The sequence below is a fragment of the Sphingomonas populi genome (assembly GCF_004208535.1).
GTDB classification, from domain to species: Bacteria; Pseudomonadota; Alphaproteobacteria; order Sphingomonadales; family Sphingomonadaceae; genus Sphingomonas; species Sphingomonas populi.
This window is the reverse complement of record NZ_SGIS01000028.1, coordinates 1-55520: the sequence shown is the minus strand read 5'-3', so window position 1 is coordinate 55520 and position 55520 is coordinate 1. Positions and strand designations below refer to the sequence as shown.

Genomic DNA, 55520 nt, shown 5'->3' with positions numbered 1-55520 from the left:
GACCGAACCGGGCCTTGACGGCCCGACCAACCGGGAGAGTTCCGAAAATGCGCTTCTATCTTCAGGCGGCCGCGCTGGCCGCGCTTCCGCTCGCCGCCTTGCCTGCCGGCGCGCAGGCGCAGGCGCCGGCATCGCCGACCATCCTCGCCGAAGGCACGTTGCTCGACGTGCAGGCCGAGGGCAGCACCACACGCATCCCTGACGTAGCGACGATTCGCGCGGGCGTGGTGACGCAGGGCGCGACGGCGGCGGCGGCCTTGACCGACAATGCGCAGCGCATGACTCGCGTGCTCGACGCGCTCAAGCGTGCCGGGGTGAACGCGCGCGACGTGCAGACCGCGACCGTCAACCTCAGCCCGCAATATCTGTATGCCGAGGGCAAGGCGCCGACGATCACCGGCTATCAGGCGACCAATTCGGTGGCGATCCGGTTCCGCGATATCGCGAAATCGGGGACGATCCTCGATTCGCTGGCGGGAGTCGGCGCGAATCAGATCGACGGTCCAAACCTCGCGATCGACAATCCCGAAGCTGCGCTCGACGAGGCGCGCGCCGCCGCCGTCAAGATCGCCCGTGCCCGCGCGGAGCTTTACGCGCGCGCAGCGGGCATGTCGGTCGCGCGGGTCGTCTCGATCGCCGAGAGCGGCATGAACGATGGTGCGACGCCCGCGCCGATGCTGTTCCAGCGCTCCGCCGTGGCCGCAGATTCGACGCGTGTCGCGGCGGGTGAGTCGCGCGTATCCGCGACGCTGACGGTGCGCTTCCTGCTCAAGTGAAACGACACGGGCCGCGCGGTTCGCACCGCGCGGCCCGGAAGGCGTTCAGATCTTAGCGTTAGCGCAGCGAGCCGCGACGAACCAGATTGACGATCGCGAGCAGGATGATCGCGCCGATCAACGAATAGATGAAGGTCGTGACAGTAATGACCTGGTTGATACCACCGCCGAACAGCGCCGAAGCGATTACGGACCCGATGATACCGACGACAACGTTGAGGATGATCCCCTGCTGACCGTCCGTCCGCATGACGAGGCTTGCAAGCCAACCCACGACACCGCCGACGATAAGCCAAATGATGAAGCCCATGTTTCCCTCCATTATGCCCCCGCGACGGGGATGACAGGGAGCAAGACGTTTCGGGAGCGAATTTGTTCCGGTTTACCGTGGGTGCGCGGCCGTTTGGCGATCAGTATTTCTGCTGGCGTTCGTAAAGCGAGCGGTAATGCTGGATGCGCGTTACGCGCAGCCCGGGCATGCCCGAGCGGTCGATCGCGCGCTGCCAACTGGCGAACTCCTCGACGGTGAGGTTGTAGCGCTGGCAGACCTCGTCGACGCTCAGCAACCCGCCGTTGACGGCAGCCACGACCTCGGCCTTGCGGCGCACCACCCAGCGCGTCGTCTCGGGCGGTGGCAGCGACTCGAGCGTCAGCGGCTCCCCAAGCGGGCCGATCACCTTGGCCGGTCGAATTTTCTGGTTCTCGATCATCACTAACCTCGATCGGGGCGGGGGGCCCCCTCTCTCGTCAAAACGGGATTACCGCATTGGGATTGAAGGGCGGTTAAAGTAGCAAGGTAAACGTCGCCTTCATCCGCTTCCCAGCGGATGAACATCGCAGCCACGGCTCCGTTGAACGCACCGTCGGCCGGCGCGAACCGACTCGTCGGGATGACGATGGGGGTGAGGCGGGCGTGGAGGATCGCGGTCGGGCTGGCCGCCTGACGCGCCGAAACGCCGACCATCAGGACCGCCAGGTCCGCCGGCAGGCTGGTCGCTTGGCTGTCAGGCTCGAAACGGGAAAAGCTCAGGTCCACGATATTGTCCGATACGCTTACGGCAAGCGAATCAGTCTAAACGACGCTCTCTAAAGGTCTGGTAAAGCCGGCAAAGAAAAACTGCGGAGTGCGTCCGATCCGGTGCAAGCGGCCCGGCGCTTTGCATCCGCCGCCGTGACCGCCTATCTGCACGCGATGATCTCCGAAGCCGATTTCCAGCTCGCGGGCCTTGCCGGCCGCCGCATCGTCGTCGCCATGTCGGGCGGCGTCGATTCGTCGGTGGTGGCCGCGCTCGCCGCGCGCAGTGGCGCGGAGACGATCGGCATCACGCTCCAGCTCTACGATCATGGCGAGGCGGTCGGCCGCGCCGGCAGTTGCTGCGCGGGCCGCGACATCCGCGACGCGCGCGCGGTGTGCGACCGGCTCGGCATCGCGCATTATGTGTTCGATCACGAAAGCAGCTTCCGCGCCGACGTGATCGACGGGTTCGCCGACGAATATCTCGCCGGTCGCACGCCGATCCCGTGTGTCCGCTGCAACATGGGGCCGAAGTTCACCGATCTGTTCAAGATCGCGCGCGATCTCGGCGCGGATTGCCTTGCCACCGGCCATTATGTCCGCCGGGTCGAGGGCGCGCACGGCGCGGAACTCCACCGCGCCGCCGATCCCGCGCGCGACCAGAGCTATTTCCTGTTCGCGACAACGCAGGCGCAACTCGACTATCTGCGCTTCCCGCTGGGCGGCCTGCCCAAGCCGCGCGTGCGCGAACTCGCCGCCGAACTGGGGCTGGGCGTCGCCGCCAAGCCCGACAGCCAGGACATCTGCTTCGTGCCCGACGGCGATTATGCGTCCTTGGTCAAGAAGCTCCGCCCCGAAGCCGACACCAGCGGCGAGATCGTCGAGGAGAGCGGGCGCGTGCTCGGGCGCCACAAGGGGCTGATCCACTTCACGGTCGGCCAGCGTCGCGGCCTCGAAATCGGCGGTACGCCCGAGCCGCTCTATGTGATCCGGCTCGATGCAGCCACGCGGCAGGTCGTGGTCGGCCCGCGCCGCGCGCTCGCGGTGGGATCGGCGCGGCTGAGTGGGATCAACTGGCTCGGCGGCGATTTCGACGGGCCGGTCACCGCCAAGGTGCGCTCGCTCGCCAAGCCCGTGCCCGCCCGGCTGACGGGCGACCGCGTGACCTTCGACGCGCCCGAATATGGCGTCGCGCCGGGGCAGGCGGCAGTGCTCTACGCCGGCGAACGCGTGCTCGGCGGCGGCTGGATCGAAGAGACCGAGCGCGCGCTGGTCGCGGCGTAAGCGGCGGCGCTTACCCCACCGAATAGTCCATCGCAGCCAAATCGGCGATCAACCCCGGTCCGCTCGGCTGCCAGCCGAGCCGCGCGCGCGTCCACGCGCTCGATGCCGTCAAGTCCATGCCGACGAACAGGCCGAGCCAGCCGAAATGCGCCTGCGCTTCCTCCGGCGTCAGCGACGCCACCGGCACGCCAAGCCCAGCGCCGACCGCGTCGGCGATGTCGCGCGCGGCCACGCCTTGCTCGTCGACCGCATGATAGCGCGCGCCGGCCTCCGCCGCTTCCAGCGCCAGCACGTAGAGCTTCGCCACGTCGAGCACATGCGCCGCCGGCCAGCGATTGAGTCCGTCGCCGACATAGGCGGCGAGGCGCTTGGCCCGCGAAATCTCGATATACGGCGTGACCAGCCCCTGCTTCACCGTGTCATGTATCTGCGCCAACCGCACCACCGAGACGTTGACCCCCGCCTCCAGCAGTTCGGCGCCGGTCTTCTCGGACAGCGCGCGTGGATGGGGATTGTCGGGGAGATACGCGTCCTCGGTGGCGGGCTGGCCGGGCACGACATTGCCTATGCCGGTGCCCGAGGTGATGATGAGCGGCCGGTCGGACCCCTTGAGCGCCGCTCCAAGCGCGGTGATGACCCGCGCGTCCTTCGCGCAATTGGCGACAAAGGTCATGAAATCATGGTCGAACGCGGTGTGGATCACCGCATCGGCCTGCGCTGCGCCGTCGGCGAGACCCTCGGGCGCTTCGAGGGTGCCGCGAAACGCCTCCGCACCTGCCGCTTCGAGCGCACGCGCGCCGTCGTCCGATCGCGTCAGCCCGAGCACCTGATGCCCGGCGGCAAGCAATTCTGGTACGATTCGCGAGCCGATGAAGCCGGTCGCTCCGGTGAGGAATACGCGCATGACAGGGTCTCCGATTGCGTTCGAGAGGCCATGTCGGCGCGAAGTTATCGCGGTAAAAGGTGGGACATTATCATGGTATAAACATCACCACCCTCCGTCGCCTCGGCGCAGGCCGGGGCCGCTGTGTGATCCGGCGAACCGGCTGCCCCAAACCGAACGGCCCGGCCTGCGCCGGGGCGACGATTTACAGGAAGAACGTTCCCTCGATCACCGTCACGCACGCCCCGCCCAGCAGCACCCGGTCGCCATCGAGCGCGCACGTCAGCCGCCCGCCGCGCGCGCTCGCCTGATAGGCGGTGAAGCTGTCGCGGCCGAGGCGCTCCGCCCAATACGGCACGATCACAGCATGGGCCGATCCCGTCACCGGGTCTTCGGCGACGCCGGCGCCCGGCGCGAACATGCGGCTCACCACGTCGGTCGCGTCGCCCGGTGCGGTGACGATCGCCTGATGGTCGCCGGTCGCGGCCAGCCGCGCCATGTCGGGGGTGCAGGCGCGCACCGCGGCTTCGTCGGCGAGCACGATCACGCCGTAGCCGCCCTCGCGCCACAAGGTCTCGACCGCATCGACACCGAGCGCCGCGACCACTTCGGGCAGCGGCTTGGGGGAGGGCGCCCATGCCGGCAGCGCGAGCGCATAGCCGTCCCCCTGCCGATCGACCGCGAGCAGCCCGGCGCGGCGCGTGCGGAAGGTGACTCGCACCCGGTCCGGGTCCGCCGCCAGCACGAAATGCCCGCTGGCGAGTGTCGCATGGCCGCACAGCCGGACCTCGGCGGCGGGGGTGAACCAGCGCAGCTCGAAATCGCTCTCGCCGCTCGCATCGGGGACCAGGAAGGCGGTTTCGGACAAATTGTTCTCGCGCGCGATCGCCAGCAAAACGGCATCGTCGAGCCATTCGGCCAGCGGCATCACCGCCGCCGGATTGCCCGTGAACGGCTGGTGCGCGAACGCGTCGATCTGGCTGAAGGGGAGTCTCATCCGCGCGCCTTTGCCTCTGCGATCACATCGGGTTCGATCAGCGGGTTTGCCGCATCGAGCAGCCAGCCGGGATCGAGATGGATCAGGATTTCGGTGTTGGGGAACGCCGCCTTGATGCGATCCTCGACCGAATCCATCACCTCATGCGCGTCGGCGACCGTCATCTCGGGCGCGACATACATATGGAATTGCACGAAATCGCGCGTGCCGGAACGGCGCGTGCGGATGTCGTGCAGCCCGCGCAGATCGGGATGGTCGGCGATCAGCGCGATCAGCCGGTCACGCTCGGCGACCGGCCATTCCTTGTCCATCAGCAGGTCGATCGCCGTCCCCGCCGAATGCAGCGCACCCCAGGCGAGCCACAAGGCGATCAGCACGCCGAACACCGGATCGGCGCCGCGCACATGCAGAAGCTGGTCGAGCACCAGCGCGACGATCACCGATCCGTTGAGCAGCAGGTCGGACTGGTAATGGACGCTGTCGGCGCCGACAGCGACCGATCCGGTCGCGGCGATGATGCGGCGCTGATAGGCGACCAGCGCCAGCGTCACCACGATCGCAGCGATCGACACGCCGATGCCGGTCCCGGCATTCTGCGCCGGCGCACGCGCGCTGAACGCACCGATCGCCTCCCAGGCGATGCCGACCGCTGACACCGAGATCAGCGCGACCTGAAACAATGCCGCCAGCGCCTCGGCCTTGCCGTGGCCGTAGCGATGGTCGTGATCGGCCGGGATCGTGGCGAGATGAACGCCGTACAACGTGACGCACGACGCGACGAGATCGAGCGCGGTATCGGCGAGCGACCCGAGCATCGCCACCGAGCCCGTCGACCATGCCGCATAGCCCTTGAGCGCGAGCAGGAAGCACGCCGTCGCCACGCTGGCGAGCGCGGCGCGGGTCGCCAGCGGGACGGGACCGCTCATGGGTAGAGCAGGCCCTCGTTCCAGCCGTCGCCGGCGCGCGTGAACAGGTGGCGTTCGTGGAGGCGGTGGGCGCGGTCCTGCCAGAATTCGATGCGCAAGGGCGTGACGCGGTAGCCCGACCAATGCGGCGGGCGCGGCACGTCACCACCCTCGAACCGCGCCTGCACCTCGGCGAAGCGCGCCTCGAACGTCTCGCGGGCATCGAGCGGGCGCGACTGGTCCGAGGCCCAGGCGCCAAGCTGCGAATCGCGCCCGCGCGAGGCGAAATAGGCGTCGGCCTCCGCGTCGCTGACCGGCGCGAGCGGTCCTTCGATACGGATCTGGCGGCGCAGCGACTTCCAGTGGAAGAGCAACGCGGCCTGCGGGTTGGCGGCGATGTCGCTCGCTTTGCGGCTCTCCTGGTTGGTGTAGAACACGAAACCGTTGGGACCATGCCCCTTGAGCAGCACCATCCGCACCGCTGGCCGTCCCGCCGCATCGGCGGTGGCGAGCGCCATCGCGTTCGAATCGTTGATCTCGGATGCGCGTGCCTCGGCGTACCAGGCATCGAACAGGGCGAAGGGATCTGTGGTCATGATCGCGCTGTAACGCGTGGCGGGGCCGGACGTAACCACCCACCCTCAGTTTGGGGCTACGCCCCTGCGATCGCCAGCCCCGCCGCATAGCCGCTCGCCCACGCCCATTGGAAATTATACCCGCCGAGCCAGCCGGTGACATCGACCGCCTCGCCGATCGCATAGAGGCCCGGCATTTTGCGCGCTTCCATCGTCTTCGACGACAGTTCGGCGGTGGAAATGCCGCCCGCCGTCACCTCGGCCTTGGCGAATCCTTCGGTGCCGTTGGGCGAGAAGCGCCAGTCGGCCAATTGCCGCTCGGCCTCGCTGACGCGCTTGTCGGTGAAGCCGCCGAGTTCGCCCTCCAGCCCGAGCCGGTCGGCGAGCGTCACCGCGAGCCGCGCAGGCAGATGGTTGTCGAGCGCACCGCCCAAAGTCGCGCGTGGCCGCGCATGTTTCGCCGCGACCAGCCAGCCGCTCGCCAGCGCGGGCAGGAAATCGATGCCGACGCTCTCGCCGTGCCGCCAATAGGAGGATATCTGCAGGATCGCCGGGCCGGACAGCCCCTTGTGCGTGAACAGCGCCGCCTCGCGGAAGCCGGTCTTGCCGGTTTTCGCCATCACCTCGGTCGCGACGCCCGAGAGCGAGCGGAACAACGTCTCGTCGCCGCCCAGCGTCAGCGGCACCAGCGCCGGGCGCGGCTCGACCACCTTCAGCCCGAACCGCCGCGCGAGATCATAAGCGAAGCCGGTCGCGCCCATTTGCGGGATCGACGGCCCGCCGGTGGCGATCACCAGCGCGGGCGCCGCCGCCGCGCGACCGCCGATATCGACGCGGAACAGCCCGTCCGCATGGTCCACCGCCCCCACCGGCGCACCGAGCGCCAGCGTCACGCCGCCCTTGTCGCACTCCGCCTGCAACATCGCGACGATCTGCTTGGCCGATCCGTCGCAGAACAATTGCCCGAGCGTCTTCTCGTGCCAGGCGATGCCATAGGCCTCGACCAGCGCGATAAAATCCTGCGCGGTGTAGCGCCCCAGCGCCGATTTGGCGAAATGCGGATTGGCGGAAATATAGCGGTCGGGCACGGTGTGGAGGTTGGTGAAATTGCACCGCCCGCCGCCCGAGATCAGGATCTTCTTCCCCACCGCATCGGCATGGTCGACCAGCAGGACGCGCGCGCCGCGCTGCCCGGCGATGGCGGCGCACATCAGCCCGGCGGCGCCTGCGCCGAGGATGATCGTATCGTAAGTCGGGATCGTCATCGCACCGCCTTTAGGGGCAAAACCGCCGCGCGGGAAATCCGCGTCAACGCGATGGCGTGGCTGGCGTTTCAGGGGCGGGGAACAGCACGATCCGCGCGGTCGCGGCGGCGCGGGCGCGGTCGGGCGCGTGGGACAGCGCGGCCAGCAAGGCGATGCGCGCGTTGCATTGCGCTGGCTTGCCCGCCCTGCCGTCCGCCGCGCGCATGAAGCCGGCGACGTCGAGCCCGGTTCCGTGCGTCACCATCGCATTGAACGTCACCGGCGGATACGGCCGCGCCGCAGCCAGTTCCGCCGCCGACAGCACCGGCGCCGCCGCGATCGCGAAGGTCTGCGCGGTCTGGCGGTCGCGCAGCGCGCGCGGCAGCGCCTTCTCGTCGACGGCGGTGCGCGCTTTCGCGCACGCCTCGCCCGAGACATCGCGCAGCGCGAGCAGCCGCAGCCGGCGGATTTCGATCTCCTCCAGCAGCGGTGTATCCGGCGCGACGGGCACATTGTTCGCATAGGCTGCGCCAACCAGATCGATGATGCGAGTCGCCGTCGCTGCGGCGCCGATTTGGCCGTCCACGGCCTGCGTGATCTGCTGCCACAGCCGTGGGTTGCCGCGCGCGATCACGTCAAAGCCGGGAACGGCCTCGCGCAGCGCGCGCAGTTTCGCCGCCTGGGCGCTGTGCGACTCGAGTGCGGTTTCGGTCTTCGTGCGGAGCGACGGGTCGGGCGCCCAATTTTCATCGACCTCGCCGACCGACACGATCGCCGCGAACACGAAGGCCGCGACCAGCACCATCTTGAGCACGCGCAGCGCGAGATGCTCGCGGTTACCATGCACGCCCGCGATCTGCGCCGCCGCCACGATGAGGGAGCCCGCGATCACCGTCAGCGCGGCGGCATAGAACGCCCCGCCACGAATGCCGAGGAGCAGCGCCGCCCCATAGGCCAATCCGCCGATCGCCACCACCAGCGGCACCGCGAAGCCGGCGCGCCAGCGCGGCACACGCTCCAGCAGCGCCGCAGCCTGGGTCAGCGGCCCGACCATGATCGTCGCGCCGAACGCGAACACCAGCACCAGCGCGGTGCGGTGGATCGGATCGAGCGCGGTCCCCGCCCAACCGCCGCCGAACACTACGCCGAGGAGGCCCGGCGACGCGCTCGCTTTCAGCCGCGCCCGCACCGCCTCGATCGTCGCCGTGCCACCCGCCACCGCCATCCAAGCCCATGCGAGCGCGGTCAGCAGCGCGAGCCCGAGCAGCGCGGCTTGCGATTCGGGCAGCAGCATCGCGGTGACCAGCACCACCGCCGGCCCCACGACCCAGCCTTCGGCCAGCCAGTCCGGGTGCGGCGCCTGCAACCAGCGATGGCGCAGCCACCGCGCCGCAAACGGTACGCACGGGCTGAGCACGATGGCGAGCGTGATCGCCCAGTCCGCCCACGGGCGTATCGCGGGCACGGGATCGCCGAACGCGTCGTTGAACGCGAAATAGAGCAGCATCGCCATCGGCATCGCTGCGAGCATGCCGAGCGTCCAGTGGGGACGGCCGAGGAAGCGCTGCCACCGCGCCACCGAATCGGCCTTGAACGAATACGCGAGGCCCGGCGCGATCGGCCCGCGCGCGCCGAACAAAGTCGCCACGCCGCTTTCCAGCCCCGGCCGGAATGCGGCGAGCCGCCATGACCAATAGGCTCCGGCGGGGCGTGTCAGGCTGCGCCAGGCCGGCCGAAGCGGGTTGCCGTTTCGGGCGAGCGTCTCGGCCAGCCGCCATTCGTCGAATCGCGCAAGCACCGCCGCGACCGATGGCGACGCGATGTTCAGCCGCTCGTCGGTCCAGCCGAACGCGGTGGCCGCCTCAACCAGAATCGCGTCGCTGCGCGGGATCGTGTCGGCGAGCATCTCGGCGACCGCGCGTTCGACATCGGCGCGCAGCGTGATCCCGTCCATCGCCGGTGTGGCAAGCAGCGCGGCGAACGTCTTACGCAGCATCGTCTCGTCGCCGTCCCACGGCCCGCGCAGCGATCGTTCGAGCGTCGCGAGCAGCGCCCGCACCTGCGCAACCTCGGCCTCGCGCTCGGCGAACACGCCGGCGAGGTCGGGTGCGCTTTCGCCGGGTGGGTCGCCCGCGACCGGGCTGGTGCGAAAGCGCGGGTGCGACGGCGGCGCGTCGGGCGTGTCGTCTTCGCCGTCGCCCTCGCCCGGCGCGATCATCTCGAAAAATTCGGCCTCGCTGAAGCGCAGCGTCACGCCCGCGTCGCCGTCCTCCCCGTCTTCCTCGTACGCGTCTTCCTCGTCGTCCTCCACAGCCCAGGCGGCGGCGTTGTCCGCGTAGTTCAGCGCCATCTCATATGCGGAACGAAGCGTCTTGAAGCCCTCGGGATCGTCCTCGGGGTTGGTGGTGCGCAACGTCTTGGCATAGGCGCGGCGGATCGCGGCGCGGTCGTCCGTCGCCGCGATGCCGAGAACGGTCCAGATGTTCAAAGGAAGCGCTCGCCCTCGAGTCCGTCGAGCGCGGCGTGGAACTCGGCACGCGCCTGCTCGACCGTGCGCGGGTCTTGCCCGTCGAGCGCGTGCTGGAACCGCCTGATGAGATGGTCGACATGCGCGCGATCGTCGCCGAGGAAATTCTCATAGCATTTCTCACCCCGCGCCAGCGCCGCGCGGTTGAGTTCCTCGTCGCGCGGATGCGTCTTCAGGCTGGCGAGCAGCGTGCGCCGCTCGGCGATCTTGTCGTCGGCGACATGATCGTCGTTGATGACGAGGCTGGTGCGCTCGCCGGTCTGTTCGACGACGATATCGACTTCGAGCAGACCGCTCACGTCATAGGAGAAGCGCACTTCCATGCCCTGCCCGGCGGGGCCGCGCGGCACCTTCACCTTGGTCTTGCCGATCTCGACATTGTCGCGCACCAGCCGCGCCTCGCCCTGGTAGATGCCGAACACCACTTCGGACTGATTGTCGGTGAGCGTCTGGAAACCGTGGACGCGGCTCGCCGGGATCACCGTGTTGCGTTCGAGGATCGGCGCGAAGATGCCGTGTTCGTAGCCGCCGCCGGGCAGCGCGCGGCTGACGTTGACGCCGAGCGAATAGGGGCACACGTCGGTGACGACGACTTCCTTCAGCGCCGCGTCGCGTGCCTTCAGCCCGGCCTGAACCGCAGCGCCCAGCGCGACCGCCTCATCGGGGTTGACTGTCGCATTGGGGAAGCGCCCGAACATCCGCGCCACTGCGCGCCGCACCAGCGGCATCCGCGTCGCCCCGCCGATCAGGATGATGTCGGACAGCGCCTCGGGCCGCAAATCGCTGTCGCGCAGCGCGCGCAGCACCGGATCGCGTAAGCGCTCGATCAGCCCCGCCACCTGCGCCTCGAAGGCCGCCGCGTCGATCTCCATCTCATAGGCGTGGTCCTGCCACACCACGCGCATCGTCGCGGCACCGCCGCCGCTCAGGTCGCGCCGCGCCCGCTCGGCCTGTTCGCGCAAGCGCTGGTAGAGCCGGTCGTTGCGCGCCGCCTCGCCCCATTCCTCGGCGAAGCGCTCGCGCATCAGCGCGATCAGCACCTCGTTGAAATCCTCGCCGCCGAGCTGGTTGTCGCCGGTCGAGGCGCGCACTTCGATGATGCCTTCGAAAATCTCGACGATCGACACGTCGAACGTACCGCCGCCGAGATCGAACACGAAGAACCGCGCCTCGGCATCGAGATTGTGGATGCCGTAGGCGAGCGCGGCGGCGGTCGGCTCGTTGATGAGCCGCTCGACGCGCAACCCCGCCAGTTCGCCGGCGCGGTGCGTGGCCTTGCGTTGCTGGTCGTTGAAATAGGCCGGCACGGTGATGACCGCTTCGGTCACGGTCTCGCCGAGGAAGATCTCCGCATCTTCCTTCAGACTGCGCAGCACCAGCGCGGACAATTCCTCCGCGCTATAGTCGCGCCCGCCGAGCTTGGTGGTGCGCTTGGTGCCCATGTAGCGCTTGAACGCGGTGGCGGTCGCGTCGGGGTGGCTCGCCTGCCGCTCGCGCGCCGCCACGCCGACCAGCACCGCGCCGCCATCGTCGATGCTCACCGCCGATGGCGTCAGCGTCTCGCCGAGCCGGTTGGGAATCAGCGTCGCCGCGCCGTCTTTCCACACCGCGCAGGCGCTGTTGGTGGTGCCAAGGTCGATGCCGATGATCATCGTGTGTCCTGTCCCGTGACGTTGTGTCGCCTCCATGCCGGGTAAAACCCCTTGCGATCAATCGGTAATCCCGATCAGCAGGACGAAGAACAGCATCGCTGCGACATAGGCCGAGATCACCAGCGCGATGGTGCGCCAGACCGCGCCAAAGCGGCTCAGCCGGTACGCACTCTTGAGCTGCCGATACATATGGAAGGGCGGCCCGAACACCAGCACCGCCCCGATCACCGCGCCCGGCAGGCCGAGCGCCGCGCCGATGCTGAGCGCGCAAATGCCGAGCAGCATCGTCGAAAGCGACAGCATCGCGAAGACGGTATGGTCGTAAGGCCCGACATCACGGCGAAACGCGAACAGCAGCCAGATGAAGGGCACCGAAATCGGGATCAGCGCCCAACTGAATTTGTGGGCGCTCGACTGCAGCTTGTAGAGGAACAGGTCGGGGCTGCGCGCGGCGGCGGCGACTCGCTCGTCGAGGGCCGGCCATCCGGTTTGGACGTCGGCGGCAATCGCCGGGCCGTCCAGCGTGCCCGTGGCTATCACGCTCGCCGCCCGCATGCCCGCAAGGTTCTCCTGCGCCGTGGCGATCTGCCTGTCGATCTCGCGCGTTTCGGCGTGGCGCGCGCTGGCAGCGGCGCGGTCGGCCTTGAGCTTGGCGACATGCGCCTTCAGGCTGTCGGTTTCCGCCGCGACTTGCCGCGCCGTCAGCGCCACGCCGTCTCGCGATATCCCGCCGTGATGGCCGAACATTCCGCCGGTCGCCTCGAACACCGCGAAGGTGAGGAACACCGAAAACAGGAACAGCGCGAGCGGCGAGACGAAGCGAGTCCGTTCGCCAGCGATATAGCGCCGCGTCAGCTCGCCCGGCCTGGTGAAGAGCAGTGGCAGCGTGTGCCAGATCCGCCCTTCGAAATGGAAGGCGCCGTGCAGTAGGTCGTGCCAGAGCGAGAACATCGTGCGGTGCAGGTGCGCCGTCTGTCCGCATGCGTGACAGTAATCGCCGAGCAGCACCGTCCCGCAATTCGGGCATGGCCCACGCGCATGATGGGCATCGCCGGCACGCTCGCCCGCCGACGCGATCGTGCCGGGCACTGCTGTTTCGAGTCCCCCGTTCATCGCGGATCAGGCTACCATCGTGAGGCGTCGCTGCGCTAGGGCTTTGGCAGGATGCCTGCATCGTGTTAGCGAAAGCGCATTATGACCGAGCATCAATCGATTCCGAAGGGGCTGGTCGCCGATCTCGGCGCCCGCGCCCGTGCCGCCGCCGTCACGCTCGCCGCCGCGCCGACGACTGCGAAGCAGGGTGCCTTGCGCCACATCGCCGATCTGTTGCGCGCAGCGAGCGCGGAGATCGAAGCCGCCAACGCGACCGACATGGCACGCGCGACCGAGGCCGGGCTGTCGAACGCGATGCTCGACCGGCTGCGGCTCGACGCCAAGCGGATCGCCGGCATGGCCGACGGCGTTGCGGCGGTCGCAGCGCTCGCCGATCCGGTCGGTGGCGTGATCGACACCGCCGAGCGGCCCAACGGCCTCGTCCTGTCGCGGGTGCGTGTGCCGATCGGCGTGATCGGCATCATTTACGAAAGCCGCCCGAACGTCACCGCCGACGCGGCGGCACTCTGCATCGCCTCGGGCAACGCCGTCATCCTGCGCGGCGGATCGGAAGCGATCGAGAGCAACCGCGCGATCCATGCCATCTTCGCGCGCGGCCTCGCCGAAAGCGGTCTGCCCGCCGATGCCGCGCAGCTCGTCCCCGTCACCGATCGCGCCGTGGTCGGCGCGATGCTGACGGCGGAGGGGCTGATCGACATGATCGTGCCGCGCGGCGGCAAGAGCCTCGTCGCGCGCGTCCAAGCCGAAGCGCGCGTGCCGGTGCTCGCGCATCTCGACGGCATCAACCACATCTTCGTCCACGCTTCGGCGGATCAGGCGATGGCGGAAAGCATCGTCGTCAACGCCAAGATGCGCCGCACCGGCGTCTGCGGCGCGATGGAGACCTTGCTGATCGACCGCGCCTATCCCCACGCCGAGGCGCTGGTCGCGGCGCTCGCCGCGACCGGCTGCGAAGTCCGCGTCGATGCCGATCTGCACGCGCTGATCCCCGGTCTGGTGCCGGCGAGCGAAGCCGATTGGGACACCGAATATCTCGAAGCGATCGCCTCGGCGGCGTTCGTCGACGGGCTCGACGGCGCGCTCGCGCACATCGCCGCGCACAGCTCGCACCATACCGACGCGATCGTCGCGGCGGACGCGGACGTGGCGGAGCGCTTCCTCGCCGGCGTCGACAGCGCGATCGTGCTGTGGAACGCCTCGACCCAGTTCGCCGACGGCGGCGAATTCGGCCTCGGCGCCGAAATCGGCATCGCCACCGGCCGCCTCCACGCACGCGGCCCGGTCGCGCTGGAAGGGCTGACGACGTACAAATGGATCGGACGCGGCACGGGGCAGGTGCGGCCTTGATGACACTGCTTCGGATGTATACATTCGAAGCATGAGCAATAGCGCCGTTGTCACGACCCGCATCGATGTCGAGACGCTCGACTTGATCGATCGCGTTACGGCTTCGCGTGGGCAGAGCCGTTCGAAGTTCGTCGCGCTCGCCGTTCGCGAAGCCGCGCGGCGCGAGGCCGCGTTCCTGGCATTCGTTCAGGAGGGCATCGACGAACTCGATCGTGGCGAGGGGATCGCCAATGAGGTCGTGATGGCGGAACTCGACGCGATGATCGCGAAGCATGAGGCGCGATGTCGCGACTGATCTGGTCGCCCGCGTCGCGGCGCGACGTTCATGACATCGAGACGTATCTGTCCGACCGCAACCCGGAAGCCGCACGCGATACGCTCCGCGCGATCCAGCGGGTCGGGCGCCGTATGCTCGACTATCCGCGCATCGGCCGCGCCGTGCAGGAGCCGTTCCGTGTGTTCGGTGTTCGCGGCACGCCCTATGTCGTCATCTATCGGCTTCGCGGTACGGACGTCGAAATCATCCGCATCCGCCACGGTCGGGAAGATTGGCTGGGGCAGATCGAGGGCGAGTTGTGAAGCGCATCGGCATCCTCGGCGGGTCGTTCAATCCGGCGCATCACGGGCATCGCGCGATCAGCCTCGCCGCGCTCGAGGCGCTCGATCTCGACGAAGTGTGGTGGCTGGTATCGCCGGGCAACCCGCTCAAGGAGGCCAGCGGCGACATGGCGCCGCTGTCGGTACGGCTCGCCTCGGCACGCGTGGCGGCGCGGCATGCGCCGATCCGGGTCAGCGCGCTCGAGGTGCGGCTCGGCACGCGCTACACCGTCGATACCATCGTCAAGCTCGTCCGGCTGTATCCCAAGAAAGACTTCATCTGGCTGATGGGATCGGACAATCTCGCCCAGTTCGACCAGTGGCGCGGCTGGCGGCGGATCGCGCGTGAGGTTCCGATTGCAGTTATCGCCAGACCGGGCTATGACAGGCATGCTCACGCGGCCCCCGCGATGGGTTGGCTGCGTCGCTCCATCCGGCCCGCACGCCAGGCAAAACGCTGGACGAAGTGGAGATTGCCGGCACTCGTGCTGTTGCGCTTCCGTCTCGACCCGACCTCGGCGACCCGGCTGCGTGCAGCCGATCCCGGCTGGCAGCTTCGTTTTGCCGAATCTTCCGGGCCTGAAACACCGGGGCTAACCCCGACCTCCCACACTTCTTAGGAACCATCTTGGCTTCAGCTTCCCCATCCTATCGCGCGTCCGAACCCGATGAGGTCGAGGCGCTGCACAAGCTCGTCCTCGCCTCGCTCGATGACGATCAGGCGGTCGACACCATCTCGATCCCGCTCGCCGGCAAGTCGACCATCGCCGATCATATGGTGATCGCGAGCGGCCGCTCGACTCGGCAGGTCGCGTCGATGGCGCAGAAGCTGGTCGAGAAGATCAAGGCCGAACTCGGCCGGATCGCGCGGATCGAGGGACTGCCCACCGCCGATTGGGTGCTGATCGACGCGGGCGACGTGATCGTCCACCTGTTCCGCCCCGAAGTGCGCAGCTTCTACAACCTCGAGCGCATGTGGGCGTTCGGTGACGCGCCTACCCCGCCGCCACTGCCCGGCGGCGCCGCCGCCGAGGCCTGATCCCTCACCTGTTCCCCCGCGGAAGCGGGGGGCAGAGCCACACGCGCCGCGCCCGCGACTCTGGACTCCCGCTTGCGCGAGAGAACGGGTTTAAAATTGAGGCCCTGAAATGCTCCTCCACATCGTCGCGCGCGGGCGGATCGGGCGCGGGCCTGAGAGCGAGCTGGTCGATCGCTATCTGAAGCGGATCGGCTGGCCGACGCGGATCACCGAACTTCCCGATACCGGCGGCAAGATGCCCGCGCTCGATCCGGCCACGCGAATCGTCATGCTCGACGAGACCGGCGAGATGCTCGGCTCGCGCGATTTCGCGGGGCGGCTGGAGACATGGCGGGACGGCGGCGTGCGTGAGACCCGCTTCCTGATCGGCGCCGCCGACGGCTTCGACGACGCGCAACGCAAGCAGGCCGATCTGCTGCTCTCGTTCGGCCGCGCGACCTGGCCGCATCTGCTCGCCCGCGCGATGCTCGCCGAGCAATTGTGGCGCGCGACCAGCATCCTCGCCAACCACCCCTATCACCGCGAGGGATGATGCGCGTGGCGTGGACCCTGGCGAGCGCGGGCGCGGCGACGCTGATCGCCGCAGTTGCCGTCGCACAGGTCACCCCAGACGGTGCCGCCCCCGCCGATCAAATCCGCCGGCTCGAAGCCGCCAAGGCGCAGTCTGCCGCCGCCGCCGCGCGCTCGGCGGCGCTGGAGGCGGCGGCGGCGCGCGAAAAGGATCAGGCCACGCAGGCGCGCGCGCAGGAGGCGGCGGTGGCGGCGCGCGTCCAGCAGGCCGAGGCGGATATCGCCGCCGGGCAGGCGCGCGGCGCGATCACGGCGCGGCTGCTTGCCGATCAGCGCGCGCGGCTCGCCGGCCAGCAGGGGCCGATCGCGCGGCTGATCGCGGCGCTCCAGTCGCTCGCCAGGCGACCGGCGATGATCAGCCTGGTCCAGCCCGGCTCGGTCGATGATCTCGTCCATGTCCGCGCGGTGCTGGCGAGCGCCATGCCGGTGGTCCGCGCCCGCACCGCCGCGCTGCGCACCGATCTCGACCGCACTCGCGCCTTGCAGGCCAGCGCCACGCTCGCCGCGACCGCGCTCGCCGAGAGCCGCACCCGGCTCGAAACCCAGCGGCTCGCGCTCACCCGTTTGGAGGCCGAACACCGCCTCAAATCGCAGGCGCTCGGCCGCGACGCCTTGTTCGAATCGGACCGCGCGATCGCGCTCGGCGAGCGTGCGCGCGACATCGTCGATCTGATGAACAGACAAGGCGACGAGACCGCGACTCGCGCCAGCCTCGCCACCTTGCCCGGCCCGCTGCCGCGCCCGCCGCGCGCCGGCGAAGTCGCCTCGACGCTCGGCCCGCCGGTCTGGCCCGCCGCGTCGCCGCCCTACGCGCTGCCGGTCGCGGGCAGGGTGGTGACGGGCTTGGGCGAACTCTCCGACGCCGGGGTGCGCTCGCGCGGGCTCACCATCGCGACCGCACCCGACGCGCCGGTGGTCGCGCCGGCTGCCGGCAAGGTCGCCTATGCCGGGCGCTTCCGCAGCTACGGCACGATCGTCATCCTCGATCATGGCGGCGGCTGGACGACCCTCGTCTCCGGCCTCGGCGCTACCTCGGTCGCGGTCGGCGCACAGGTCGCGCAAGGCGCGGCAATCGGCACAGCCGCCAACAGCGATGATCCCCGTGTCACGGTCGAACTGCGCCGCCGCGACCGTGCCGTCGATATGGTCCCGTTGATCGGATAGCCTGCCCGGCATGACGCCCTTTTCATCAAACTGTCGTTGATCGTCACGCCGCCCCGGCCCATGTCTCCCGGCATGGCCGACAGCGAACCTCACAAGCGTCCCAAACGCCATGCCAAGGCGCTCCCTTTGCCCGATACGGTCGCGCTGGTGCTTCAGGGCGGCGGTGCGCTCGGCAGCTATCAGGCCGGCGTGATCGAGGGGCTGGCGGCGAGCGGCATCGAAATCGACTGGGTCGCGGGCATCTCGATCGGCGCGATCAACGCAGCCCTCGTCGCGGGCAACCCGCCCGAACGGCGCGTCGAAGCGCTCCACGCCTTCTGGAACCGGCTGACCAGCGCGCTGCCGAGCTTTCCGATCTTCCCCAACGACCATATTCGCGAAGCCTTGCACGAATGGTCGGCCAATTTCGTGCTGGCGGCGGGCGTGCCCGGCTTCTTCACGCCGCGCATCGTCTCGCCGATGTTCGCGGTGCCCGGCACGCCCGAGGCGCTCAGCTTCTATGACAGCCGTCAGCTCGCCACGACGCTCGATTCGCTGATCGACTGGGATTTGCTCAACACCGGCCCGGTGCGGCTGTCGGTCGGCGCGGTCGATCTCGAAAGCGGCAATTTCCGCTATTTCGACACCACCACCGACCGGATCGACGCGCGCCACATCATGGCCTCGGGCGCGCTGCCGCCGGGGCTTCCCCCGGTCGAGATCGACGGGCGATTGTGGTGGGACGGTGGCCTTGTCTCGAACACGCCGCTCAGCCATGTGCTCGACAACCAGACCACCGATCTGCTCGCCTTCCAGGTCGATCTGTTCTCCTCGGTCGCCGACCGCCCGCGCACGATCATGGACGTGATGGCGCGCGAGAAGGAAATCCGCTTCTCCAGCCGCACCCGTCAGGTCTCCGATATCCTGCTGCGCATCCGCAAGGACCGCGAACTCGCGCGCAAGGTGCTCGCCAAGCTGCCCGCCGAGTTCGCGAAAGACCCGGATGTGATCGCCCTCGCCGACCGCTCACGCGAGGATGCGGTCAATCTCGTCCAGCTCATCTACCGCGCCAATGCGTGGGAAGGTGGGTCGCGCGATTACGAATTCTCGGCACGCACGATGGAGGAGCATTGGCGCGCCGGCCTCGAAGCCGTTCACGAGACGATGGCCAACGCCCGCCTCGTCGCCGAGAATATCGAGACCGGCAAGAGCGCGGCGTTCGACCTCACGGTCGATCCATCCAACCCCTGATCCCTACCCAAACGGAGAAAACCGCATGTTCCTCAAGGGCAAAAGCGCGATCGTCACCGGTTCCACCTCGGGCATCGGCCTCGCCTATGCCAAGGCGTTCGCGAGCGAGGGCGCCAGCGTCGTCATCAACGGCTTCGGCGACGCCGCCGACATCGAGAAGGAACGCGCCGCGCTTGAGGCGACGAGCGGCGCCAAGGCGCTCTACGATGCCGCCGACATGACCAAGCCCGACGAGATCGCCGCGATGGTGCAGCGCTGCCACGCCGAGCTGGGCGGGCCGGACATCATCGTCAACAACGCCGGCATCCAGTTCGTCGCCCCGATCGAGGATTTCCCGGTCGAGAAATGGGACGCGATCATCGCGATCAACCTGTCCTCCGCCTTCCACATGATGCGCGCGGCGGTGCCGCTGATGAAGGCGGCGAAATGGGGGCGGATCATCTCGACCGCGTCGGCACACTCACTCGTCGCCAGCCCGGCGAAGTCGGCCTATGTCACCGCCAAGCACGGCCTCGCCGGCCTCACCAAGACGATCGCGCTGGAGACGGCGACGTTCGGCATCACCGTCAACGCGATCTCGCCCGGCTATGTCTGGACCCCGCTGGTCGAAAAGCAGATCCCCGACACGATGGCGGCGCGCAACATGACGCGCGAGCAGGTGATGAACGACGTCCTCCTCGACGCGCAGCCGACCAAGGAGTTCGTGACGGTCGAACAGGTCGCCGCACTCGCGCTGTATCTGTGCCGGGATGAAGCCAAGTCGATCACCGGCGCGAATCTGTCGGTCGACGGCGGCTGGACGGCGGCCTGAGGTTTTATCCGGCTATAAACTCCGTTCGTCCTGAGTAGCGGCTGAGCGAAGTCGAAGCCTGTCCTGAGCGACTGCCGCAGGCAGGCAGTCGAAGGGACGCGTATCGAAGGGCAGGCCCCGCGCGGAACCTGTGCTTCGATACGAGCTCTCGATACGGGCCTTTGGCCCTACTCGATCTCTACTCAGCACGAACGGATAAGGTCTGGGCTCCGAACCCAAAAACCGTTCGTGCTGAGCTTGTCGAAGCACGTGCCCCAAGCGCCGCGCTCCGGGCACGCACTTCGACAAGCTCAGTGCGAACGGTGGTGGTTGTAGTCAGTGTGCGGCCATCACCGCATGAGCACCACCTCAAAACACGCACCCCGATCCCCCGCCACCACCGAAATCGTCCCCCCGCTCGCCGCCAGCAGTGAGCGGGCGATGGCCAGCCCCAGGCCGGTGCCGCCCGCCTCGCGCCGCCCGGTGAAGAACGGCTCGAAAATCCGTTCGCGATCCGCCGGCGCGATACCGGGGCCGTCGTCCGCAACCGTGATCCGCACCGCGTCGCTCACCGCGATGCCGATCGTCACCGCAGCCGCGCCAGCCTGACGGCTGTTCTCCAGCAGCGTCTCCAGCAACGTCTCGATCACCTCGGGCGTGATCCGCGCCACCGCGCTGTCCACGCCCGCGATCGTCACCACGAACCCGCCCGAGCGGAACGAATCCGCCACCCGCCGCGCCGCCGCGACGACATCGGCGGTCGCCCCGGCATTGATCGTCACCATATCCGCGCGCGCGAGATCGAGCAGCCGCTGGACCAGCCGTTGCAACCGCTCGGCATCGGCGGCGGCGTTGGCGAGGAAGCGCGCGCGCTCGTCGGGCGCCATCGTGCCGCCATGCTCGTCGAGCAGTTCGATCGCACCGCGAATCCCTGCGATCGGCGTCTTGAACTCGTGGCTCACCGCCGCCGCGAAATCGCGCAGATAGCGCGAACGCCGCTCGATCCGCGCCGCCATGCTGCGGAATGCGTCGTAAAGCTGCGCGATCTCGATCGCGGCGGTGACCGGCGTCTCGGGCATCTCGACATGCCCGAGCGCCACACCTTCGCTCGCGCGCGCAAGCTGGTCGATCGGCCGCGCGATGCCGCGCGACAGCAGCCCGGCCAGCACGATCAGCGTCGAGAGGATCAGTGCGATGCCGATCAGGATCGCCGCCGCATCCTGATAGATGCCGACGAACAGCCCGCGCGGGGTGCGCGACAGCAGCACCACGCCGATCACGCGCCCGCCGAACAGCACCGGCCGCGCGTGATGCACGCGGATCGCATAAGCCTGGCTCAGCACCGCCAGCCAGCGTGCCTGCCCGCGCGCGCGCAGCACCGTGACCGCGCGGCCGGCGAGCGCGGCGCGAACCTCGGGCAGCGCCGCATAGCGCCGGCCCACGTCGCTTCGCCCGAGCACGACCACGCCCCGCGCGTCGAGCAGTCGGGTCGCGGTCAGCGTCACCGCCGCCGCATCGCTCGCGACCGGCAGGACCGCGCGCGCGGCCCGCGCCGCTTGGCGGTCGACCGCGAACCGTTCTCGCGCGATCCGCTGCGGCGGCAGCACCGCCATCGTCCGCAAATCGATCCGCGGCGGCTCGGGCGCCAGCCGGCGCGGAGCGGGATCTGCGGCCCCCGCCGCCCACGCCGCCTTGTACGCCGCGCCGAGCACCGCACCCTGCGCGATCAACTCGGCCTCGGTCTGCTGGACGATGGTGTTCTCGTACACGCGCAGGAACAGCGCGGCGACGCCGGGCAGCGCCGCCACGAACAGCAATGTACCGAACAGGATCGTGCGGATGCGCAGCGCCGGCCAGTGGCGCTTGGCGACGTGCTTGATCGCTGCGATCAACAGCCGCCGATCCGGTAGCCGATGCCGGCACGCGTCTCGATCAGGTCCGCGCCCGCCGGGAATTTGGCGCGCACGTTGCGGACATGGCTGTCGATCGTGCGGTCGGTGATCGCGAAGCCGGGGCCGTGCAGCCGGTCGATGATTCGGTCGCGGCTGAACACGCGCCCCGGCATCGCTGCGAGCAACGCGAGCAGCTCGAACTCGGTCGCGGTCAGCCCGACCGGCGTACCGTCCCAGCGCGCCTCCCACCCCTCGGGGTCGAGCGACAGCCGCCCATGCGCGATCCGCGCCGGGGTCGGCACCGGCGGCACGCCGCGCTTGAGGATCGCGCCGACCCGCGCCACCACCTCGCGCGGGCTGAACGGCTTGACGACATAATCGTCACCGCCGATCTCGATGCCGACGATCCGGTCGATCTCGTCGTCGCGCGAGGACAGGAACAGGATCGGCAGCGCGGCATGGTCTGGCGGCCCAGCGCGCAGTCGGCGGCACAGCTCCAGGCCGTCGAGCCGCGGCATGGTGATGTCGAGCACCACCAGATCGGGCAGCCGCCGCGCGATCGCCACCAGCGCCGCCTCGCCATCGGCGGCTTCCTCGGCGGTCATCCCCGCCTTGCCGAGCGCGAAGCTCAGCAAGTCGCGGATATGCGGATCATCGTCGACGACGAGGATGTGGCGGGTCATATGCTGCATGATCGGGGTCCGGGCGGTGGCGGTCAACCACGCTGATGCCGCGCCCGCGTCGAGCGATGGTCCGGCGCGTATGGAGAAACCGTGCAGATCCGAATCGACGCCCCCGATGGCGGGATCTTTGCGAAAGCCATCGAAGGCGCATTTCATGGTGTTTTCCCGCGAAAGCGGGAATCCAGAGCCAAGCAAAACCCCGATGTACGGCTCTTGGGACTCTGGACTCCTGCGTGCGCGGGAGAACAAGCAAGGGCTTTTGGCACGCGTCTCGCCGCCGGGGCGACGCTTCAGCCCGAACCCACCGCCCGCTCGGTGCGGTTCCGCCCGAGCGCCTTCGCGCGGTACAACGCGTCGTCGGCGCGGCTGAACAGCGCATCCACCGAAAGGTCGCGGCGCAGCGGCATCACCCCTGCGCTCATGGTGATCGAGAAACTGTCGTGCGGTGCCGGAATCATCGTTTGCGCGAGCATGTCGCGCAGCCGGTCGCAGATCGCCACCGCCGCCGCCGTGCCGCGCCCGGCGAACAGGATCGCGAACTCCTCGCCGCCGATCCGCCCGACCGCATCGTCGGCGCGCAGATTGGCGCGCAGCAGGTCGGCCAGCACGAGCAGCGCGGTATCGCCGGTGGCATGGCCGTACACGTCGTTGACCATCTTGAAATAATCGAGATCGACCAGCGCGAGCGTGCCGGGCTGGTCCTCGCCAAGCAGCCGCTCCTCGACCCGGCTGCGAAACGCGGTGCGGTTGAGCAGCCCGGTCAGCGGGTCGGTCGCGGCGGCGTGTTCCAGCGCGGCTTCGCGCTGCTTGCGGCCCTCGAGATCGCGCAGGATGCACACGATCGCGCCTGGGCGGCCGCTCGCGTCGATCACGATGCGGCTGTTGCCTTCGAACCAGCTCACCGTCCCGTCGGCCTTGATCGCGCGAAACTCGAAGGCATAACTGCGCTCGGGGGTGGTGAGGCCGGCCTGGTAGATCGCGCGCACGCGCGCGCGGTCCTCCCGGTAGATCAGCTCGGATATGTTGGTGCCGATCAGCGCCTCGGGTTCGTACAAGGCGATCTCGCGCACCGCTGGCGAGATGAAGCGGATCGTGCCGTCGGGATCGAAGGTCAATATGATGTCGGTGGCGTTGTCGGCGAGCAGCCGGTAGCGCGCCTCGTTCTCGGCGAGCGCCCGCATCAGCGTCTCGCGCTGCACCAGTGCTGCGGCAATCGGCAGCGCGGTGATGAACAACGTGGCGAGGTAAAAATGGAAGAACTGCAGATGCAGCGCCGCGTCGCCTTCCACCAGCATGACCGGCCCATGCCCGAAACGCGTCAAGCCGCCGCCGATCACCGCGACGATCACCACGCTGACGGCGGCGCCGACGCGCTGGAACGCGAAGCTGGCGATCACGACCGGAAGGAAGGGCAGGAACAGCAGCGGCAGCGCACTCTGCCAGAACGTGGCGAACGCGGTCAGCGCGACGAGCACCGCGAGCCCCGCCGCCGCCCACGCGCGACCCGGCCGGGCAAGCTCCGCCCAGCCGCCCTCGTCGCGCCGCGCCACCAGCGCGAGCGGGGTGCCGAGCAGCAGCCCGAGGCCGTGGCCGACCACCCAATCCGCCAGGATCGGCGGGAAAGCGAGGTGCAGCGTTCCCGCCGCCAGCGCGGCGCCGGGCAGGCCGCTCAGCAGCGCCGCGACGAAGCAGGCGGCGACGAACACCGGCACCGTGCCGATCGAGCGGAACAGCGTGCCGCACACCCGCCAGTGCCGCAGCAAGGCCGCCGCGACCACCGCCTCGCCGACATCGATCAGCGCGACCGGGATCACGATCGGGCGGAAGCCGACCATCGCGAAGACAGACCCCATCATGCCGAGCGACGCCGCTGCCAACAGCGGCAACCAGCGCCGCGTCGGGGTCTTGCACAACACCGCGAGCAGCGGTCCGTTGGCGAGCCAGATCAGCACGATGCCATGACTGCGCCGCGTCAGCAGCATCGCCGCCGCAGTCAGCACCGCATAGAAGACGAACGTCCAGATGACGGTCGTCCCCCCAGCGCGCAACCGATCCCGAAAGCCCATAAGTGCTTTATAACACACGCGCCTTGACGTGTGATCGGGAATCGCGAGCGCCCTTGCCTTAGCCAGTGCGGGCGGGCGTGTTGACGCCCATGCTTTGCAGATAGCGCTTCACGTTGCGCGCCGCCTGGCGCAGCCGTTGCTCGTTCTCGACCAGCGCGATGCGGACGAAACCCTCGCCATTTTCGCCGTAGCCGACGCCGGGCGCGACCGCGACCTTGGCGTGGGTCAGCAATTGCTTGGAGAATTCGAGGCTGCCGAGATGCTTGAGCGCGGGCGGCAGCGGCGCCCAGGCGAACATGCTTGCGGGCGGGGCGGGGATGTCCCAGCCGGCGCGCCCGAAGCTCTCGACCAGCACGTCGCGGCGCTTATGGTACAGCGCGCGATTGGCCGCGACGATATCCTGCGGGCCGTTGAGCGCCGCGCACGCCGCCGCCTGGATCGGCGTGAACGCGCCGTAATCGAGGTAGGACTTCACCCGCGTCATCGCCGCGATCAGCTTGGCGTTGCCGACCGCGAAGCCGATCCGCCAGCCCGCCATCGAATAGGTCTTGCTGAGCGAGGTGAACTCGATCGCAATGTCCTTCGCGCCCTTGACCTGAAGGATCGAGACGGTCGGCTTGCCGTCGTAGTAGAGTTCCGAATAGGCGAGGTCGGAGATGATCCAGACGTGGTTCTCCTTCGCCCACGCCACCAGCCGCTCGTAAAAAGCGAGGTCGACCGTCTCGGCGGTCGGGTTCGACGGATAGTTGACGACGAGGATCGACGGACGCGGCACCGTGAAGGCGATCGCGCGGTCGAGGCTCTCGAAATAATGCTCGTCGGGCGTGGTCGGCACCGCGCGGATCGTCGCGCCGGCGATGATGAAGCCGAAGGTGTGGATCGGATAGCTCGGGTTGGGTGCGAGCACGACGTCGCCCGGTGCGGTGATCGCGGTGGCGAGGCTGGCGAGCCCCTCCTTCGATCCCATCGTCACGACCACCTCGGTCTCGGGATCGACCTCGACGCCGAAGCGGCGCCCGTAATAATTCGCCTGCGCGCGGCGCAGGCCCGGAATGCCCTTCGACTGCGAATAGCCATGCGCACCCGGCTTGCTCGCCACTTCGCACAGTTTCTCGATGACGTGCGGCGGCGGCGGCAGATCAGGATTGCCCATGCCGAGATCGATGATGTCCTCGCCGCCGGCGCGCGCTTCGGCCCGCATCGCGTTCACTTCGGCGATGATATAGGGCGGCAGGCGCTTCATGCGGTAGAATTCGTCGGACACAGGATTTCCCAAGGTCGCAAAGGCGCGACGGCACGCTTATAGAACTCGAACAGCCGCCGGCGAAAGCAAAACCCGCCAAGGGCGAAGGAGAACGCGCGTGAGCGAGACCGACACCCAGCCAAAGCCCGGCGCTTCTCCTATGGGTGCGGGCTTCGGCTTGCCCAGCCTCGAGGACATGCAGCACTGGACGCTGATCCTCGGCCGCTTGCAGCAGCTCGCGCTCGAACATGGCCTCGCCGCGATGAAGCCGGCGGAGAGCAGCGCGATGCCGGTGATTCCCGGCGTCACCGATGCCGCGACCGTGACGCGGGCGCAGGATTTCTGGCGCGACAGCATCGCTTTGTGGCAGCATCTGCTCGATCCCGCCGCGTCAGGGCCGGCGCAAAGCCCCGAACGGACCGCCGACCGCCGCTTCCGCGATTCGCGCTGGCACGAGAACCCGGTGTTCGACTGGATACGCCAGAGCTATTTCCTGATCTCGGATCATATGCTGCGGGCGGTCGATTCGATCGAGGGCGTCGAGGGCAAGCAGAAGGATCAGCTCCGCTTCGCCACGCGCGCCTTCATCGACGCGATGAGTCCGAGCAACTTCCCCACCACCAACCCGCAGGTGCTGGAAAAGACGATCGAGACGCGCGGCGAGAATCTCGTCAAGGGCTTGCAGAACATGCTCGCCGACATCTCGAAGGGGCAGATGACTCAGGTCGCGCCGGGCGCGTTCGAGCTTGGCCGCAACCTCGCCGTTACCCCCGGCAAGGTGATCCACCGCACGCCGCTTTACGAACTGATCCAATACGCGCCGACCACCCCCAACGTGCTCAAGACGCCGGTCGTGATCTTCCCGCCGTGGATCAACCGCTTCTACATCCTCGATCTCACGCCCGAGAAGAGCTTCGTGCGCTGGGCGGTCGATCAGGGCATCACCGTGTTCATGGTGTCGTGGAAATCGGCCGACGCGAGCTTCAAGGATGTCGTGTGGGACGATTACGTCGCCGCGCAGATCGACGCGGTCGAGGCGATCCGCGCCACGCTCAAGGTCGAGCGAGTCCATGCGATCGGTTACTGCGTGGCAGGCACCACGCTGGCGGCGACACTCGCGCTGCTGGCGGCGCGCGGCAAGGCCGACATGGTGGCGAGCGCGACCTTCTTCACAGCCCAAGTCGATTTCGCCAATGCCGGCGAACTGCTCCACTTCGTCGACGATACCCAGCTCGCGATGTTCAAGGAACTGACCCCCGACGGCTATCTCGACGGGCGCTACATGGCGGCGACCTTCAACCTGCTGCGCGGGCGCGACCTGATCTGGAACTACGTCACCAACAATTATCTGCTCGGCAATGATTATGCGCCGTTCGATCTGCTCCACTGGAACGGCGACACCACCAACCTGCCGGCGAAATGGCACATGAGCTATCTGACCGATCTGTACCGCGACAATCTGCTCGCCAAGCCCGGCGCGCTGAGCGTGGACGGCACGCCGATCGACCTCGGCCTGGTCGAGACGCCCACCTATGTGCAGGCGGGGCGCGAGGATCATATCGCGCCTGCGGAAAGCGTGTGGAAGATGACCGAGCATCTCAAGGGGCCGATGCGGTTCGTGCTGGCCGGCTCGGGGCATATCGCCGGCGTGGTCAATCACCCGGATGCGAACAAATACCAATATTGGAGCGACGCGGAACCAAACGGCACGCTCGACGATTTCCTCGCCGCTGCTCACGAAACCAAGGGTAGCTGGTGGCCGGATTGGGCCGCGTGGCTGCGTGCGCTAGATACCACGACCGTGCGCGCCACGGGGCCGCGCAAACCGGGTGCGGGAACGGCAAAGGCGCTGGACGACGCGCCCGGTCGTTACGTGCGCGAAAGGTAAAACGCCGCGCAGTGCCGGTGTTGTCATCACCAGCATTGCAGCATGACAAGTATGTTGCACTGCAACAAACTTCTTGCGATCTTTGCTCGACTTGCCTATATTGCATTGCAGCAATACGGCAGGAGACAATGATATGGCCGGTGATATTCCCAAGCCCGCACCGCGCGGCAAGGGGCCGAACACGCCGGCCATGCCGAAGCCCCCGGTCGCGGCCGCCGCGCCGATAGCGGCCAAGCCGGTCGTTGCTGCGAAGCCGCTCAAGCCGGTCGCGTCGAAACCCGCGCCCAAGGCCAAGCTGCCAGCGCCGATGCTGCCCAAACCGGTCGCCGCCAAGGCCGCCGAACCGGCACCGACCATTGCCGTGCCGGTAGTCCCGGCGGCGGTAGAGCCGAAAATCACGCCGGCGCCGGAACCGGTCGCCGCCGCACCCGAACCCGTCGCTGCGCCGGAGCCTCTTGTTTCTACCCAGCAGCCCCCAGCCCCGGAACTGTCTTCCGCGGCGATCTCGCACAAGGAAAACACCATGGAAGCCACGATTCAGGACGCCACCACCAAGACCCAGGCTCTGTTCGGCGATGCCAATGAGCGCGCCAAGGCCGCTTTCGAGAAGAGCACCAAGATGTTCGAAGAGATCAACGCATTCGGCAAGGGCAACATCGAAGCCGTCGTCGAATCGAGCAAGATCGCGGCCAAGGGCCTCGAATCGTTCGGTCAGGAAGCTGCCGACTACACGCGCAAGCAGTTCGAAGGCGCGACCGCGATGATGAAGAGCTTCGCATCGGTGAAGTCGCCGACCGAGCTGTTCAAGCTGCAGAGCGACTATTTCCGCCAGTCGTTCGACTCGCTCGTCGCCGAATCGTCGAAGCACACCGAAGCGATGCTCAAGCTGGCCGGCGAAGTCGCCCAGCCGCTGTCGAACCGCGTCGCGCTCGCCGCCGAAAAGGCCAAGATCGCAGCGTAATCGCCAGCGTTCCGAAGATACGAAAGGGGCTGCCCGCGAGGGTGGCCCCTTTTTCGTGCGTCGGCGTGAAGGGATGGTGAATCCCGCACCCGCTCGCCGCACCCGTTCGTCCCGTGCGAAGTCGAGGGGCAGCCCACAGCGCTGGTGCATCGACTTCGCTCGGCACGAACGGTCTTTACGTTAAAACGGACCGTTCAAAGCAAGCCGTTCTCCCGCGAAAGCGGGAGTCCAGAGCAGCGAACGTAACGCGTGTGGCCCTGGACTCCCGCTTTCGCGGGAGAACGGTGGGCGAGGGCGCGTTCTTTCTACCGGGCGCCGTAGGCCGCGTTAGAACGCAACCCGCTCAACCGTCGCCAGCGCGCTCGATATCCGCGCCGACCGCGCTCAGCTTTTCCTCGAGCCGCTCATACCCGCGATCGAGGTGATACACGCGCGCGACCTGAGTCTCGCCCTCCGCCGCAAGTCCGGCGAGGATCAGGCTCATCGACGCGCGCAGGTCGGTCGCCATCACCGGCGCGCCGACCAGCTTGGGCACGCCGCGCACGACGGCGGTGCGGCCCGAGACATGGATGTCGGCGCCCATTCGCGCCAGCTCGGGCACATGCATGTAGCGATTCTCGAAGATCGTCTCGGTCAGCACGCTCGCGCCGTCGGCGAGCGTCAGCATCGCCATGAACTGCGCCTGCATGTCGGTGGCGAAGCCGGGGAAGGGCGCGGTCGACAGCGTCAGCGGCTGGAGCCGCTCGGGCGCGGCGACGTGCAGGATGTTGCCGCGCTCCTCCACCGTCACGCCGGCGGCGACCAGCGCGGTGATCGTCGCGCGCATGTCCTCGGCCACGACGCCGACCAGATCGAGCGTGCCGCCGGTGATCGCCGCCGCGCACGCATAGCTGCCCGCCTCGATCCGGTCGGGCATCACCGCATAGGTCGCGCCGTGCAGCCGCTCGACGCCGGTGATCTCAAGCGTCTCGGTGCCGATGCCGGTGATCTTCGCGCCCATCGCCACCAGGCAATTGCACAGATCGACGATCTCCGGTTCGCGCGCGGCATTGCCGATCCGCGAGACGCCGCGCGCGGTCGTCGCCGCCATCACCGCATTCTCGGTCGCGCCGACCGAGACGATCGGGAAGACGTAATCGCCGCCCGCCAGCCGTCCGCCCGGCGCGGACGCCTTCACATAGCCCGCCGCGAGCTCGATCTCCGCGCCGAGCGCCTCCAGCGCCTTGAGGTGCAGGTCGATCGGCCGGTTGCCGATCGCGCAGCCGCCGGGCAGCGATACCGTCGCCTCGCCCGCGCGGCCGACCAGCGGCCCCAGCACGAGGATCGACGCACGCATTTTCCGCACGATATCGTAAGGGGCTTCCGTTGAGGTCAGCTTGCCCGCGCGGATCGTCATCACCCGGCCGAAATCCTCGGGCCGCGCGCCTTCGATCTGGGTCGAAGCGCCGAGCTGGTTGAGCAGATGCCCGAAGCTGTCGACATCGGCGAGCCGCGGCAGGTTGCGCAGCGTCAGCGGTTCCTCGGTCAGCAGCGCGCACGGCATGAGCGTGAGCGCGGCGTTCTTGGCACCGGAAATGGGGAGACGGCCAGACAGGCGCTTGCCGCCGCGAATGATGATGCGATCCATCCACCGCTCATATCGCCTCGCGTGTTCCACGCAAGCCGGCCGCACGACCAGAAGCGGAATGTGTCGGGTTCGAGACACCCTTGATCGACTTTAATGCACTGATTTTCCTGCACTGCTTTGGGTGGCGGACCAGTGGGGGAATGTTACGGGTGCCTGGCAGTTGTTTCGCCGACCGTCTCAACGAGATGGTCGTGCTGACGGATATGGAATATCGTGCGCTAGAGCATCTGGAGCAACGCGAACGCCACCTGCGCCGTGGTGTCACGCTGCAACGCGAGAACGACCGGGTCGGCGAAATGTTCGTGCTGCGGTCCGGGCGGATGATGAGTTCGGTGTTGCTCGATGACGGCAGCCGGCAGATCCTGCGAATCCATTCGGCGGGCGATCTGCTCGCCGTCTCCAACCTTATCTACGACAACGCGCCCGAGACGATCACCGCTCTGTCCGACTGCACCGTCGCACCGTTCGAACGTGCCGCGCTCAGCGCGCTCTTGGTCGCGCATCCGCGCCTCGCCGCGCTGATCCTGGTCTACAACCAGATCGAGCGGGCCGCGCTGACCGACCGGCTGGCGGCGCTCGGCCGCACCTCCGCCAAGGCGCGCGTGGCGGCGATCCTGATCGAGATGCGCAACCGCGCGCGGATGCTCGACAAGAGCGTCGGCGACAGTTTCGTACTTGGGCTTACCCAGGAGGAGATCGGCGACGCCACCGGCCTCACCGCCGTCCACGTCAACCGCATGCTGCGCCAGTTGGAAGACGAAGGGCTGATCGCGCGCGAGGCCGGCCGGGTCCGCTTCCGCGACGAACGCGCGCTGGCGCGCTCGTCGAACTTCGTCGATCGCTATGAAAAGCTCGATCTCGGCTGGCTGCCCGAGTCGCGGGGATAGGGGCGCAAAGCCGTTCGTCCCGAGCGAAGTCGAGGGACCGCCACAGAACGCAGGTGCCTCGACTTCGCTCGGCACGAACGGTCAAGGCAAGAGACTACGCCTTCTCCAGCATGCATTGCAGCGGATGCTGGTTCTGCCGCGCGAACTCGGTCACCTGCGCGACCTTGGTCTCGGCCACCTCGAAGCTGAAGATGCCGCACACCCCGACGCCCTTCTGGTGGACGTGGAGCATCACCCGAGTCGCTGCCTCCATGTCCATGCGGAAGAAGCGCTGGAGCACGAGCACGACGAACTCCATCGGCGTGTAATCGTCGTTGAGTAGCAGGACGCGGTAAGGCGTCGGCTGTTTGGTGCGGGCACGCGTGCGAGTCGCGACACCGAGGCCGGTGCCATCGTCATCGCCGTTCGTATGCTCGGCCATCGTCGTGGGTGTGGGTGTGTCGATCATGGCGAAGCGAAAATATGGCATCGCGCGGGGGAAGGGCAAGGGGGTCGTGATGGCCAACCCCTTTTTTACTACCCCCAACCGTTCGGCGAACGGTCAGCGCAACGCCGCGCACGCCTCCTGAATCCGCGTGCACGCCTTGATCAGCAGTTCGTCGCTGGTGGCGTAGCTGATCCGCATCGCCGGCGAGAGTCCGAACGCCGCGCCCTGCACCGCCGCGACCTTGGCATCGTCGAGCAGATAGCCGACGAAATCCTCATCGGTCTCGATCCGCTTGCCGCCGGGCGTGCTCTTGCCGATCAGGCCCGAGATCTCGGGATACACATAGAACGCGCCCTCGGGTAGCGGGCAGGTGATGCCCTCCGCCTGATTGAGCATCCCCACGACCAGATCGCGGCGGCGCTGGAACAGCGCGGAATTGTCCTTGAGGAAACCCTGGTCGCCGCTCAGGGCGGCGACAGACGCGGCCTGCGCGATCGAGCACGGGTTGCTGGTCGATTGCGATTGCAGCTTCGACATCGCCTTGATCAGCCACGGCGCGCCGCCGGCGAAGCCGATCCGCCAGCCGGTCATCGCATAGGCCTTCGAACAGCCGTTGGCGGTCAGCGTGCGCTCGTACAGCGACGGGCAGACCTGCGCGATCGTGGTGAACTTGAAATCGTCGAACAGGATATGCTCGTACATGTCGTCGGCGAAGATCCACACATGCGGATGCGCCTCCAGCACCGCGCCCAGCGCCTTCAGCTCGGCCTCGCTATAGGCGGCGCCGGTCGGGTTCGACGGCGAGTTGAGGATCACCCACTTGGTCTTCGGCGTGATCGCCGCGTCGAGCTGTGCCGGGGTGATCTTGTAATTCTGGTCGGCGCCCGCCGCCACGAACACCGGCGTGCCGCCCGCGAACAGCACGACATCGGGGTAGCTCACCCAATAGGGCGCCGGAATCACCACCTCGTCGCCCGCGTCGAGCGTCGCCACCATCGCGTTGAACAGGGTGTGCTTGCCGCCCGAATTCACGCTGATCTGGTCGCGCGTGTAGGTCAGGCCGTTGTCGCGCAAATATTTCTGCGCGATCGCGTCCTTCAGCTCGGGCGTGCCATCGACGTTGGTATATTTGGTCTGCCCGTCGCGGATCGCCTTGATGCCGGCTTCCTTGATGAAATCCGGCGTGTCGAAATCGGGTTCACCGGCGCCCAGACCGATCACATCGACGCCGGCGCGCTTCAGTTCCTGCACGCGCGTGGTGATCGCGAGCGTGGGCGAGGGCTTGATGCGAGCGAGCGCGGCGGATGGGTGCATGAGAAAGACGCCTCTATAGGGAAAGCGGCGCGGCTATAGACCCGCCTTTGCGCCTTTCGCAACCGTTACGACCGCCGGAATCAGCCCGCGCAGCGCGTTGCCGATGAAGAAGCCGCCCGCGAGATCGGCGGCGGTCAGTTCGCCCTCGATCGCCTTGCCCTCGGCGATCAGCGTCTTGCGCAGCACGCCGGGCAGCAGCCCGCGTGCCAGCGGTGGCGTCACCAGCACGCCGCCGCGCGGGGCGAACAGCGTGGTGAAACTCCCCTCGGTCAGCGCGCCGGAAGGATCGGCGAACACCACTTCGAATGCGCCCGATGCGGCGCGGGCCTGGTCGTAGAAGCCGCGATCGGTGGTCTTGTGGCGCAGCCGGAAATCGTGGCGGTCGACCGGCAGCGGCACGATCGCGACCGGCACCGGCCCGCTCGGCATGGGCGGCAGCGGCGACACCTCGATCGCGATCGCGCCGCTCTTCGCAAGCAGCAGCCGCAGCCGGCGCGGTTCGCGCAAGCGGAAGGTCGCCGCCTGAAGCTCGTTGCGCGCATTATGGTGATCGAACGCGAAGCCGAACGCGGCGGCGCTCGCCCGCAACCGCGCGAGATGGCGTTCGAGCTGCGCCACCCCGGTCAGGGACTCGAACTTCATCGTCTCGATCAGGTCGAAACCGGGGCCGGGCGTGGCGACGAACGAGCTCTTGGTGCGAGTCTCCGCCCATTCGTCGCCCACGCGTGAATCGGCGACGATGCCGCCGCCCACCCCGAACGTGGCGGTCTCCGCGCCATCCGCCAGCGTCAGCGTGCGGATCGCGACGTTGAACGCGGCGTCGCCATCCGCGTCGATCCGCCCGATCGCGCCGGTATAGACATCGCGGCGCGCCTGTTCGACGTCGCCGATCACCGCCATCGCACGCAGCTTGGGCGCGCCGGTGATCGATCCGCACGGGAACAGCGCCGCCAGCACGTCGACCGCGTCGCGCCCTTCGGCAAGCTCGGCGGTGACGGTCGATACGAGCTGGTGGAGCGTCGGATAGCGTTCGACCGTGAACAGATCGGGCACCGCGACACTGCCGGCCACGGCGACGCGGGCGAGATCATTGCGCATCAGATCGACGATCATCAAATTTTCGGCGCGCTGCTTGGGATCGGCGGCGAGGCCTGCGGCGAGCGAATCGTCCTCGCCGCGCGTCGCGCCACGCCGCGCGGTGCCTTTCATCGGCCGGCAGCGCAGATCGCGCCCCGACAGCGCAAAGAACGATTCGGGCGACAGCGACAGCAGCCAGCGCGCACCGTCGTTCACCAGCGCGCCGAACCCGCCCTTCGCGCGCCCGCGCAGTTGCGCGTACACCGCGCGGCGGTCGCCCTGCACCGGCACGGTCGCGGGGTAGGTGAGGTTGGCCTGATAAATATCGCCCGCCACGATCCACTCGCGCACCCGGTCGAACCGCGCTGCATAGTCGGCGAAACCGATCGCCGGCACCGGCGCGCCGATCCACGCCCCCGCCGGATCGGGCAGCAACGCGGCCACGTCGGCGACATCGTCCCAGCGTTCGAACAGCCCGAACCACAGCAACGGCGTATCCGTCTCGGACGGCACGCCCAGCACCGGCTCGAACGCCGCCGCCGCCTCATAGGCGAGATAGCCGGCGGCATGCAGCCCGTCGCGCTGGCCCGCCCGCACCGCCTCCAGCGCCGGCCAGACCTCGGCGACACGATGCGCCACCACGATCCGCACCGGGTCACGATACAGCCGCGCGCCCCCGCCGGCATCGCTAGCGTCGTCGAGGAGGACGAAAGGGGCGTCAAGCGGCAGCATATCCCGCCCACAGATGCAGCGGTTATGCCCTCATGGGCAAGCCCCGGCTCTTGTTCGCTTTTCCCAAGGCTTCTATCTGCCGCGCTATGGCCAATCCCCCTCTCCGCGCGACGATCGTCCCGGTCACGCCGCTCCAGCAGAATTGCACCCTGTTCTGGTGTACCGAAACGATGCGCGGCGCGTTCGTCGATCCCGGTGGCGACCTGCCCAAATTGCGCGCGGCGGCGGCGCAGCACGGGGTTACGGTCGAGAAGATCCTCGTCACCCACGGCCATATCGACCATTGCGGGTCCGCCGCGCCGTTCGCACAGGAACTCGGCGTGCCGATCGAAGGGCCGCACGAGGCGGACCGCTTCTGGATCGCCCGCCTCGCCGATGATGGCCGCAATTACGGCGTGCCCGGCACCCCGTTCGAGCCTGATCGCTGGCTGGCTGAGGGCGACACGGTGACCGTCGGCAACCTCACGCTCGACGTATATCACTGCCCCGGCCACACGCCCGGCCATGTCGTGTTCCACCACGCGCCCTCGAAACTGGCGATCGTCGGCGACGTGCTGTTCGCCGGCTCGATCGGCCGCACCGATTTCCCGATGGGCAATCACCAGGATCTGCTTGACGCGATCGTTACCAAGCTGTGGCCGCTCGGCGACGAGACTGCGTTCATCCCCGGCCATAACGAGATGAGCACTTTCGCCCAGGAACGCGCCAGCAACCCCTATGTGAGCGATGCGGCGCTGGCGGCCTAGCGCGGGCGCTTCACCGCACCCGAATCACCGTCTCCGTCGCCGCGTGTCCGAAGCCGCCGGTGAACGGCAACGCCACCGCATACACCGACAGCCCGAGCAGCACCGCGAAGGTCACGAACGTGCCGCCCTCGCGACCGCCCGGCATCCCGTCCATGCCGAGCGCATGCGCGATTCGCGCGATCAGGAACACCGAACTCACTGCCCACAGCCACACCGGGCTGCCGATCGACACTTCGATCAGCGCGATCAACAGCAGTACGAACGGCGCATATTCGACGAAATTGGCGTGCGCGCGCATCCGGCGGATCAGCGGCACATTGCCGCCGTCACCGATCCCGACACCGCTCTGGCGCCGGATCAGCCCGGTGCGAACCGCCAGCCAGAAGTTGATGATACCCGCCCCACCGACGGCGGTGAGCGTGATCGGCAGCAGGACAGGCGCCACAATTCGAACCTTTCATGAGAGGCCGGCGCTGTGCCACCGTGTTCGGTGGCTTGCAACGCACGCGCGCCTCACGCGTCGCTATTGTGATCCCGCTCGAGTCGCTTGCGTGCGCTTTCCGCCTTGATCGGACGCGCTACCGGGCAGACCTCCTGAAGGTAGCCGTTCAACGTGTTCGCGAGATTATCCTCAATGAGTCTGTAGTGGACATATTGGCCGCGCTTCTCGCTTGCGACGAGACCCGCATTTTCCAGGATCGTAAGGTGTTGGGAAACTGCGGGTTTCGAAATCTCGAAACGCGCGGCGATCTCTCCGGCGGTCATTTCCGCGTTGGACAGATAGGCGAGGATTTTTCGCCGGACGGCGGAGGCCAGGGCTTCGAAGATTCGCTGCATGGATCGTATTTAAGCTATTGCCTAATCACTTACTAGATATGTATTCAGTAATTAAGCTATCACTTAATAAAGGCGATGTCATGGCTGATCGTGATCGTTGTGCCGTCAACTGGCTGGTCGCAACGCCCGGCGCCGATCCGGTCGCCGGGGTCGTAAGATGGGACCCGCTGCATTCCCTCTGGAACGGCGGGATGCTCGCGGTCACGCTGATCGCGGGGCCGCTCTTCGCAACCCCTGCGGCGATCGTCCTGTTCGTCGGTCTGACCGGAGCGGGCTTGCTGCTCGGCCACTCGGTCGGGTTCCACCGCCTGCTGATCCATCGCAGCTTCACCACGCCGCTTTGGCTGGAGCGGGTGCTGGTGTGGACGGGAACGGCGGTGGGCATGAGCGGCCCGTTCTGGATGATGAAGACGCACGATTTGCGCGATTGGGCGCAGCGCCAGCCGCAGTGCCACGATTATCTCGCGCACCGCCGGTCGTGGGCGCGTGATGCGGTGTGGCAACTGCACTGCCGCCTGATCCTCGCCAATCCGCCGCGCTACGATCTGGGCCGAGTCGGGCGTGATCCGTTGTATCGGTTTCTCGAACGCACCTGGATGCTCCAACAACTGCCCATCGCGTTGGTGCTATGGCTGATCGGCGGTTGGGGGTTCGTCGTCTGGGGCGTTTGCGCCCGCGTTGCGGTTTCGGTGCATGGCCATTGGCTGGTCGGACATCTCGCACACCGGCAGGGGCCGCAAACATGGCTGGTCGCGGATGCGGGCGTGCAAGCCCATGATGTGCCGTGGGCCGCGATCCCGACGATGGGCGAAGCGTGGCATAACAATCACCATGCCTTTCCCGGTTCGGCTCGGATCGGCCTCTATGCCGGACAGAGCGATTTCGGCTTCGCCCTGATTCGCTTGCTCGCACGGCTGGGCTTGGCGCACGACATTTGTACGCCGCAAGACTTGCCCACGCGACGCCGAGATTTGACGCCGAGCTTGCAACGCCGCGAAGAATCGCTATAGGCGCGGTGCTTCGCGATGCGTTCGGCCGCTGGTGCCACCGCGGCTGACGTGCAACCGTCGGTCGTGTGGTTATTGGGTCGGGCGAATTGCCCGAATCGAACACGCAACAAGCACAAGGTTTCGCCGAAATGGCCGTCCCCAAGAGAAAAACTACGCCGTCCAAGCGCGGCATGCGCCGGGCTCACGATGCACTGAGCATCGATTCGTTTCAGGAATGCCCGAACTGCGGCGAACTGAAGCGCCCGCATAACCTCTGCAATTCGTGCGGCCATTACAACGGCCGCGAGATCGTCTCGGTCGAAGGCTGATCTCTGCGGAACGGGGGGCGAAAGTGACGAACGGCTCCCGGATCGCCGTTGACGCGATGGGTGGCGACGAAGGGCTGGCAGTGATGCTGGCCGGGGTCGCACGCGCGCGTCGTCAGTTCGAAGGCCGGGGATTGGACCTGCGCTTCATCCTCGTCGGGGATGAGGCGGCGATCACCGAGGGGCTGAAGAGCCATCCCAACCTGACCGCGCATTCGGAGATCGTCCACGCCCCCGGCGTGGTGGGATCGTCCGACAAGCCGAGTCAGGCGATCCGTCGTGCCAAGACGACGTCGATGGGTGTCGCCATCGACATGGTCAAGCAGGGCCGCGCCGCCGCCGCCGTCTCGTCGGGCAACACCGGCGCGCTGATGGCTATGGCCAAGCTCAGCTTGCGGACGATGCCCGGCATCGACCGCCCCGCGCTCGCCGCGATGCTGCCCTCGCTCGGCGAGAACGATGTCGTCGTGCTCGATCTCGGCGCCAATACCGAATGCACCGCGCGCAACCTCGTCCAGTTCGCGGTGATGGGCGCCGCCTATGCGCGCACCACGCTCGAGCTTCAAAGCCCGCGCGTCGCGCTGCTCAACATCGGTAGCGAGGACCAGAAGGGCACCGACGAGATTCGCGACGCCGCGCAGACGCTGCGCCTCGCGACGCATTTGCCGATGACCTTCACCGGCTTCATCGAAGGCGATCGGCTGTCGCGCGGCGAAGTCGATGTCATCGTGTGCGACGGCTTCTCCGGCAACATCGCGCTGAAAACCGCCGAGGGCACCGCGCGCTTCGTCGCCGATCTGCTGCGCCGTGCGTTCAAGAGTTCGATGCGCTCGAAGATCGGCTTCCTGATCTCCAAGCCCGCGACCGACCTGCTGCGCCACCATCTCGATCCCAACAACCATAATGGCGCGGTCTTCCTCGGATTGAACGGGCTGGTGCTCAAGAGCCACGGCGGCGCCAACGAGATCGGCGTCGCCACCGCGATCGGCGTCGCCGCCAAGATGGTGCGCGACGATCTCACGCGCCGTATCGCCGAGGATCTCGGCAATTTCGAAGCAAAAGCGGCCTGACCGAGCCGCACCCTAGGCCGCTTGAAGGAAACAGCATGATTCGCGCCGTCATCACCGGGACCGGCTCCGCGCTGCCGGCGCGCCGGGTGTCCAACGCGCAGCTTGCCGAAACCGTCGACACCTCGGACGAATGGATCGTCGAGCGTACCGGCATCCGCTTCCGCTACATCGCCGGCCCGGACGAGACCACCGCGACGCTCGCCGCCGATGCCGCCCGCGCCGCGCTCGCCGCCGCCGATGTCGCCGCGCAGGACATCGACCTGATCGTGCTGGCGACCGCGACGCCCGACCAGACCTTCCCGTCGAGCGCCACCAAGGTGCAGGCGATGCTCGGCATCAATGATTGCGTCGCGTTCGACGTGGCGGCGGTCTGCTCGGGCTTCCTCTACGCGCTGCAGGTCGCCGACAGCATGATCCGCGCCGGCTCGGCCCGGCGTGCGCTGGTGATCGGCTCCGAGACGTTCAGCCGCATCCTCGACTGGGAAGACCGCGCGACGTGCGTGCTGTTCGGCGACGGCGCCGGCGCGATCGTGCTCGAAGCGCAGGAGAGTGACGCGCGCGGCGTGCTGGCGGTGCGGCTCCACGCCGATGGCCGCCACAATGGCATGCTCTATGTCGACGGCGGTCCTTCGACCACCGGCACCGTCGGCAAGCTGCGTATGAAGGGCCGCGAGGTGTTCCGCCACGCCGTCGTCAATCTCGCCTCGGTCCTCACCGAGACGATGGCGGTCGCCGGGCTTGAGGCAAGCGCGATCGACTGGCTGGTGCCGCATCAGGCCAATGCCCGCATCCTTGATGCCACCGCGAAGAAACTCAGCCTCTCGCCCGACAAGGTGATCGTCACGGTCGATCAACACGCCAACACGTCGGCGGCCTCGGTGCCGCTCGCGCTCGACACGGCGGTGCGCGACGGGCGAATCAAGCGCGGCGACCTGCTCGTGCTCGAAGCGATGGGCGGCGGCTTCACCTGGGGCGCGGCGGTGGTGCGCTTCTAGGGCAATCGTTTGCGGCAACAGGCTGCTGACCACGTTGTCAGCACCATTATGTGCCAAAAGATCGTTACGGCAGAATAGCTAAGCCTCTTTCGGCGGTTTCCGCGTCGTGTTACGCAGGCGTGACCTTTGGGGAAAGGGGGAGGGAAACGCTATGACTGCCGGAACACTGACTCGTGCTGATCTGTCGGAAGCGCTGCACCATCAAGTCGGGCTGTCGCGCGCCGATTCGGGCAAGCTCGTCGAGCAGATTCTCGAACATATGTGCGAAGCGCTGTCCAACGGCGAGAACGTCAAGATCTCGGGCTTCGGCACCTTCGTGCTGCGCGACAAGGGTGAGCGCGTCGGGCGCAATCCCAAGACCGGGGTGGAAGTGCCGATCGCGCCGCGCCGCGTCCTCACCTTCCGCGCCAGCCAGATGATGCGCGATCGTATCGTGGAAGCCGGATGATGGTGCCTCCCGGTCCGTCGGAGACGGTGGCGGGTGACATCACGGCAGACGAATCAGGCGCCGGGGCAAGGCCCGCCAGCGAGAAGGCTGCGGGCGCGTTCCGCACGATCGGCGAACTCTCGCGCGAAACCGGCCTCCCGCAGCACATCCTGCGCTATTGGGAGACCCGCTTTCCCCAGCTCCGCCCGCTGCAACGCGCCGGCAACCGCCGTTACTACCGACCCGAAGACGTCGCGCTGGTGCAGCGGATCAATGATCTGCTCAACCAGCAAGGCTATACGATCCGCGGCGTCCAGACGCTGCTCGCCGACGAACGCAAGCGCGCGCCCACCAGCGCCGCGACGATGGAAGCGGTCCGCGCGGTCCGCGACTCGCTCGCCGATGCGCTCGCCGAGGATGCCGCCGTCGGTTGAGGGCGGTTCTCCCTGATCCGTTCTCTCTGCCCCGGTGGGGGGAGCAGCCCTACCGCTCCCGCGTCGCCGCGAAGGTGACCTTGGCATAGCGGTCGGCGATATAACCGACCTCCCACGCCGATTTCGCCAGGAACACCGGGTTGCCGTCGCGGTCCTTGGCCATCGCGCTGCGGTTGAGGTCGGTGAACGCCTTCAAGTCGGCCGGATCGTCCGCCGAGACCCAGCGCGCGGTTTCGAACGGCGCCATCTCCAGCCCCGCCGCGACCTTGTATTCGGCGTCGAGCCGCGACAGCAGCACCTCCAACTGGAGCTGCCCGACCACGCCGATGATCCAGTTCGAGCCGATCTCGGGATAGAACACCTGAGTCACGCCCTCCTCGGCCATGTCGTCGAGCGCTTTGCGCAACTGCTTGGTCTTGGTCGGGTCTTTCAGCGCGACGCGGCGCAGGATTTCCGGCGCGAAATTGGGCAGGCCCGTAAAGCGCACGGTGGCGCGCTCGCTCAGCGTATCGCCTACCCGGAGCGTGCCGTGGTTGGGGATGCCGATGATGTCGCCCGGATAGGCTTCGTCGGCGAGTTCACGCTGCTGCGCGAAGAACAGGATCGGCGAGTGGATCGCGATCGGCTTGCCGTGGCCGGTCGGGGTCAGCTTCATGCCGCGCTTGAACGTCCCCGAACACAGCCGCATGAAGGCGATGCGGTCGCGGTGGTTGGGGTCCATATTGGCCTGCACCTTGAACACGAACCCGGTCACCTCGTCGCGGGTCGGCTCGACCGGCGCCGGTTCGGCCGGCTGCGCGCGGGGCGGCGGCGCGAACGATGCGAGCGCCTCGATCAGCGAATCGACTCCGAATTCCTTCAGCGCCGATCCGAAATAGACCGGCGTCAGGTCGCCACGCCGATACGCCTCGGCATCGAACTCGGGATAGCCGACCTGCGCCAGTTCGACCTCTTCGCGGACCTTGGTGAGATTGCGCGCGGAGATGATCGCGTCCAGTTGCGGATCATCGACGCCGGTGGTCTGGATCACCTTGCCCTGGAACTCGCGGCTCGGCCCCTCGGGCAGCATCAGCCGGTTGGTGGCGAGATCGAATACCCCTTCGAAATCGCTGCCCGTGCCCATCGGCCACGTCATCGGCGTCACCTCGAGCTGGAGCAGCTCGGCCACTTCATCGAGGATCGCGAACACCTCGCGCCCCTCGCGATCGACCTTGTTAACGAAGGTGATGATCGGCACGTTGCGCAGGCGGCACACCTCGAACAACTTGCGCGTCTGGCTCTCGATGCCCTTGGCGACGTCGATCACCATCACCGCCGAATCGACCGCGGTCAGCGTGCGATAGGTATCTTCCGAGAAATCCTCGTGTCCCGGCGTGTCGAGCAGATTGAAGGTCACGCCCTGCCGCTCGAACGTCATCACCGACGACGTGACGGAAATGCCGCGCTGCTGCTCGATCTTCATCCAGTCCGACCGCGCGCGCCGCGCCGCGCCGCGCGCCTTCACCTCGCCGGCAAGGTGGATCGCGCCGCCGAACAGCAGCAGTTTCTCGGTGAGCGTGGTCTTGCCGGCGTCGGGGTGCGAGATGATCGCGAAGGTGCGGCGGTCGGAGATGTGATTCATCGCGGCGCTGTACGCAATTGGGGCGCGCCGGTCCATCGACGGCGGTTTGACGCCAACGCGAAACACGGTAGCGTGCCGCCGATGCAAAAGCCGCCCCTCGCGATCCCGCGCTCGCTCTTCTTCCTATCGATCTTCTACGGTGGCATGGTCTGCATCGCGGGCGTGCTCGGCAACAAACAGGTGTCGCTCGGGCCGATCTCGGCGCTCGGGCCGATGATCGGGCTCGGCCCGCTGGCGATCGAGGCTGGGATCGCCGCGTTCCTGCTGCTCGTCATCACCTCCAGCGCGGTCGCCGAACTCCACGGCGGCGCCACCGCGAACCGGCTGGTCCGCTTCGGCTTCGTGCCGCTCGTCACCTCGGTGCTGCTGTCGCTGCTGGTGCTGGCGCTACCGGCCTCGCCCGACATGACGCCCGACCGGCAGGCGGCGTTCGCGATGATGATGGGCGGCACCCCGCGCATCTGGCTCGGCGGGATCGTCTCCTACGGCATCTCGCAAACGCTCAACGTGACGGTGTTCTCGATGCTGAAGGGCAGCGAGGGCGGCAAATTGCTGTGGCTGCGCGCCGGCGTGGCGAGCATCCTCAGCCAGATCGTCGATACGCTCCTGTTCGTGACGATCGCCTTCTTGGGCGTCTTCCCGATCGGCGAGTTGCTGCTCGGCCAGATGATCGTCAAGGTGCTGCTCTCGGCGGTGCTGGTGCCGCCGCTGATCTACGTCTTCGTCGCGTTCGGGCGACGGCTGGACCGGGCGGCCTAGCGTTTCTCTCTCCGTTCGCCCCGAGCGCAGGTGTCTCGACTGCGCTCGACACGAACGGGGAGGAGTGCGCGTGCCCCAAACACCACCGTCTGAGGCACGCGCTTCGACACGCTCAGCGCGAACGGCTCATTTCAAATACCGATCAAACCAAGCCACCGTCCGCGCGCGCAGATCCTTGGCATGCGCCGGCAACCGCACGCCATGCCCCTCGTCGGGGTAGATCACGAGACTGGTCGGCACGCCCATGTCCTTGAGCGCGTGCCAATATTCGGTCGATTGCGTTGGCGGCACCTCGATGTCGCGCTCGCCCGCCCAGATGAAGGTCGGGGTCTTGGCGGCCTTGATGAAGTAGATCGCCGAGGCCGCCTCATACGCCTTGTAATCGTCGTACAGGGTCTTGCCGAAGAACGGCAGCATCCACTGGTCGATGCCGTTGGTGCCGTAATAGCTCACCCAGTTGGACAGCCCCGCGCCCGCGACGATCGCTTTGAAGCGGTTGGTCTGCGTGTTCGCCCACATCGACATGAACCCGCCATAGGAGCCGCCGGTCAGCCCGAGCCGGGCGTCGTCGACCGGCGCGGCCTTCTCGACCGCGTCGATCCCGGTGAGGATGTCGCGCAGATCGCCGCCGCCGAAATCGCGCTTGTTGGCGGCGGTGAACGCCTCGCCCTGGCCGTAGCTGCCGCGCGGATTGGGGAGGAACACGTAATAGCCGGCGGCGAGCAGAGTGCCGCTGGTGCTGTCGGGGATGACATAGGACGGCACGTTCGCCGCCGCCGGGCCGCCGTGGACGATCGTCACCATCGGCGCCGTCTTGGCCGTATCGGCGCCGAGCGGCGCGAGCAGCCAGCCCTGCACCTCGAACCCGTCGTTCTTCCAGGTGATGCTGCGCGCGGCGGCGAGCGCGGGCGCGGCGTCGTTATCGTGGGTGATCGGCACCGGCGCGGCGACCGGCCCGGCATAGATGGCGGGCGCATGCGTGAAATCCTGCACCACCATCGCGACGCGGCTACCATCGGCGCTGTAGGCGACATGCCCGTCGCCCGCGCCGAAACTCGCCGGGCGGTGCCAGCCGAGCGCGGCGGCGCGCTCGCCCACCGAAAGCAGCCCGAGGTCGCTACCGCGCAAGGCGGTGCCCTGCACGCCGGCGCGCGTCCACGCGATCGAAGTCGCGGTGAACTTCGCGCCTGCGGTCAGGTTGCGTGGGGTGCCCCCGGCGAGCGGCACGCTCCACACGTCGCCGCCGACCGAGCCGAAATCGCTCATCAGCCCGCCGACAAAAGCGACGCTGCGGCCATCGGGCGAGACGCGCGGAAAGTTGATCTGAGTCGTCGGTTTGGCGATATTGCGAACGGCGCCGGTGGTCGCATCGATCCGGTCGAGCGTTGCCACCCACCAATTGTTGTCGCCATTGCCGGGCGCGCTGGTCACCACAAAGCCGGTGCCGTCGGGCGTCCAGTCATATTCGTAGACGTAGCGCCCCGCCGGCGAGAGCGGCTTCACCGCCGCCGCCGCGACCGCCGGGGCGGCGAGGTCGAACACCGCGATGCGCTGCTCGTCGCTGGTCTCGCCGATCTCGCCGACCTGCCGCACCCCGGCCTGATTCGCGCCGATCTCCTTGGCCGCGCCGATCGTGACGAGCAGCGCGATCCGCGTGCCGTCGGGCGAGAAGCGCGGCGTCTCGGCGACACCCGCGATCGTCGCGACGGTGCGCGTGGCCTTGCCGTCCTCCACGCCCAGCGTGACGATCCCCGCCGCCTTGTCGCGCGCCAGCCACGCGAGCCGCCCGTCGGGCGCGAACGTCACGTCCGAATAGGTACACGTCCCGCACGGATCGAGCGTCCGCACCACTTCGCCGTTTGCCGCGCGCACGGTGATGACGCCATGTGCCGTGCCGACCGCGTCGATGCTGGCGATCCGGTCACCGCGCGGCGCGAGCGCGAGATCGGCGTAGTTGCGAACCGGCGCGGCCAGTGCGGGCGTGGCGGCCGACGCCAGCAGGGCGGCGGCGAGAAGGAAACGCATACGAAACTCCGTCAAAACACTTAGTGAACCACCTGACCCGTTCGTGCTGAGCTTGTCGAAGCACGTGCCCCGAACGCTGGCGCTCTGGGCACGCCCTTCGACAAGCTCAGGGCGAACGGTATTTTGTCAGGATTCCAATCAATAATCCTTGGAAACCCGCACGTTGGCGCTTTGCCGCCCCAACGTCGAGATCGTCGACAACACCGACAGCCAGCGCGTCACCTGGAACTCGACCTGGGTCGCCGAATAGCCCTGCCCATCGGTGATGATCTCCGCGAACAGCTTGCGCGTCACATATTTCCCCGCCGCCACCGACGTGCCGGCCCCGGTCTGCGGGTCGGCCGGCAGGATACGCAAACGATCCAATCCCGCCACGCGCCGCACCGCGTTGATCGGATCGAGCCCGCCCTTGCCGTTCTGCAAGGCCGCCACCGCCGACGCCAGTTGCAACGCCTCGGGCGCGGACAAATTGGTGATCGACGTGCCGAACAGCAGCCGCGAGAGCAGTTCGTCCTCAGGCAGCGCCGGATTGCTGGTGAACGAAATCTCGGGCTTGAGCGCCGGGCCGGTCACGCGGATCGTCGCCGACAGGCCGGTCGAATCGGCGTTGGCGGCGATGTCGAGCGCGGGATTGGCGGGCACGTCGCCCTGAAACAGGATCTTGCCGCGATCGAGCTGGAACTCGCGGCCCGCGAACTGGTAATCGCCGCGAACCAGATCGGCGCGGCCGGTGATCGCGGGATTATCAGGCGCGCCGCCGATGTCGAGATCGGCTGACCATTCGCTGCGTAGGCCAAGCCCGGTCACCAGCAGATTGTTGGCGGCATGCGCGTGGACCGCGAGCTTCCACGGTTTGCGCGGGCGCTCGTCTTCCTCGCCGCCGCCGGGCAGGTTGATCTCGCGGATGTTGAGCTGCGGAACCGCGCTGGTCGCGCTGGCTTGCCCCAGCCGGTAGCGGCTCTTGGTCAGCGTCACCTTGCCCGCGATCGTGCCGCCCGCGCCGTCCGACTTGAAGTTGAGCGGGCCGGTCACGGTCGCGGCGATATCGTCGCGGTTGATGAGCAACGCGGTCTGCGCCTGCACCGACAGATCGATGCCGAAGCCGTTGGCGGCGGCGAGATCGAAGCTGCCCGATCCGGTCACGCGCCCGCCCTTGCCCGCGTCCGCCGCGAGCGAATCGAGCACCAGCCGCGATCCGCCGAACCGCCCGCTCGCCACCACGTTGGTCAGCACCGTGCCTGTGGTCGCGCTTTCGAGCTTGGCGCCCTTGGCCTGCACCACGCCGCTGATGCGCGGGTTGTCGAGCGTTCCGCCAACGTCAGCGCCGATCGCGACCGGGCCGCTCAGGTCGAACAGTTCGATTCCGGTCAGCCGCCACACGGTATCCGCCGGCCCGTCATAGCGGAGCTGCGCGAACAGCGGCGCGTGCGCGATGCGCGCGGCGAGATCGTCGCCAGCCGCCAGCGTCAGCAACATCTGCGCGCGCCCGACCGTCTTGCCGCCGCTGGCCGCGACGGCGCGCGCGGCGATCTTGCCGGGTTCGAGAATCCCGGCAATGCCGACATCGACTGGCCGCGACGACAGCACCAGCCCGGAGCGGGTGAGGCCCCGCACCGTCATGTTGATCTTCCCCGTCGGCGCGGCGCCGCGCGACTGCACGAACGCGACCTTGCCCGACGCCTCGCCGCCAAGGCCAAGCCCCGGATAGCCGATATCGAGCACCGCCAGCGGCATCTTGGTCAGCGTCGCATCGACTGCGCTGGCGGTGCCGGTGAAGCTGCCCGACAGATCGGCGGTGCCGCCCGCGAAGCTGAGCTTGGCCGGCGCCAGCCGCCAGCCGTCCTCGCTGCGCGTGAACACCGCCGGCCCGACCAAAGCGAGCGGGCGGCGGTCGAGTGTCCCTTGCGCCGCCACCGAATAACGGTCGGGCGTCACCGCGATCACGCTCTGGATGTCGAACGCACGGCCGCGCGATCCCGCGATCGACGCGCGGATTTCGCCGCTGCCGCCGCGCAAAGCCGCGTGGATCGCGGTGCGGCCGATCACCAGCGACCCGCGCCGGATGCCCGATGCGGTCGCGGTCGCATCGATCGAGGTGCCGGCGGGATCGAACACCGCCGCCAGATCGAGATGCGCGCGCCGCACCGTCACCGCCTGCGCCAGCCGCGCGGCAGTCGCGTCGAGATGCGCCTCGATCCGCTGGTGCATGTCCTGCGGGCGGAACAGCAAGTCGCCGGCAAGACCACCCCCCGCCAGCGCGAGCGTGCCGTCGAACCCGCCCTCGACGATCGCGAGATCGCCATGCGCGCGCGTGCCGCTGACGTTGAGCTGCGCGATCGAGATCACCGCCTGACCGTCCTTGGGCAGCAGGATCGCGCCCTCGCCGTCGAACGGCCCGAGCCGCGAGCCGCCGCGCGCGGCGAAGGCATAGCCCGCCGGGGTCGGATCGAGATGCGCGACCACGTTCGACAGTCCCATCGCTTCGTTTGGCTGCGCGAAGACGAGATCGAGCGTCGGCTTGTCGATCTTGCCGTCGAGCTTGAGCGTCAGCGGGCCGTAGCTCGCCTGTGTGCCGCTGCCTTCGAAATGAAACGTCCCGTCACGCCGCCGGATGCCGTTGCCAGTGATGCGGATCTGCGGCCCGGTCAGCACGAGGTTGGTGAAATGGAGTACGCCATCGGTGGTGCGTTCCAGATTGGTCACCAGCCCCGGCAACCCGCCCGCGAGCGAGCGGAAGAACGCATTGTCGAGCCGCAGCATCCGCGCGCTGCCCTTGCCGATCACGCGCGTCCCGTGCCCGCCCGGCCCCGGCACGACATGCAGCGACGAATTCACCTCGACGATGCCGAGCCCCGGAATCAGATAGCGCGACAACCCGCCGTTCAGCCCGACCTCGTAATGGCCGTTGCTGAGATCGACGAGCAGCGACAGCCGCCCGTTGAGCTTGTCCGATGCGAGCTTGAGATCGTCGCCGGTGACGAGCTTGCTCGTCACGCGCAACACACCGTCGATCGACAAATTGCGCAGGATGCCGCCGGCGACATCGCCGATCCCGGTCACGCGCGCGGCGGTGAGGCGGATCGGCACCACCACCGGCGCTTTCGAGAAATGCCCCTTGCCGGCGGCACGCACGCTCTCGAACCCGGTCTTGTCGAACGCCACGCGCTCGCCGGTGAGCCGATAGTCGAACGCGGCGGTGGCGAACGCGCCATCGAGGATCGCGCGCAGTTCGATCGCACGTCCGGTCATGTTGGGGAACAGCGCCGACGGCTGGAGCATCCGCATCCGCACCCGCACGTCACGGAACGCGCTCGCGGCGAGATCGAGCGCACCTTCGCCGTGCAACGCCACCGACGCCGAGTGCAGATCGAGCGTTCCGGCCAGCCGCCGGTCAACCAGCGTCGCGGTGCCGTTGACGGTGACGCGCGGCGCGCTCAGCCGTTGCAGCTTGCCGTGCGTAAGCGGCGCGACGATCAGCGTTCCGCCCAGCGCATAACTGCCCGCACGGTTGCCGAGCGTCAGGTCGGCCAGCCGCACGCTGCCGACATCGGCGATCACGCGTCCGCGCCACGCGCTCCAGCGGCCATCGCCATGCACCTCCGCCGCGATCGGCTGCGCGAACCCGCTCGCCTTGGCGAGCACCCCCTTGGCGGTGCCGCGCGCGTGCAGATCGATATCGAAGCGGTCGCGGTCGGGCTGCGCGTCCAGCTTGAGCCGAAGCATGTCGCTCCCCGCCACCACCGCATCGAGATCGACCAGAGCGCGTCCATTTCGAATTTCGGCGCGCCCGCTCAGCCGCCCGCGCCGCGCGACGCCGGTGATCGCCGGCGCGACGTTCAGCCGGTCGATCCGCAGCGTGTCGATGCGGATGTCGAAGTCGGGCAGGATCGGCCCGGTGCGCCCGGTCGGCACCGTCTCCGGCAGCTTGAGCAGCCGCGCCTGCGGCACGATGAGGCTGGTGATGTCGAGCCGGTTGTGCAGCCACGCCAGCGGCGACCAGCTAAGCTCGGCACGCGGCGCGTAGAACACCAGCCCCTTGGGATCACGCAGCCGAAAATCGACGAGGGTCGCGTGGCCGAACAGCGACCCGTCGATCCGCCCGATGCTGTAGCGCAGGCCATTCGTGGGCCGCAGCGCGCCCACCCGGTCGATCACGAAGCGATGCCCGATATCCGAATCGAGCGTGACGATCCCCAACGTCAGCACTGCGAGCAGCAGCACCACACAGTTCGCGATCCACCGCCGCCAGCTTCGCCGTGACTTGCGCGGCGGCGGGGGAGGGGGCTCCGCTTCGTCGCTCAAAACGCCTGCCCCAGCGAGACATAGACCGCGACGCGCGGATCGCCCTTCTGCGGGTTTACGGGCGTGCCGACATCGATGCGGATCGGCCCGAAGTTCGAATAATAGCGCACGCCGAGCCCAGCGCCGTAGCGGAACCCTGAGAATTTCGGCAGCGGCGTGGTGTAGATGTTGCCGCCGTCGAAGAACGGCACCACCCCGAACGCGCCGAACGTCTTGATCCGCGCTTCCAGCGAGAATTCGCTCAGCGATCGCCCGCCGATCGGATCGTTATTGGGGTCGCGCGGGCCGATATCCTGATAGCCATAGCCGCGCACCGATGCGCCGCCGCCCGAATAGAACCGCCGCGACGGCGCGATCGCATCGCGCGGCGCGCCCGCGATCGTGCCGAGCCGGATTCGTCCCGCCACCACCACGCCCTTGGCGGCCCGCTTGTACGCGCTCGCATCGAACTGGATCCGCGCATAGCCGAACACGTTCTTTTCCAGCGACACTTCGGGGGAGAACCGCCCGGCCAGCCGGAACCCGCGCGTCGGGTTGAGCAGATCGTCCGATCCGTCATAGCTCAGCGTCGTCGGCAGCGCGCCGATGAAATAGGTCTGCCGCCGTGGCGCGCCGGTCGAGAGGATCACGTCGCGCTCGTCCGATGCGGTCAGTTCGGTGCCGACCGACCACGTCCATTTCTTCTGGAAGAAGATGTTGGTCTGCCGCTCCAGGCTGCTCGTCAGCGACACCGATTTGGCCTCGTAAGCGGTGCGTTTGAGGTTGGAAGCGGTCGCCTGAATCGTCAGCACGCGGTCGCGCCCGTGGAAATTGTTGCGGCGGTAGGTCGCGCCGGCAAGCTGTTCCTGTGTGCCGAGCACACCGCGCAGGATCAGCGCGCCTTCGGGCGGGAACAGGTTGCGGTGCGTCCAGCTCACCTCCGCGCGCGCGCCCTCGCCGGTGCCATAGCCGAGTTCGCCGGCGATCGTGCGCGGCGGTGCCGGCTCGGTCGCGACGAGGATGTCGACCAGATCGGGGTCGCTCGCCGGCACCGGCTTGATCGTGACGCTCGACACCAGGGATGTCTGGATCAGCGCGCGGCGCAGATCGGCGAGCGCGACATCGTCGAACGGCTTGCCCGGCGTGAAGCGCGCGATCTCGGCGATATGGTGTGCGCTGAAGACGTGCTTGCCCTTGGTCGTCGGCACGATGATCGTGCCGAACCGCCGCGCGGTGCCGGGCGCGACCGTCATCGCCAGCGTCGCGGTATGCGCGGCATGATCGACCACGATCTCGGGCTCGCCGACCACCGCGAACGGGAAGCCGCGATGGCCGATCGTGGTGCGCAATTTCGCCTCGCCGCCCGCGATCGTATCGGCGTTGACCGGATCGCCGGTCTTGACGCCAAACGCCGCGCGCAGCGCAGCCGCCTTGTCCCCGGTCGCGTCGAGCCCGGTCACCTGCACCCCGCCGAACGTGTAGAGCGCGCCCGGCGCGGCATCGAGCACCACCTGCAGACGGCCGCTGCCGGGGTCGATGCGCGTGGCGACGCTCGCGTCATAATAGCCCTCGGCGCGCAGCAGCCCGGTGAGCAAAGCGGCATCCTCGCGCGCGCGCCGGTCGAGTTGCGCCGCGTTGGCGGGCTGGCCCTCGTTGGTCTTGAGCGTCGAGAGCTGCTCGAAACGCTGGTGGAGCAACGGCGAGGTGACCGCGTCGATCCCGTCGATACGGAAGCTGTAGCGCGTGTCGCCGCTTGCCGCCTGCGCCTTGGCGGGTGCGGCGGTGCCCGGCGCGCCGAGATCGGGCCAGTCGACGCCAAGCCCCGGCAGCGGCGCCAGCGGCGACTGCGGATCGAGCGGCGGCTCTTTTACAGGTGGCCCGTTTACAGGTGGTTGGGGGGCAGGCGGCTCCGGCGCTGGCGCAGCCGGTTGCTGCGCGCGGGCCATCGGGCAGGCAAGCACCAGCAAAACCGCGGCGGCGCCATACGCCGCGCCCCGCTGCCCAAGCGACAACGTCATGCCTGTCGTCCTAGCCCGGCCAGCGCCCGGCCAACAAGCGTTTATCGTCCCCGCTCAACCGCGATCAATGCACGCTACGGCCCGTGCCTCGGCGAAACCCGGTCACTGCACCGTGCCGATCGCCGCCCCGGCTGACATCAGCACGATCAGCCGCTCGATCTGCCGCCAGCGGCAAAAGTGGATATGGTTGCCGAGATCGCGGCTGCGGTCGGCGCGCGCCGCCGCCTCGAACCCCGCGTCGTCGCCGAACGCGGCGATCAGCGTGGTCGCATCGGCAACCTCGCTGCGATGCCCCAGCCACGGCATACAGGCCATTCCAAATTCTCCGCAAATCGCTTGGGCGAGAGGTAAACACGGATCATGCCACGACCAGCATCGCCGCCCGCGCTGCGGCGCACGGTGGTAAACGCTTGTGGAACGGCGCGTGCCACCCGTCCCGCCACGGGACGCTGGCGTCCGGCAGCGGGACATGGCAGAGCCGGTGGCATGGCAAGCAAATCCCCAGCCGCCGGCGGTGTCCTCATCGCGATCGGCGCGATCGGCGGCGCGGTCGCCGGCCTGTTCCTCGGCGAACCCAGCAAGGGCCTGTTGCTCGGCTTCGGCGCGGGCACCGGCATGGCGATCGCGATCTGGCTGATCGACCGGCGGCGGTAGCGCGGCCACGCGGACAGTCCGGGGTGACGATGGGGCGAACCGCTCAAACCCCACTCCGTTCGTCCTGAGTAACTGCCGAGTAGCCCGAAGGGCGTATCGAGGTAGTGTATCGAAGGACAGGCACCGCGCGACCACCTGTGCTTCGATACGTGCTCTCGATACGGGCCTTTGGCTCTACTCGATCCCTACTCAGCACGAACGGCGGAAGTGATGTCGTCACGCTCTCCAGCCGCTACCGCAAAGCCCGCGACAGCCACACCACCCGCCCGATCACCTCGACCGCCGCCGGCGCCTGCGCCGCAATCTCCGCCGCCGCCGGATTGTCGCTGGTGATGCGCAGCATCGCGCCATCGCGCGCCACCCGCTTGACCAAGAGCGCCCCGTCGAGCCGGATCACGAACACCGCAGGCTGATCGCGCACGCGCCGGTCGCGCTCGTCGACCAGCATCAGGTCGCCATCCTCGATCAGCGGCGCCATCGAATCACCGCGCGCGCGGATCTCGGCGGCGTCGCCGGGGCGCACGCCGAGCTGCGCGAGCAGGCGCGGGTCGAAATGCGCCGCGCCGCCCGCCCGATCCTCCTCGGCGAGCGCACCCGGCCCGGCCGACGCCTCGATCTCCAGCCGCCGTATCGCCACGCTCGGCGGCGCGGCGGTCGGCCCGCCCAGCTCCGCCTCGTCGACCCGGAAGAACGCCGCGAGCAACCGCCGGTCGGCTTCGGCCAGCACGCGCGGCGTGCCGCGCTTCACAAATTGTTGAAGGTACGCGTCGTTGCGCCGGAGCATCCGCGACAACGCGCCATAGCTGTGCCCGCTCGCGTCGATCAGCGCCGCCAGCCGGCCTCGAATGTCGTCGCGCGCCATCCGTTCACCATAGCCTAGGAAAATTCCTAGACAAGTTGGAAATGCGAGAACAAAAACGGAACATCAAGCGAGTCGAGGAGGCGGACGGGTGATGATTCTGGGCAAGATCGATCGATATCTCAAGGCGACGGCGATGGCGCCGACGCGGTTCGGGCGGATGGCGGTGCGCGATCCGCGGCTGGTCCATGACTTGCGGCGCGGGCGCGAGCCGGGCGCGCGCATGGTCGCGCGGATCGAGGCGTTCATCGGCGAGCGCGGCCAATGAGCCGCGGTCCCGACGCGGGCGTGCGGCTCGAACGCGCGCTGGTCGCAAACGCCGCGCAGGCCGGCTGCCCGGTGACGATCGCCGACGCGACCTGGGTGCGCTGGGCGAGCGCGACCTTCACCGGCGCGCGCCACACGCTCTGGCTGACGGGCGCGGCGGGGCCAGCGCTCGACCGCTGGCTCGCCGATCTGCCCGAGGCCGAGCTCTCGGTGCGCGAAAGCCTCGTCGCCGATCTGCGCATCGTCGCGGTGGCGCGCACGGGCGAACAGGCACGCATCACGCTGGAGGCGTTGACCGTGGAAGCGTAAAAATCCGGTCGTGCCGAGCGGGCGACAGGCGTGGATTTCGCTCGGCACGAACGGGTCAAGAAAAGCGCGCCTCGTTTCATCCGAAATGGCGCCTTCCCTTGGCGCGCCGATGCGCTACGCTGCGTGCAACAGGGGGAAGATATCATGCGAAGTGGGCGGCTCGTGTCGGCGCTGGTGGTTGCGGCTTTGCTTTCGGCGTGCGGGGGTGATGACGGTGGCGGCGGCAGTGCCCCGGTCGCGACCAATCCGACGCCCACGCCGACTCCCGCCCCGACGCCCACCACCACCGCCGGCTGCACGTTGCGCGAGCGCGAGACCTGGGCGGCGGCGCAGCTCAACGAATGGTATCTGTTTCCCGAAACGCTGCCGGCGAGCCTCGATCCGACGCCGTACAAGACCCTGTCCGATTACGTCGACGGTCTCACCGCGACGGCGCGCGCGCAGGGGCATGACCGCTATTTCACCTATGTCACCTCGATCGCCGAGGAGAACGCCTATTTCTCCTCGGGCACGAGCGCGGGACTCGGCGTGCGGCTGGCGCTCGATTCTACGGGCAAGCGGCTGTTCATCGCCGAGGCGTTCGAGGGCGCGCCCGCGCTCACCGCCGGGCTCGATCGCGGCACCGAGATCCTCGCGATCGGCACGAGCAGCGCCAACCTCCAGACCGTCACCAGCATCTACACCGCGAAGGGCCAGGCCGGGCTGGTCGACGCGCTCGGCCCCGACGATGCCGGCGTTGCGCGCGTGCTGCGGGTGAACGACGCTGGCGGCACGCGCAATGTGACGGTCACCAAGACGAGCTACGACATCGCGGCGGTCTCGACCCGCTACGGTTCCAGCGTGATCAACGATGCCGGGCACAAGGTTGGCTACGTCAACCTGCGCACCTTCATCACCAGCGCCGAGAACCAGTTGCGCACCGCCTTCGCCACGTTCCGCGCGCAGGGCATCACCGAGGTGATCGTCGATCTGCGCTACAATGGCGGCGGGCTGGTTTCGACTGCGCAGGTGCTCGGCAACCTGCTCGGCGGCAACCGTTCGACCGCCGACGTGTTCGCCTATCAGACCTTCCGGCCCGAGAAATCGGTGGAGAACGAGACCATGCTGTTCGCGCCGCAGCCGGAATCGGTCTCGCCGACCAAGATCGCCTTCATCGGCACTGGCGGCACCGCCTCGGCGAGCGAACTCGTCATCAACGCCTTCCCGCCATACCTGCACGCCAACGCCGCGCTGATCGGCACCAACACCTATGGCAAGCCGGTCGGCCAGATCGCGCTCGACCGCGCGGCCTGCGACGACCGGCTGCGCGTGATCGCCTTCGCCACGCAGAACAGCGCGCACAATGCCAATTACTACAACGGCCTCGCCTCGACGATGGAAGCGAGTTGCGCGGCGAGCGACGACCTCACCCACAAGTTCGGCGACCCGCAGGAATCCTCGATCCGCCGCTCGCTCGACTATCTCGAGGGCAAGAGCTGCACGCGCGTCTCGGCGACGGCGAGCACCGCCACCGCCTCGGCCCCCGGCGCGCTGAAGGTGGCGACGCCGGCGGTGCAGACGTTGGTAACGCCCGATCGGCCGTCCCCCGCGCAGCGCGAGGTGCCGGGGCTGTTCTAGGCGCGGCGCGGCAGGTTTCGGCCTGCCGCATCGGCGTTGATCTGCGCGCGCAGTGTCCGCAACAGGCCCGCTCGTTTTTCAAAAGGGCCGAGAATGCGCAAACTCGTTCAAGTCGTATGTGTCGTGCTGGTCGCCGCGGTGGTGATGTTCGGCGGGCGCTGGTATATGTACGTCGCGATGGGCAGCAGCCCATATGACGAGGTCGGCATCGCGCTCAACGGCTACGCGCCGGCGCCGCTGCGAAGCTGGGGCTGCCACACGATGCACCAGCGGTTCCCGGGCCAGTTGCCGCCGTATGGATGCGCCACGCCGGATGGCCGTAGCTGGATGTAAGCGTCACCCCTCCCGCGAGCGTCGCGCACCTTTGGCGGTGTGGACCAGTACAGCGGTGGAGAGCAGGATCGAGGACACCAGCACGGCGATCGACACGATGCCGGCGCTGGTGACCTTGACGCTCGCCGTCATCCGCGCGCGGCGGCCGAACACGATCGCGGCCTTGGCGCGGTGATGGACTGGCTGGCGGGGTAATGCGGGGACGGGCGGGTTTGGCATGGTGATGCGAGGCTACGCCCGTGACCGGGTTTGTCGCAAGGAGGTTAGTGACCTTTTCGCGTTACTTCACGAGCCAGCAGAGGTAATTATTTTTGTAGTCTCATACCAAGTCTCGATGATCGTGACTCGCAAGGGCTTGCCAGCGGCGGTAAGCTTTGATTCAAGATGGCAAACGGACTGGAGTTTGCCATGCCTATCGCACTTCGCACCGACTTCGACGCTTCTGCGG

The 55520-nt window shown here is 68.0% G+C and carries 55 protein-coding genes; 27 read left to right on the top strand and 28 right to left on the bottom strand.

Going from position 1 to position 55520, the window contains the following annotated elements; all coding sequences use genetic code 11:
* Window positions 1-47 precede the first annotated feature (47 nt).
* Entirely contained in the window at window positions 48-776 is a 729-nt protein-coding gene (locus EWE75_RS16845; RefSeq protein ID WP_130159265.1) for an SIMPL domain-containing protein, read from the top strand.
* A 58-nt stretch (window positions 777-834) separates the two neighbouring features.
* On the opposite strand, the gene EWE75_RS16840 is transcribed toward EWE75_RS16845, so the two are convergent.
* The 3 genes from EWE75_RS16840 to EWE75_RS25630 all read right to left on the bottom strand — a co-directional run bounded on the left by EWE75_RS16840 (window position 835) and on the right by EWE75_RS25630 (window position 1812).
* Window positions 835-1086, bottom strand: coding sequence for a GlsB/YeaQ/YmgE family stress response membrane protein (locus EWE75_RS16840; RefSeq protein ID WP_130159264.1), 252 nt, complete (start codon window positions 1084-1086; stop codon window positions 835-837).
* A gap of 100 nt (window positions 1087-1186) precedes the next feature.
* Window positions 1187-1486 (bottom strand): CtrA inhibitor SciP, encoded by a 300-nt coding sequence (sciP, locus tag EWE75_RS16835; protein ID WP_130159263.1) that lies wholly within the window; start codon window positions 1484-1486, stop codon window positions 1187-1189.
* A gap of 2 nt (window positions 1487-1488) precedes the next feature.
* On the bottom strand, window positions 1489-1812 hold the full coding sequence (locus EWE75_RS25630) for a hypothetical protein (protein WP_130159262.1): 324 nt from the start codon (window positions 1810-1812) through the stop codon (window positions 1489-1491).
* Between the two features lie 156 nt (window positions 1813-1968).
* On the opposite strand from EWE75_RS25630, the gene mnmA reads away from it, so the two are divergent.
* The gene (gene mnmA / locus EWE75_RS16825; RefSeq protein ID WP_427915794.1) at window positions 1969-3075 is read left to right on the top strand and encodes a tRNA 2-thiouridine(34) synthase MnmA; all 1107 of its coding nucleotides are present in this window, start codon (window positions 1969-1971) and stop codon (window positions 3073-3075) included.
* A gap of 10 nt (window positions 3076-3085) precedes the next feature.
* On the opposite strand, the gene EWE75_RS16820 is transcribed toward mnmA, so the two are convergent.
* The 8 genes from EWE75_RS16820 to EWE75_RS16785 all read right to left on the bottom strand — a co-directional run bounded on the left by EWE75_RS16820 (window position 3086) and on the right by EWE75_RS16785 (window position 12971).
* Window positions 3086-3979 carry an SDR family oxidoreductase gene (locus EWE75_RS16820; RefSeq protein ID WP_130159261.1) on the bottom strand — a complete coding sequence of 298 codons (894 nt, stop codon included), beginning with the start codon at window positions 3977-3979 and terminating at the stop codon, window positions 3086-3088.
* 184 nt (window positions 3980-4163) lie between these two features.
* The gene (locus tag EWE75_RS16815) at window positions 4164-4955 is read right to left on the bottom strand and encodes a PhzF family phenazine biosynthesis protein (protein WP_130159260.1); all 792 of its coding nucleotides are present in this window, start codon (window positions 4953-4955) and stop codon (window positions 4164-4166) included.
* Window positions 4952-5881: a cation diffusion facilitator family transporter gene (locus EWE75_RS16810; protein ID WP_130159259.1), complete on the bottom strand. Its 930-nt coding sequence runs from the start codon at window positions 5879-5881 to the stop codon at window positions 4952-4954. The genes EWE75_RS16815 and EWE75_RS16810 overlap by 4 nt, the downstream gene beginning before the upstream one ends.
* Window positions 5878-6456, bottom strand: a complete 579-nt coding sequence (gene pdxH / locus EWE75_RS16805; RefSeq protein ID WP_130159258.1) for a pyridoxamine 5'-phosphate oxidase — start codon at window positions 6454-6456, stop codon at window positions 5878-5880. The genes EWE75_RS16810 and pdxH overlap by 4 nt, the downstream gene beginning before the upstream one ends.
* A gap of 56 nt (window positions 6457-6512) precedes the next feature.
* Window positions 6513-7700, bottom strand: a complete 1188-nt coding sequence (locus EWE75_RS16800; protein WP_130159257.1) for a BaiN/RdsA family NAD(P)/FAD-dependent oxidoreductase — start codon at window positions 7698-7700, stop codon at window positions 6513-6515.
* A gap of 43 nt (window positions 7701-7743) precedes the next feature.
* The gene (locus EWE75_RS16795) at window positions 7744-10167 is read right to left on the bottom strand and encodes a hypothetical protein (RefSeq protein WP_130159256.1); all 2424 of its coding nucleotides are present in this window, start codon (window positions 10165-10167) and stop codon (window positions 7744-7746) included.
* Window positions 10164-11858 carry an Hsp70 family protein gene (locus tag EWE75_RS16790; RefSeq protein WP_130159255.1) on the bottom strand — a complete coding sequence of 565 codons (1695 nt, stop codon included), beginning with the start codon at window positions 11856-11858 and terminating at the stop codon, window positions 10164-10166. Before EWE75_RS16790 ends, EWE75_RS16795 begins: the two co-directional genes overlap by 4 nt.
* A gap of 57 nt (window positions 11859-11915) precedes the next feature.
* Complete coding sequence (locus tag EWE75_RS16785; RefSeq protein WP_130159254.1) at window positions 11916-12971, bottom strand: DUF3667 domain-containing protein; 1056 nt, start codon at window positions 12969-12971, stop codon at window positions 11916-11918.
* Between the two features lie 81 nt (window positions 12972-13052).
* Here EWE75_RS16785 and EWE75_RS16780 point away from each other — a divergent pair, with 81 nt between their 5' ends.
* From EWE75_RS16780 to EWE75_RS16740, 9 genes are all read left to right on the top strand, one after another.
* Window positions 13053-14318 (top strand): glutamate-5-semialdehyde dehydrogenase, encoded by a 1266-nt coding sequence (locus EWE75_RS16780; protein WP_130159253.1) that lies wholly within the window; start codon window positions 13053-13055, stop codon window positions 14316-14318.
* 31 nt (window positions 14319-14349) lie between these two features.
* Entirely contained in the window at window positions 14350-14613 is a 264-nt protein-coding gene (locus EWE75_RS16775) for a CopG family ribbon-helix-helix protein (RefSeq protein WP_130159252.1), read from the top strand.
* Window positions 14601-14897, top strand: a complete 297-nt coding sequence (locus tag EWE75_RS16770; RefSeq protein WP_130159251.1) for a type II toxin-antitoxin system RelE/ParE family toxin — start codon at window positions 14601-14603, stop codon at window positions 14895-14897. The genes EWE75_RS16775 and EWE75_RS16770 overlap by 13 nt, the downstream gene beginning before the upstream one ends.
* The gene (locus EWE75_RS16765; protein ID WP_130159250.1) at window positions 14894-15535 is read left to right on the top strand and encodes a nicotinate-nucleotide adenylyltransferase; all 642 of its coding nucleotides are present in this window, start codon (window positions 14894-14896) and stop codon (window positions 15533-15535) included. The genes EWE75_RS16770 and EWE75_RS16765 overlap by 4 nt, the downstream gene beginning before the upstream one ends.
* 8 nt (window positions 15536-15543) lie before the next feature.
* Window positions 15544-15954: a ribosome silencing factor gene (gene rsfS, locus EWE75_RS16760; protein WP_130159249.1), complete on the top strand. Its 411-nt coding sequence runs from the start codon at window positions 15544-15546 to the stop codon at window positions 15952-15954.
* A gap of 109 nt (window positions 15955-16063) precedes the next feature.
* Window positions 16064-16486, top strand: coding sequence for a 23S rRNA (pseudouridine(1915)-N(3))-methyltransferase RlmH (locus EWE75_RS16755; RefSeq protein ID WP_130159248.1), 423 nt, complete (start codon window positions 16064-16066; stop codon window positions 16484-16486).
* Window positions 16483-17688: a murein hydrolase activator EnvC family protein gene (locus tag EWE75_RS16750; RefSeq protein WP_427915793.1), complete on the top strand. Its 1206-nt coding sequence runs from the start codon at window positions 16483-16485 to the stop codon at window positions 17686-17688. The genes EWE75_RS16755 and EWE75_RS16750 overlap by 4 nt, the downstream gene beginning before the upstream one ends.
* Window positions 17689-17760: 72 nt before the next feature.
* Window positions 17761-18918 (top strand): patatin-like phospholipase family protein, encoded by a 1158-nt coding sequence (locus EWE75_RS16745; protein WP_130159246.1) that lies wholly within the window; start codon window positions 17761-17763, stop codon window positions 18916-18918.
* A gap of 25 nt (window positions 18919-18943) precedes the next feature.
* On the top strand, window positions 18944-19729 hold the full coding sequence (locus tag EWE75_RS16740; protein WP_130159245.1) for a 3-hydroxybutyrate dehydrogenase: 786 nt from the start codon (window positions 18944-18946) through the stop codon (window positions 19727-19729).
* 329 nt (window positions 19730-20058) lie between these two features.
* Here EWE75_RS16740 and EWE75_RS16735 read toward each other — a convergent pair whose 3' ends face one another.
* The 4 genes from EWE75_RS16735 to EWE75_RS16720 form a co-directional block, all read right to left on the bottom strand.
* A complete protein-coding gene (locus EWE75_RS16735) occupies window positions 20059-21600 on the bottom strand; it encodes a sensor histidine kinase (protein WP_130159244.1) in 1542 nt (513 codons plus the stop codon).
* Complete coding sequence (locus EWE75_RS16730) at window positions 21597-22439, bottom strand: response regulator (RefSeq protein WP_231708410.1); 843 nt, start codon at window positions 22437-22439, stop codon at window positions 21597-21599. The genes EWE75_RS16735 and EWE75_RS16730 overlap by 4 nt, the downstream gene beginning before the upstream one ends.
* 134 nt (window positions 22440-22573) lie before the next feature.
* Window positions 22574-24349, bottom strand: coding sequence for a sensor domain-containing diguanylate cyclase (locus tag EWE75_RS16725; protein WP_130159243.1), 1776 nt, complete (start codon window positions 24347-24349; stop codon window positions 22574-22576).
* Window positions 24350-24407: 58 nt separating this feature from the next.
* Complete coding sequence (locus tag EWE75_RS16720) at window positions 24408-25613, bottom strand: LL-diaminopimelate aminotransferase (protein WP_130159242.1); 1206 nt, start codon at window positions 25611-25613, stop codon at window positions 24408-24410.
* A gap of 139 nt (window positions 25614-25752) precedes the next feature.
* Between EWE75_RS16720 and EWE75_RS16715 the strand changes: the two genes are divergently transcribed.
* Both EWE75_RS16715 and EWE75_RS26075 read left to right on the top strand, forming a co-directional pair.
* On the top strand, window positions 25753-27480 hold the full coding sequence (locus tag EWE75_RS16715; protein ID WP_130159282.1) for a PHA/PHB synthase family protein: 1728 nt from the start codon (window positions 25753-25755) through the stop codon (window positions 27478-27480).
* A 133-nt stretch (window positions 27481-27613) separates the two neighbouring features.
* A complete protein-coding gene (locus tag EWE75_RS26075; protein WP_282432711.1) occupies window positions 27614-28441 on the top strand; it encodes a phasin family protein in 828 nt (275 codons plus the stop codon).
* A 343-nt stretch (window positions 28442-28784) separates the two neighbouring features.
* Here EWE75_RS26075 and murA read toward each other — a convergent pair whose 3' ends face one another.
* On the bottom strand, window positions 28785-30068 hold the full coding sequence (gene murA / locus EWE75_RS16705) for a UDP-N-acetylglucosamine 1-carboxyvinyltransferase (protein ID WP_130159241.1): 1284 nt from the start codon (window positions 30066-30068) through the stop codon (window positions 28785-28787).
* A 185-nt stretch (window positions 30069-30253) separates the two neighbouring features.
* Here murA and EWE75_RS16700 point away from each other — a divergent pair, with 185 nt between their 5' ends.
* Complete coding sequence (locus tag EWE75_RS16700; protein WP_130159280.1) at window positions 30254-30955, top strand: Crp/Fnr family transcriptional regulator; 702 nt, start codon at window positions 30254-30256, stop codon at window positions 30953-30955.
* Between the two features lie 94 nt (window positions 30956-31049).
* On the opposite strand, the gene clpS is transcribed toward EWE75_RS16700, so the two are convergent.
* The 3 genes from clpS to pabB form a co-directional block, all read right to left on the bottom strand.
* A complete protein-coding gene (gene clpS, locus EWE75_RS16695) occupies window positions 31050-31403 on the bottom strand; it encodes an ATP-dependent Clp protease adapter ClpS (protein ID WP_427915792.1) in 354 nt (117 codons plus the stop codon).
* Between the two features lie 93 nt (window positions 31404-31496).
* A complete protein-coding gene (locus EWE75_RS16690) occupies window positions 31497-32696 on the bottom strand; it encodes a pyridoxal phosphate-dependent aminotransferase (RefSeq protein ID WP_130159240.1) in 1200 nt (399 codons plus the stop codon).
* 33 nt (window positions 32697-32729) lie between these two features.
* Complete coding sequence (pabB, locus tag EWE75_RS16685; protein WP_130159239.1) at window positions 32730-34505, bottom strand: aminodeoxychorismate synthase component I; 1776 nt, start codon at window positions 34503-34505, stop codon at window positions 32730-32732.
* An 86-nt stretch (window positions 34506-34591) separates the two neighbouring features.
* On the opposite strand from pabB, the gene EWE75_RS16680 reads away from it, so the two are divergent.
* A complete protein-coding gene (locus EWE75_RS16680) occupies window positions 34592-35251 on the top strand; it encodes an MBL fold metallo-hydrolase (protein WP_130159238.1) in 660 nt (219 codons plus the stop codon).
* A gap of 10 nt (window positions 35252-35261) precedes the next feature.
* On the opposite strand, the gene EWE75_RS16675 is transcribed toward EWE75_RS16680, so the two are convergent.
* On the bottom strand, window positions 35262-35696 hold the full coding sequence (locus EWE75_RS16675; RefSeq protein WP_231708408.1) for an MAPEG family protein: 435 nt from the start codon (window positions 35694-35696) through the stop codon (window positions 35262-35264).
* Window positions 35697-35764: 68 nt separating this feature from the next.
* A complete protein-coding gene (locus tag EWE75_RS16670) occupies window positions 35765-36088 on the bottom strand; it encodes a metalloregulator ArsR/SmtB family transcription factor (protein WP_130159237.1) in 324 nt (107 codons plus the stop codon).
* Window positions 36089-36168: 80 nt separating this feature from the next.
* Here EWE75_RS16670 and EWE75_RS16665 point away from each other — a divergent pair, with 80 nt between their 5' ends.
* From EWE75_RS16665 to EWE75_RS16640, 6 genes are all read left to right on the top strand, one after another.
* Window positions 36169-37098, top strand: a complete 930-nt coding sequence (locus tag EWE75_RS16665) for an acyl-CoA desaturase (RefSeq protein ID WP_130159236.1) — start codon at window positions 36169-36171, stop codon at window positions 37096-37098.
* A gap of 128 nt (window positions 37099-37226) precedes the next feature.
* Window positions 37227-37406, top strand: coding sequence for a 50S ribosomal protein L32 (gene rpmF / locus EWE75_RS16660; RefSeq protein WP_069204275.1), 180 nt, complete (start codon window positions 37227-37229; stop codon window positions 37404-37406).
* 23 nt (window positions 37407-37429) lie between these two features.
* Complete coding sequence (plsX, locus tag EWE75_RS16655; RefSeq protein WP_130159235.1) at window positions 37430-38473, top strand: phosphate acyltransferase PlsX; 1044 nt, start codon at window positions 37430-37432, stop codon at window positions 38471-38473.
* 35 nt (window positions 38474-38508) lie between these two features.
* Window positions 38509-39468, top strand: a complete 960-nt coding sequence (locus EWE75_RS16650) for a beta-ketoacyl-ACP synthase III (protein ID WP_130159234.1) — start codon at window positions 38509-38511, stop codon at window positions 39466-39468.
* Between the two features lie 151 nt (window positions 39469-39619).
* Window positions 39620-39916 carry an integration host factor subunit alpha gene (locus EWE75_RS16645; RefSeq protein WP_069204278.1) on the top strand — a complete coding sequence of 99 codons (297 nt, stop codon included), beginning with the start codon at window positions 39620-39622 and terminating at the stop codon, window positions 39914-39916.
* Complete coding sequence (locus EWE75_RS16640; protein ID WP_231708407.1) at window positions 39913-40329, top strand: MerR family transcriptional regulator; 417 nt, start codon at window positions 39913-39915, stop codon at window positions 40327-40329. Before EWE75_RS16645 ends, EWE75_RS16640 begins: the two co-directional genes overlap by 4 nt.
* Before the next feature lie 49 nt (window positions 40330-40378).
* On the opposite strand, the gene EWE75_RS16635 is transcribed toward EWE75_RS16640, so the two are convergent.
* On the bottom strand, window positions 40379-41950 hold the full coding sequence (locus EWE75_RS16635; RefSeq protein WP_130159233.1) for a peptide chain release factor 3: 1572 nt from the start codon (window positions 41948-41950) through the stop codon (window positions 40379-40381).
* 81 nt (window positions 41951-42031) lie between these two features.
* Here EWE75_RS16635 and EWE75_RS16630 point away from each other — a divergent pair, with 81 nt between their 5' ends.
* On the top strand, window positions 42032-42709 hold the full coding sequence (locus EWE75_RS16630; protein ID WP_130159232.1) for a queuosine precursor transporter: 678 nt from the start codon (window positions 42032-42034) through the stop codon (window positions 42707-42709).
* Between the two features lie 126 nt (window positions 42710-42835).
* Here the strand turns inward: EWE75_RS16630 and EWE75_RS16625 are convergent, their stop codons facing one another.
* From EWE75_RS16625 to EWE75_RS16610, 4 genes are all read right to left on the bottom strand, one after another.
* Window positions 42836-44734 (bottom strand): S9 family peptidase, encoded by a 1899-nt coding sequence (locus EWE75_RS16625; protein WP_130159231.1) that lies wholly within the window; start codon window positions 44732-44734, stop codon window positions 42836-42838.
* A 138-nt stretch (window positions 44735-44872) separates the two neighbouring features.
* Entirely contained in the window at window positions 44873-48955 is a 4083-nt protein-coding gene (locus EWE75_RS16620; protein ID WP_231708406.1) for a translocation/assembly module TamB domain-containing protein, read from the bottom strand.
* A gap of 77 nt (window positions 48956-49032) precedes the next feature.
* Window positions 49033-51033, bottom strand: coding sequence for an autotransporter assembly complex protein TamA (locus tag EWE75_RS16615; RefSeq protein ID WP_130159230.1), 2001 nt, complete (start codon window positions 51031-51033; stop codon window positions 49033-49035).
* A gap of 102 nt (window positions 51034-51135) precedes the next feature.
* Entirely contained in the window at window positions 51136-51348 is a 213-nt protein-coding gene (locus tag EWE75_RS16610) for a hypothetical protein (RefSeq protein ID WP_130159229.1), read from the bottom strand.
* Window positions 51349-51519: 171 nt separating this feature from the next.
* Between EWE75_RS16610 and EWE75_RS25115 the strand changes: the two genes are divergently transcribed.
* Complete coding sequence (locus tag EWE75_RS25115) at window positions 51520-51687, top strand: hypothetical protein (RefSeq protein WP_165388424.1); 168 nt, start codon at window positions 51520-51522, stop codon at window positions 51685-51687.
* Window positions 51688-51919: 232 nt separating this feature from the next.
* Here the strand turns inward: EWE75_RS25115 and EWE75_RS16605 are convergent, their stop codons facing one another.
* Window positions 51920-52549 (bottom strand): S24 family peptidase, encoded by a 630-nt coding sequence (locus tag EWE75_RS16605; RefSeq protein WP_130159228.1) that lies wholly within the window; start codon window positions 52547-52549, stop codon window positions 51920-51922.
* 88 nt (window positions 52550-52637) lie between these two features.
* On the opposite strand from EWE75_RS16605, the gene EWE75_RS25110 reads away from it, so the two are divergent.
* The 4 genes from EWE75_RS25110 to EWE75_RS16590 all read left to right on the top strand — a co-directional run bounded on the left by EWE75_RS25110 (window position 52638) and on the right by EWE75_RS16590 (window position 55072).
* Window positions 52638-52814, top strand: a complete 177-nt coding sequence (locus EWE75_RS25110; RefSeq protein ID WP_165388423.1) for a hypothetical protein — start codon at window positions 52638-52640, stop codon at window positions 52812-52814.
* Complete coding sequence (locus EWE75_RS16600; protein ID WP_231708405.1) at window positions 52811-53122, top strand: hypothetical protein; 312 nt, start codon at window positions 52811-52813, stop codon at window positions 53120-53122. The genes EWE75_RS25110 and EWE75_RS16600 overlap by 4 nt, the downstream gene beginning before the upstream one ends.
* A gap of 144 nt (window positions 53123-53266) precedes the next feature.
* Window positions 53267-54739 carry a S41 family peptidase gene (locus tag EWE75_RS16595; protein WP_130159227.1) on the top strand — a complete coding sequence of 491 codons (1473 nt, stop codon included), beginning with the start codon at window positions 53267-53269 and terminating at the stop codon, window positions 54737-54739.
* Between the two features lie 93 nt (window positions 54740-54832).
* Window positions 54833-55072 (top strand): hypothetical protein, encoded by a 240-nt coding sequence (locus EWE75_RS16590; RefSeq protein WP_130159226.1) that lies wholly within the window; start codon window positions 54833-54835, stop codon window positions 55070-55072.
* Between the two features lie 3 nt (window positions 55073-55075).
* Here the strand turns inward: EWE75_RS16590 and EWE75_RS16585 are convergent, their stop codons facing one another.
* Window positions 55076-55291, bottom strand: coding sequence for a hypothetical protein (locus EWE75_RS16585; RefSeq protein ID WP_130159225.1), 216 nt, complete (start codon window positions 55289-55291; stop codon window positions 55076-55078).
* Window positions 55292-55520: the final 229 nt, after the last annotated feature.

What these genes read in the sequence shown, in the direction of transcription:
- EWE75_RS16790 (WP_130159255.1), bottom strand. Translation starts at nt 11,858, where the DNA reads ATGATCATCGGCATCGACCTTGGCACCACCAACAGCGCCTGCGCGGTG.
- EWE75_RS16690 (WP_130159240.1), bottom strand. Translation starts at nt 32,696, where the DNA reads ATGCACCCATCCGCCGCGCTCGCTCGCATCAAGCCCTCGCCCACGCTC.
- EWE75_RS16740 (WP_130159245.1), top strand. Translation starts at nt 18,944, where the DNA reads ATGTTCCTCAAGGGCAAAAGCGCGATCGTCACCGGTTCCACCTCGGGC.
- EWE75_RS16845 (WP_130159265.1), top strand. Translation starts at nt 48, where the DNA reads ATGCGCTTCTATCTTCAGGCGGCCGCGCTGGCCGCGCTTCCGCTCGCC.
- clpS (WP_427915792.1), bottom strand. Translation starts at nt 31,403, where the DNA reads ATGATCGACACACCCACACCCACGACGATGGCCGAGCATACGAACGGC.
- EWE75_RS16725 (WP_130159243.1), bottom strand. Translation starts at nt 24,349, where the DNA reads ATGGGCTTTCGGGATCGGTTGCGCGCTGGGGGGACGACCGTCATCTGG.
- EWE75_RS16780 (WP_130159253.1), top strand. Translation starts at nt 13,053, where the DNA reads ATGACCGAGCATCAATCGATTCCGAAGGGGCTGGTCGCCGATCTCGGC.
- EWE75_RS16600 (WP_231708405.1), top strand. Translation starts at nt 52,811, where the DNA reads ATGAGCCGCGGTCCCGACGCGGGCGTGCGGCTCGAACGCGCGCTGGTC.
- EWE75_RS16610 (WP_130159229.1), bottom strand. Translation starts at nt 51,348, where the DNA reads ATGGCCTGTATGCCGTGGCTGGGGCATCGCAGCGAGGTTGCCGATGCG.
- EWE75_RS26075 (WP_282432711.1), top strand. Translation starts at nt 27,614, where the DNA reads ATGGCCGGTGATATTCCCAAGCCCGCACCGCGCGGCAAGGGGCCGAAC.
- murA (WP_130159241.1), bottom strand. Translation starts at nt 30,068, where the DNA reads ATGGATCGCATCATCATTCGCGGCGGCAAGCGCCTGTCTGGCCGTCTC.
- EWE75_RS16840 (WP_130159264.1), bottom strand. Translation starts at nt 1,086, where the DNA reads ATGGGCTTCATCATTTGGCTTATCGTCGGCGGTGTCGTGGGTTGGCTT.
- EWE75_RS16775 (WP_130159252.1), top strand. Translation starts at nt 14,350, where the DNA reads ATGAGCAATAGCGCCGTTGTCACGACCCGCATCGATGTCGAGACGCTC.
- EWE75_RS16715 (WP_130159282.1), top strand. Translation starts at nt 25,753, where the DNA reads ATGGGTGCGGGCTTCGGCTTGCCCAGCCTCGAGGACATGCAGCACTGG.
- pdxH (WP_130159258.1), bottom strand. Translation starts at nt 6,456, where the DNA reads ATGACCACAGATCCCTTCGCCCTGTTCGATGCCTGGTACGCCGAGGCA.
- EWE75_RS16730 (WP_231708410.1), bottom strand. Translation starts at nt 22,439, where the DNA reads ATGAAATGCGCCTTCGATGGCTTTCGCAAAGATCCCGCCATCGGGGGC.
- rpmF (WP_069204275.1), top strand. Translation starts at nt 37,227, where the DNA reads ATGGCCGTCCCCAAGAGAAAAACTACGCCGTCCAAGCGCGGCATGCGC.
- EWE75_RS16595 (WP_130159227.1), top strand. Translation starts at nt 53,267, where the DNA reads ATGCGAAGTGGGCGGCTCGTGTCGGCGCTGGTGGTTGCGGCTTTGCTT.
- EWE75_RS16590 (WP_130159226.1), top strand. Translation starts at nt 54,833, where the DNA reads ATGCGCAAACTCGTTCAAGTCGTATGTGTCGTGCTGGTCGCCGCGGTG.
- sciP (WP_130159263.1), bottom strand. Translation starts at nt 1,486, where the DNA reads ATGATCGAGAACCAGAAAATTCGACCGGCCAAGGTGATCGGCCCGCTT.
- EWE75_RS16645 (WP_069204278.1), top strand. Translation starts at nt 39,620, where the DNA reads ATGACTGCCGGAACACTGACTCGTGCTGATCTGTCGGAAGCGCTGCAC.
- EWE75_RS16665 (WP_130159236.1), top strand. Translation starts at nt 36,169, where the DNA reads ATGGCTGATCGTGATCGTTGTGCCGTCAACTGGCTGGTCGCAACGCCC.
- EWE75_RS16745 (WP_130159246.1), top strand. Translation starts at nt 17,761, where the DNA reads ATGGCCGACAGCGAACCTCACAAGCGTCCCAAACGCCATGCCAAGGCG.
- EWE75_RS16630 (WP_130159232.1), top strand. Translation starts at nt 42,032, where the DNA reads ATGCAAAAGCCGCCCCTCGCGATCCCGCGCTCGCTCTTCTTCCTATCG.
- EWE75_RS16815 (WP_130159260.1), bottom strand. Translation starts at nt 4,955, where the DNA reads ATGAGACTCCCCTTCAGCCAGATCGACGCGTTCGCGCACCAGCCGTTC.
- EWE75_RS16585 (WP_130159225.1), bottom strand. Translation starts at nt 55,291, where the DNA reads ATGCCAAACCCGCCCGTCCCCGCATTACCCCGCCAGCCAGTCCATCAC.
- EWE75_RS25115 (WP_165388424.1), top strand. Translation starts at nt 51,520, where the DNA reads ATGGCAAGCAAATCCCCAGCCGCCGGCGGTGTCCTCATCGCGATCGGC.
- EWE75_RS16820 (WP_130159261.1), bottom strand. Translation starts at nt 3,979, where the DNA reads ATGCGCGTATTCCTCACCGGAGCGACCGGCTTCATCGGCTCGCGAATC.
- EWE75_RS16640 (WP_231708407.1), top strand. Translation starts at nt 39,913, where the DNA reads ATGATGGTGCCTCCCGGTCCGTCGGAGACGGTGGCGGGTGACATCACG.
- pabB (WP_130159239.1), bottom strand. Translation starts at nt 34,505, where the DNA reads ATGCTGCCGCTTGACGCCCCTTTCGTCCTCCTCGACGACGCTAGCGAT.
- EWE75_RS16680 (WP_130159238.1), top strand. Translation starts at nt 34,592, where the DNA reads ATGGCCAATCCCCCTCTCCGCGCGACGATCGTCCCGGTCACGCCGCTC.
- EWE75_RS16755 (WP_130159248.1), top strand. Translation starts at nt 16,064, where the DNA reads ATGCTCCTCCACATCGTCGCGCGCGGGCGGATCGGGCGCGGGCCTGAG.
- EWE75_RS16670 (WP_130159237.1), bottom strand. Translation starts at nt 36,088, where the DNA reads ATGCAGCGAATCTTCGAAGCCCTGGCCTCCGCCGTCCGGCGAAAAATC.
- EWE75_RS16650 (WP_130159234.1), top strand. Translation starts at nt 38,509, where the DNA reads ATGATTCGCGCCGTCATCACCGGGACCGGCTCCGCGCTGCCGGCGCGC.
- EWE75_RS16785 (WP_130159254.1), bottom strand. Translation starts at nt 12,971, where the DNA reads ATGAACGGGGGACTCGAAACAGCAGTGCCCGGCACGATCGCGTCGGCG.
- EWE75_RS16810 (WP_130159259.1), bottom strand. Translation starts at nt 5,881, where the DNA reads ATGAGCGGTCCCGTCCCGCTGGCGACCCGCGCCGCGCTCGCCAGCGTG.
- EWE75_RS16615 (WP_130159230.1), bottom strand. Translation starts at nt 51,033, where the DNA reads ATGACGTTGTCGCTTGGGCAGCGGGGCGCGGCGTATGGCGCCGCCGCG.
- EWE75_RS16800 (WP_130159257.1), bottom strand. Translation starts at nt 7,700, where the DNA reads ATGACGATCCCGACTTACGATACGATCATCCTCGGCGCAGGCGCCGCC.
- mnmA (WP_427915794.1), top strand. Translation starts at nt 1,969, where the DNA reads ATGATCTCCGAAGCCGATTTCCAGCTCGCGGGCCTTGCCGGCCGCCGC.
- EWE75_RS16770 (WP_130159251.1), top strand. Translation starts at nt 14,601, where the DNA reads ATGTCGCGACTGATCTGGTCGCCCGCGTCGCGGCGCGACGTTCATGAC.
- EWE75_RS16635 (WP_130159233.1), bottom strand. Translation starts at nt 41,950, where the DNA reads ATGAATCACATCTCCGACCGCCGCACCTTCGCGATCATCTCGCACCCC.
- EWE75_RS16700 (WP_130159280.1), top strand. Translation starts at nt 30,254, where the DNA reads ATGGTCGTGCTGACGGATATGGAATATCGTGCGCTAGAGCATCTGGAG.
- EWE75_RS16750 (WP_427915793.1), top strand. Translation starts at nt 16,483, where the DNA reads ATGATGCGCGTGGCGTGGACCCTGGCGAGCGCGGGCGCGGCGACGCTG.
- EWE75_RS16625 (WP_130159231.1), bottom strand. Translation starts at nt 44,734, where the DNA reads ATGCGTTTCCTTCTCGCCGCCGCCCTGCTGGCGTCGGCCGCCACGCCC.
- EWE75_RS16605 (WP_130159228.1), bottom strand. Translation starts at nt 52,549, where the DNA reads ATGGCGCGCGACGACATTCGAGGCCGGCTGGCGGCGCTGATCGACGCG.